This is a genomic window from Micromonospora sp. C41, from assembly GCF_018070485.1.
Taxonomy (GTDB): domain Bacteria; phylum Actinomycetota; class Actinomycetes; order Mycobacteriales; family Micromonosporaceae; genus Micromonospora; species Micromonospora chalcea.
Map to the genome: position 1 here is coordinate 1 of NZ_JAGPXP010000037.1, position 50,262 is coordinate 50,262.

79 protein-coding genes are annotated in these 50,262 nt (G+C 70.8%); 13 read left to right on the forward strand and 66 right to left on the reverse strand.

Annotated features, from left to right (window positions below):
• Window positions 1–125 precede the first annotated feature (125 nt).
• The 4 genes from KBX43_RS27320 to KBX43_RS27335 form a co-directional block, all read right to left on the reverse strand.
• The gene (locus tag KBX43_RS27320; protein ID WP_210887874.1) at window positions 126–461 is read right to left on the reverse strand and encodes a hypothetical protein; all 336 of its coding nucleotides are present in this window, start codon (window positions 459–461) and stop codon (window positions 126–128) included.
• Window positions 462–669: 208 nt separating this feature from the next.
• Window positions 670–987 carry a GIY-YIG nuclease family protein gene (locus KBX43_RS27325; protein WP_210887877.1) on the reverse strand — a complete coding sequence of 106 codons (318 nt, stop codon included), beginning with the start codon at window positions 985–987 and terminating at the stop codon, window positions 670–672.
• A gap of 35 nt (window positions 988–1,022) precedes the next feature.
• Window positions 1,023–1,781, reverse strand: coding sequence for a GntR family transcriptional regulator (locus KBX43_RS27330; protein ID WP_210887880.1), 759 nt, complete (start codon window positions 1,779–1,781; stop codon window positions 1,023–1,025).
• 2 nt (window positions 1,782–1,783) lie between these two features.
• The gene (locus KBX43_RS27335) at window positions 1,784–2,314 is read right to left on the reverse strand and encodes a UTRA domain-containing protein (protein WP_210887882.1); all 531 of its coding nucleotides are present in this window, start codon (window positions 2,312–2,314) and stop codon (window positions 1,784–1,786) included.
• 169 nt (window positions 2,315–2,483) lie between these two features.
• Here KBX43_RS27335 and KBX43_RS27340 point away from each other — a divergent pair, with 169 nt between their 5' ends.
• The 8 genes from KBX43_RS27340 (at window position 2,484) to KBX43_RS27375 (ending at window position 8,431) form a co-directional block, all read left to right on the forward strand.
• The gene (locus KBX43_RS27340) at window positions 2,484–2,750 is read left to right on the forward strand and encodes a hypothetical protein (protein WP_210887886.1); all 267 of its coding nucleotides are present in this window, start codon (window positions 2,484–2,486) and stop codon (window positions 2,748–2,750) included.
• Between the two features lie 3 nt (window positions 2,751–2,753).
• The gene (locus KBX43_RS27345; RefSeq protein WP_210887889.1) at window positions 2,754–2,948 is read left to right on the forward strand and encodes a hypothetical protein; all 195 of its coding nucleotides are present in this window, start codon (window positions 2,754–2,756) and stop codon (window positions 2,946–2,948) included.
• On the forward strand, window positions 2,945–4,114 hold the full coding sequence (locus tag KBX43_RS27350; protein WP_307851603.1) for a hypothetical protein: 1,170 nt from the start codon (window positions 2,945–2,947) through the stop codon (window positions 4,112–4,114). Before KBX43_RS27345 ends, KBX43_RS27350 begins: the two co-directional genes overlap by 4 nt.
• Window positions 4,115–4,188: 74 nt before the next feature.
• Window positions 4,189–4,482 (forward strand): hypothetical protein, encoded by a 294-nt coding sequence (locus KBX43_RS27355; protein WP_210887892.1) that lies wholly within the window; start codon window positions 4,189–4,191, stop codon window positions 4,480–4,482.
• 212 nt (window positions 4,483–4,694) lie between these two features.
• On the forward strand, window positions 4,695–4,955 hold the full coding sequence (locus tag KBX43_RS27360; RefSeq protein ID WP_210887895.1) for a hypothetical protein: 261 nt from the start codon (window positions 4,695–4,697) through the stop codon (window positions 4,953–4,955).
• Between the two features lie 16 nt (window positions 4,956–4,971).
• A complete protein-coding gene (locus KBX43_RS27365; RefSeq protein WP_210887898.1) occupies window positions 4,972–5,454 on the forward strand; it encodes a hypothetical protein in 483 nt (160 codons plus the stop codon).
• Window positions 5,454–6,446: a hypothetical protein gene (locus KBX43_RS27370; protein WP_210887901.1), complete on the forward strand. Its 993-nt coding sequence runs from the start codon at window positions 5,454–5,456 to the stop codon at window positions 6,444–6,446. The genes KBX43_RS27365 and KBX43_RS27370 overlap by 1 nt, the downstream gene beginning before the upstream one ends.
• Before the next feature lie 86 nt (window positions 6,447–6,532).
• The gene (locus tag KBX43_RS27375) at window positions 6,533–8,431 is read left to right on the forward strand and encodes a hypothetical protein (RefSeq protein ID WP_210887904.1); all 1,899 of its coding nucleotides are present in this window, start codon (window positions 6,533–6,535) and stop codon (window positions 8,429–8,431) included.
• Window positions 8,432–8,488: 57 nt separating this feature from the next.
• On the opposite strand, the gene KBX43_RS27380 is transcribed toward KBX43_RS27375, so the two are convergent.
• Window positions 8,489–8,758 (reverse strand): hypothetical protein, encoded by a 270-nt coding sequence (locus KBX43_RS27380; RefSeq protein WP_210887907.1) that lies wholly within the window; start codon window positions 8,756–8,758, stop codon window positions 8,489–8,491.
• Window positions 8,759–8,867: 109 nt separating this feature from the next.
• Here KBX43_RS27380 and KBX43_RS27385 point away from each other — a divergent pair, with 109 nt between their 5' ends.
• On the forward strand, window positions 8,868–9,116 hold the full coding sequence (locus tag KBX43_RS27385; protein ID WP_210887911.1) for a hypothetical protein: 249 nt from the start codon (window positions 8,868–8,870) through the stop codon (window positions 9,114–9,116).
• A gap of 107 nt (window positions 9,117–9,223) precedes the next feature.
• Window positions 9,224–9,589 (forward strand): hypothetical protein, encoded by a 366-nt coding sequence (locus KBX43_RS27390; protein ID WP_210887914.1) that lies wholly within the window; start codon window positions 9,224–9,226, stop codon window positions 9,587–9,589.
• 67 nt (window positions 9,590–9,656) lie between these two features.
• On the opposite strand, the gene KBX43_RS27395 is transcribed toward KBX43_RS27390, so the two are convergent.
• Window positions 9,657–9,911, reverse strand: coding sequence for a holin (locus KBX43_RS27395; protein WP_210887917.1), 255 nt, complete (start codon window positions 9,909–9,911; stop codon window positions 9,657–9,659).
• 53 nt (window positions 9,912–9,964) lie between these two features.
• Here KBX43_RS27395 and KBX43_RS27400 point away from each other — a divergent pair, with 53 nt between their 5' ends.
• Window positions 9,965–10,225 (forward strand): hypothetical protein, encoded by a 261-nt coding sequence (locus tag KBX43_RS27400; protein WP_210887919.1) that lies wholly within the window; start codon window positions 9,965–9,967, stop codon window positions 10,223–10,225.
• Window positions 10,226–10,231: 6 nt separating this feature from the next.
• Here KBX43_RS27400 and KBX43_RS27405 read toward each other — a convergent pair whose 3' ends face one another.
• The 13 genes from KBX43_RS27405 to KBX43_RS27465 all read right to left on the reverse strand — a co-directional run bounded on the left by KBX43_RS27405 (window position 10,232) and on the right by KBX43_RS27465 (window position 21,380).
• Window positions 10,232–10,627: a hypothetical protein gene (locus KBX43_RS27405; RefSeq protein ID WP_210887922.1), complete on the reverse strand. Its 396-nt coding sequence runs from the start codon at window positions 10,625–10,627 to the stop codon at window positions 10,232–10,234.
• On the reverse strand, window positions 10,624–11,043 hold the full coding sequence (locus tag KBX43_RS27410; RefSeq protein WP_210887927.1) for a hypothetical protein: 420 nt from the start codon (window positions 11,041–11,043) through the stop codon (window positions 10,624–10,626). Before KBX43_RS27410 ends, KBX43_RS27405 begins: the two co-directional genes overlap by 4 nt.
• A 5-nt stretch (window positions 11,044–11,048) precedes the next feature.
• Window positions 11,049–12,608 carry a hypothetical protein gene (locus tag KBX43_RS27415; RefSeq protein ID WP_210887930.1) on the reverse strand — a complete coding sequence of 520 codons (1,560 nt, stop codon included), beginning with the start codon at window positions 12,606–12,608 and terminating at the stop codon, window positions 11,049–11,051.
• 13 nt (window positions 12,609–12,621) lie between these two features.
• Complete coding sequence (locus KBX43_RS27420) at window positions 12,622–13,398, reverse strand: PIG-L deacetylase family protein (RefSeq protein ID WP_210887933.1); 777 nt, start codon at window positions 13,396–13,398, stop codon at window positions 12,622–12,624.
• Between the two features lie 41 nt (window positions 13,399–13,439).
• Window positions 13,440–13,985, reverse strand: coding sequence for a hypothetical protein (locus KBX43_RS27425; protein WP_210887936.1), 546 nt, complete (start codon window positions 13,983–13,985; stop codon window positions 13,440–13,442).
• Window positions 13,985–14,287: a hypothetical protein gene (locus KBX43_RS27430; protein WP_210887939.1), complete on the reverse strand. Its 303-nt coding sequence runs from the start codon at window positions 14,285–14,287 to the stop codon at window positions 13,985–13,987. The genes KBX43_RS27425 and KBX43_RS27430 overlap by 1 nt, the downstream gene beginning before the upstream one ends.
• 10 nt (window positions 14,288–14,297) lie before the next feature.
• The gene (locus KBX43_RS27435) at window positions 14,298–15,836 is read right to left on the reverse strand and encodes a hypothetical protein (protein ID WP_210887941.1); all 1,539 of its coding nucleotides are present in this window, start codon (window positions 15,834–15,836) and stop codon (window positions 14,298–14,300) included.
• Complete coding sequence (locus tag KBX43_RS27440) at window positions 15,833–19,129, reverse strand: phage tail tape measure protein (protein ID WP_210887944.1); 3,297 nt, start codon at window positions 19,127–19,129, stop codon at window positions 15,833–15,835. The genes KBX43_RS27435 and KBX43_RS27440 overlap by 4 nt, the downstream gene beginning before the upstream one ends.
• Window positions 19,130–19,133: 4 nt before the next feature.
• On the reverse strand, window positions 19,134–19,484 hold the full coding sequence (locus KBX43_RS27445; protein ID WP_210887947.1) for a hypothetical protein: 351 nt from the start codon (window positions 19,482–19,484) through the stop codon (window positions 19,134–19,136).
• Between the two features lie 59 nt (window positions 19,485–19,543).
• Window positions 19,544–20,089, reverse strand: coding sequence for a hypothetical protein (locus tag KBX43_RS27450; protein WP_210887950.1), 546 nt, complete (start codon window positions 20,087–20,089; stop codon window positions 19,544–19,546).
• A 109-nt stretch (window positions 20,090–20,198) separates the two neighbouring features.
• The gene (locus KBX43_RS27455) at window positions 20,199–20,678 is read right to left on the reverse strand and encodes a hypothetical protein (protein ID WP_210887953.1); all 480 of its coding nucleotides are present in this window, start codon (window positions 20,676–20,678) and stop codon (window positions 20,199–20,201) included.
• 1 nt (window position 20,679) lies between these two features.
• Complete coding sequence (locus KBX43_RS27460) at window positions 20,680–21,033, reverse strand: hypothetical protein (RefSeq protein ID WP_210887956.1); 354 nt, start codon at window positions 21,031–21,033, stop codon at window positions 20,680–20,682.
• 11 nt (window positions 21,034–21,044) lie between these two features.
• A complete protein-coding gene (locus KBX43_RS27465) occupies window positions 21,045–21,380 on the reverse strand; it encodes a hypothetical protein (RefSeq protein ID WP_114918957.1) in 336 nt (111 codons plus the stop codon).
• 82 nt (window positions 21,381–21,462) lie between these two features.
• Between KBX43_RS27465 and KBX43_RS27470 the strand changes: the two genes are divergently transcribed.
• Complete coding sequence (locus KBX43_RS27470; protein ID WP_210887959.1) at window positions 21,463–21,663, forward strand: hypothetical protein; 201 nt, start codon at window positions 21,463–21,465, stop codon at window positions 21,661–21,663.
• On the opposite strand, the gene KBX43_RS27475 is transcribed toward KBX43_RS27470, so the two are convergent.
• From KBX43_RS27475 to KBX43_RS27700, 46 genes are all read right to left on the reverse strand, one after another.
• A complete protein-coding gene (locus KBX43_RS27475) occupies window positions 21,660–22,070 on the reverse strand; it encodes a DUF3168 domain-containing protein (RefSeq protein ID WP_282101091.1) in 411 nt (136 codons plus the stop codon). The two genes, KBX43_RS27470 and KBX43_RS27475, sit on opposite strands and share 4 nt — an antisense overlap.
• Window positions 22,067–22,459 carry a hypothetical protein gene (locus KBX43_RS27480; RefSeq protein WP_210887965.1) on the reverse strand — a complete coding sequence of 131 codons (393 nt, stop codon included), beginning with the start codon at window positions 22,457–22,459 and terminating at the stop codon, window positions 22,067–22,069. The genes KBX43_RS27475 and KBX43_RS27480 overlap by 4 nt, the downstream gene beginning before the upstream one ends.
• The gene (locus KBX43_RS27485) at window positions 22,459–22,848 is read right to left on the reverse strand and encodes a DUF6093 family protein (RefSeq protein WP_210887967.1); all 390 of its coding nucleotides are present in this window, start codon (window positions 22,846–22,848) and stop codon (window positions 22,459–22,461) included. The genes KBX43_RS27480 and KBX43_RS27485 overlap by 1 nt, the downstream gene beginning before the upstream one ends.
• Window positions 22,849–22,859: 11 nt before the next feature.
• Window positions 22,860–23,144 carry a hypothetical protein gene (locus tag KBX43_RS27490; RefSeq protein WP_210887969.1) on the reverse strand — a complete coding sequence of 95 codons (285 nt, stop codon included), beginning with the start codon at window positions 23,142–23,144 and terminating at the stop codon, window positions 22,860–22,862.
• A gap of 10 nt (window positions 23,145–23,154) precedes the next feature.
• Window positions 23,155–23,532, reverse strand: coding sequence for a hypothetical protein (locus KBX43_RS27495; protein WP_210887973.1), 378 nt, complete (start codon window positions 23,530–23,532; stop codon window positions 23,155–23,157).
• A 57-nt stretch (window positions 23,533–23,589) separates the two neighbouring features.
• On the reverse strand, window positions 23,590–23,835 hold the full coding sequence (locus KBX43_RS27500) for a hypothetical protein (protein WP_210887976.1): 246 nt from the start codon (window positions 23,833–23,835) through the stop codon (window positions 23,590–23,592).
• Window positions 23,835–24,899, reverse strand: coding sequence for a major capsid protein (locus KBX43_RS27505; protein WP_210887979.1), 1,065 nt, complete (start codon window positions 24,897–24,899; stop codon window positions 23,835–23,837). Before KBX43_RS27505 ends, KBX43_RS27500 begins: the two co-directional genes overlap by 1 nt.
• A complete protein-coding gene (locus KBX43_RS27510) occupies window positions 24,899–25,621 on the reverse strand; it encodes a hypothetical protein (protein ID WP_210887982.1) in 723 nt (240 codons plus the stop codon). Before KBX43_RS27510 ends, KBX43_RS27505 begins: the two co-directional genes overlap by 1 nt.
• Before the next feature lie 56 nt (window positions 25,622–25,677).
• Complete coding sequence (locus tag KBX43_RS27515; protein ID WP_210887983.1) at window positions 25,678–26,196, reverse strand: hypothetical protein; 519 nt, start codon at window positions 26,194–26,196, stop codon at window positions 25,678–25,680.
• Between the two features lie 70 nt (window positions 26,197–26,266).
• Entirely contained in the window at window positions 26,267–27,184 is a 918-nt protein-coding gene (locus KBX43_RS27520) for a hypothetical protein (RefSeq protein ID WP_210887986.1), read from the reverse strand.
• A gap of 97 nt (window positions 27,185–27,281) precedes the next feature.
• Window positions 27,282–27,674, reverse strand: a complete 393-nt coding sequence (locus KBX43_RS27525; RefSeq protein WP_210887989.1) for a hypothetical protein — start codon at window positions 27,672–27,674, stop codon at window positions 27,282–27,284.
• A gap of 20 nt (window positions 27,675–27,694) precedes the next feature.
• On the reverse strand, window positions 27,695–28,360 hold the full coding sequence (locus KBX43_RS27530) for a hypothetical protein (protein WP_210887992.1): 666 nt from the start codon (window positions 28,358–28,360) through the stop codon (window positions 27,695–27,697).
• Window positions 28,344–29,762 carry a phage portal protein gene (locus KBX43_RS27535; protein ID WP_210887994.1) on the reverse strand — a complete coding sequence of 473 codons (1,419 nt, stop codon included), beginning with the start codon at window positions 29,760–29,762 and terminating at the stop codon, window positions 28,344–28,346. Before KBX43_RS27535 ends, KBX43_RS27530 begins: the two co-directional genes overlap by 17 nt.
• Before the next feature lie 14 nt (window positions 29,763–29,776).
• The gene (locus KBX43_RS27540; protein ID WP_210887999.1) at window positions 29,777–31,522 is read right to left on the reverse strand and encodes a terminase large subunit; all 1,746 of its coding nucleotides are present in this window, start codon (window positions 31,520–31,522) and stop codon (window positions 29,777–29,779) included.
• The gene (locus KBX43_RS27545) at window positions 31,500–31,964 is read right to left on the reverse strand and encodes a phage terminase small subunit P27 family (protein WP_210888001.1); all 465 of its coding nucleotides are present in this window, start codon (window positions 31,962–31,964) and stop codon (window positions 31,500–31,502) included. Before KBX43_RS27545 ends, KBX43_RS27540 begins: the two co-directional genes overlap by 23 nt.
• A gap of 46 nt (window positions 31,965–32,010) precedes the next feature.
• A complete protein-coding gene (locus KBX43_RS27550; RefSeq protein ID WP_210888004.1) occupies window positions 32,011–32,649 on the reverse strand; it encodes an HNH endonuclease in 639 nt (212 codons plus the stop codon).
• A 548-nt stretch (window positions 32,650–33,197) separates the two neighbouring features.
• The gene (locus KBX43_RS27555) at window positions 33,198–34,118 is read right to left on the reverse strand and encodes a hypothetical protein (RefSeq protein ID WP_210888007.1); all 921 of its coding nucleotides are present in this window, start codon (window positions 34,116–34,118) and stop codon (window positions 33,198–33,200) included.
• A gap of 105 nt (window positions 34,119–34,223) precedes the next feature.
• Window positions 34,224–34,460 (reverse strand): hypothetical protein, encoded by a 237-nt coding sequence (locus KBX43_RS27560; protein WP_210888010.1) that lies wholly within the window; start codon window positions 34,458–34,460, stop codon window positions 34,224–34,226.
• Entirely contained in the window at window positions 34,457–35,464 is a 1,008-nt protein-coding gene (locus KBX43_RS27565; protein ID WP_210888013.1) for a site-specific integrase, read from the reverse strand. Before KBX43_RS27565 ends, KBX43_RS27560 begins: the two co-directional genes overlap by 4 nt.
• Window positions 35,454–35,789: a hypothetical protein gene (locus KBX43_RS27570; protein ID WP_210888018.1), complete on the reverse strand. Its 336-nt coding sequence runs from the start codon at window positions 35,787–35,789 to the stop codon at window positions 35,454–35,456. Before KBX43_RS27570 ends, KBX43_RS27565 begins: the two co-directional genes overlap by 11 nt.
• A complete protein-coding gene (locus KBX43_RS27575) occupies window positions 35,782–35,988 on the reverse strand; it encodes a hypothetical protein (RefSeq protein ID WP_210888021.1) in 207 nt (68 codons plus the stop codon). Before KBX43_RS27575 ends, KBX43_RS27570 begins: the two co-directional genes overlap by 8 nt.
• A 202-nt stretch (window positions 35,989–36,190) precedes the next feature.
• Window positions 36,191–36,556, reverse strand: coding sequence for a hypothetical protein (locus KBX43_RS27580; protein WP_210888024.1), 366 nt, complete (start codon window positions 36,554–36,556; stop codon window positions 36,191–36,193).
• The gene (locus tag KBX43_RS27585; RefSeq protein WP_210888026.1) at window positions 36,556–37,098 is read right to left on the reverse strand and encodes a hypothetical protein; all 543 of its coding nucleotides are present in this window, start codon (window positions 37,096–37,098) and stop codon (window positions 36,556–36,558) included. The genes KBX43_RS27580 and KBX43_RS27585 overlap by 1 nt, the downstream gene beginning before the upstream one ends.
• The gene (locus tag KBX43_RS27590) at window positions 37,095–37,286 is read right to left on the reverse strand and encodes a hypothetical protein (protein ID WP_210888029.1); all 192 of its coding nucleotides are present in this window, start codon (window positions 37,284–37,286) and stop codon (window positions 37,095–37,097) included. Before KBX43_RS27590 ends, KBX43_RS27585 begins: the two co-directional genes overlap by 4 nt.
• Window positions 37,283–37,699 (reverse strand): hypothetical protein, encoded by a 417-nt coding sequence (locus KBX43_RS27595; protein ID WP_210888032.1) that lies wholly within the window; start codon window positions 37,697–37,699, stop codon window positions 37,283–37,285. The genes KBX43_RS27590 and KBX43_RS27595 overlap by 4 nt, the downstream gene beginning before the upstream one ends.
• Window positions 37,680–38,972, reverse strand: coding sequence for an AAA family ATPase (locus KBX43_RS27600; RefSeq protein ID WP_307851608.1), 1,293 nt, complete (start codon window positions 38,970–38,972; stop codon window positions 37,680–37,682). Before KBX43_RS27600 ends, KBX43_RS27595 begins: the two co-directional genes overlap by 20 nt.
• Entirely contained in the window at window positions 38,969–39,457 is a 489-nt protein-coding gene (locus KBX43_RS27605; protein ID WP_210888104.1) for a hypothetical protein, read from the reverse strand. The genes KBX43_RS27600 and KBX43_RS27605 overlap by 4 nt, the downstream gene beginning before the upstream one ends.
• Before the next feature lie 98 nt (window positions 39,458–39,555).
• Window positions 39,556–40,533 (reverse strand): hypothetical protein, encoded by a 978-nt coding sequence (locus KBX43_RS27610; protein ID WP_210888035.1) that lies wholly within the window; start codon window positions 40,531–40,533, stop codon window positions 39,556–39,558.
• A 3-nt stretch (window positions 40,534–40,536) separates the two neighbouring features.
• Window positions 40,537–41,355: a hypothetical protein gene (locus tag KBX43_RS31980; RefSeq protein ID WP_210888038.1), complete on the reverse strand. Its 819-nt coding sequence runs from the start codon at window positions 41,353–41,355 to the stop codon at window positions 40,537–40,539.
• A 1-nt stretch (window position 41,356) separates the two neighbouring features.
• Window positions 41,357–42,187 carry a PD-(D/E)XK nuclease-like domain-containing protein gene (locus tag KBX43_RS27620; RefSeq protein WP_210888040.1) on the reverse strand — a complete coding sequence of 277 codons (831 nt, stop codon included), beginning with the start codon at window positions 42,185–42,187 and terminating at the stop codon, window positions 41,357–41,359.
• Complete coding sequence (locus KBX43_RS27625; RefSeq protein ID WP_210888043.1) at window positions 42,184–42,402, reverse strand: hypothetical protein; 219 nt, start codon at window positions 42,400–42,402, stop codon at window positions 42,184–42,186. The genes KBX43_RS27620 and KBX43_RS27625 overlap by 4 nt, the downstream gene beginning before the upstream one ends.
• Window positions 42,403–42,414: 12 nt before the next feature.
• Window positions 42,415–43,539, reverse strand: coding sequence for a DNA polymerase III subunit beta (dnaN, locus tag KBX43_RS27630; protein ID WP_210888046.1), 1,125 nt, complete (start codon window positions 43,537–43,539; stop codon window positions 42,415–42,417).
• A complete protein-coding gene (locus tag KBX43_RS27635; protein ID WP_307851609.1) occupies window positions 43,536–43,793 on the reverse strand; it encodes a WhiB family transcriptional regulator in 258 nt (85 codons plus the stop codon). Before KBX43_RS27635 ends, dnaN begins: the two co-directional genes overlap by 4 nt.
• A complete protein-coding gene (locus KBX43_RS27640) occupies window positions 43,790–44,284 on the reverse strand; it encodes a hypothetical protein (protein ID WP_210888049.1) in 495 nt (164 codons plus the stop codon). Before KBX43_RS27640 ends, KBX43_RS27635 begins: the two co-directional genes overlap by 4 nt.
• Complete coding sequence (locus tag KBX43_RS27645; protein WP_210888052.1) at window positions 44,281–44,523, reverse strand: hypothetical protein; 243 nt, start codon at window positions 44,521–44,523, stop codon at window positions 44,281–44,283. Before KBX43_RS27645 ends, KBX43_RS27640 begins: the two co-directional genes overlap by 4 nt.
• On the reverse strand, window positions 44,523–45,551 hold the full coding sequence (locus KBX43_RS27650; protein WP_210888054.1) for a hypothetical protein: 1,029 nt from the start codon (window positions 45,549–45,551) through the stop codon (window positions 44,523–44,525). Before KBX43_RS27650 ends, KBX43_RS27645 begins: the two co-directional genes overlap by 1 nt.
• Window positions 45,552–45,553: 2 nt before the next feature.
• On the reverse strand, window positions 45,554–45,784 hold the full coding sequence (locus KBX43_RS27655) for a hypothetical protein (RefSeq protein WP_210888057.1): 231 nt from the start codon (window positions 45,782–45,784) through the stop codon (window positions 45,554–45,556).
• Window positions 45,781–46,086: a hypothetical protein gene (locus tag KBX43_RS27660; RefSeq protein WP_210888060.1), complete on the reverse strand. Its 306-nt coding sequence runs from the start codon at window positions 46,084–46,086 to the stop codon at window positions 45,781–45,783. The genes KBX43_RS27655 and KBX43_RS27660 overlap by 4 nt, the downstream gene beginning before the upstream one ends.
• Window positions 46,086–46,268 (reverse strand): hypothetical protein, encoded by a 183-nt coding sequence (locus tag KBX43_RS27665; protein ID WP_210888063.1) that lies wholly within the window; start codon window positions 46,266–46,268, stop codon window positions 46,086–46,088. Before KBX43_RS27665 ends, KBX43_RS27660 begins: the two co-directional genes overlap by 1 nt.
• Window positions 46,265–46,519: a hypothetical protein gene (locus tag KBX43_RS27670; protein WP_210888066.1), complete on the reverse strand. Its 255-nt coding sequence runs from the start codon at window positions 46,517–46,519 to the stop codon at window positions 46,265–46,267. Before KBX43_RS27670 ends, KBX43_RS27665 begins: the two co-directional genes overlap by 4 nt.
• Entirely contained in the window at window positions 46,516–46,824 is a 309-nt protein-coding gene (locus tag KBX43_RS27675) for a hypothetical protein (RefSeq protein WP_210888069.1), read from the reverse strand. Before KBX43_RS27675 ends, KBX43_RS27670 begins: the two co-directional genes overlap by 4 nt.
• Window positions 46,821–47,099, reverse strand: a complete 279-nt coding sequence (locus KBX43_RS27680) for a hypothetical protein (RefSeq protein WP_210888072.1) — start codon at window positions 47,097–47,099, stop codon at window positions 46,821–46,823. Before KBX43_RS27680 ends, KBX43_RS27675 begins: the two co-directional genes overlap by 4 nt.
• Window positions 47,096–47,335, reverse strand: coding sequence for a hypothetical protein (locus KBX43_RS27685; RefSeq protein WP_210888077.1), 240 nt, complete (start codon window positions 47,333–47,335; stop codon window positions 47,096–47,098). Before KBX43_RS27685 ends, KBX43_RS27680 begins: the two co-directional genes overlap by 4 nt.
• Window positions 47,332–47,628, reverse strand: a complete 297-nt coding sequence (locus KBX43_RS27690; RefSeq protein ID WP_210888080.1) for a hypothetical protein — start codon at window positions 47,626–47,628, stop codon at window positions 47,332–47,334. The genes KBX43_RS27685 and KBX43_RS27690 overlap by 4 nt, the downstream gene beginning before the upstream one ends.
• A 95-nt stretch (window positions 47,629–47,723) precedes the next feature.
• Window positions 47,724–47,999, reverse strand: a complete 276-nt coding sequence (locus KBX43_RS27695; RefSeq protein ID WP_210888083.1) for a hypothetical protein — start codon at window positions 47,997–47,999, stop codon at window positions 47,724–47,726.
• A complete protein-coding gene (locus KBX43_RS27700; RefSeq protein WP_210888086.1) occupies window positions 47,996–48,196 on the reverse strand; it encodes a helix-turn-helix domain-containing protein in 201 nt (66 codons plus the stop codon). Before KBX43_RS27700 ends, KBX43_RS27695 begins: the two co-directional genes overlap by 4 nt.
• Window positions 48,197–48,365: 169 nt before the next feature.
• On the opposite strand from KBX43_RS27700, the gene KBX43_RS27705 reads away from it, so the two are divergent.
• Window positions 48,366–48,752, forward strand: a complete 387-nt coding sequence (locus KBX43_RS27705; protein ID WP_210888089.1) for a helix-turn-helix transcriptional regulator — start codon at window positions 48,366–48,368, stop codon at window positions 48,750–48,752.
• On the opposite strand, the gene KBX43_RS27710 is transcribed toward KBX43_RS27705, so the two are convergent.
• The gene (locus KBX43_RS27710) at window positions 48,749–50,041 is read right to left on the reverse strand and encodes a site-specific integrase (RefSeq protein ID WP_210888091.1); all 1,293 of its coding nucleotides are present in this window, start codon (window positions 50,039–50,041) and stop codon (window positions 48,749–48,751) included. The two genes, KBX43_RS27705 and KBX43_RS27710, sit on opposite strands and share 4 nt — an antisense overlap.
• Window positions 50,042–50,262 lie beyond the last annotated feature (221 nt).

The window sequence follows — 50,262 nt, forward strand, 5'->3', positions numbered from 1 at the left end:
CTCATAATCCCTCGGTCGCGGGTTCGAACCCCGCCCGCCCCACCATTGTTGAGCAGGTGAAACGGTCCTTCGGTTATCGGCCGGAGGGCCGTTCGCTGTCTGTGTGGGGACATTTCGGGGACAGGTCACCCGAGGCGGCGGACGTTGTCGGGTTGCGGAAGCACGGAGGCGAGGCGGTCCACGGTGTCGCCGACGCCCTCGACGTAGCGGGAGGTGGTGCGGTGGATGGTGACCATCGTGGACGCGTCGCAGAGCAGTTTGATGGACGCCATGCCGAGGAGAAGGTCGATGATCCCGACGACCATGGTTGCCACGGTGACGGGCGGGTTGTGGTGGACCGCGTATCCGATGAGGGCGGTCAGGAGCGCGATGGTGATCGTTCCGGTGATGCTGCCGGCGATGAGCCAGGGTCGGGCGGTGGCCGGAACGGGCTGCTTGGCGTGGTCCCCACTGTTGTTCATACGAACGGAGTCTCGCGTATGGGATGGCTATCGATGCAACTTGCAGCCGCAAACTTCTCAGATAGCGAAATATGAGTGATCATGCGGTCACTCACCCCCGGCTATTGGTTGACCTGCGACAACTACCGAGCTGGGCCGGGCCTCCGATCAGCACAACGCCCCCAGCCGCAGCGGCTGGGGGCGTTGTCAGGAACCCGTCAGGACTCTGCTACCAGGGTCGGATGTTCCAGATCGGCTTCTCCTCCTGGATCGCTCTCCGCTCCGCCGCCAGCGCCGACTCGCGGGTCCAGTGCCAGTCCAGCTTGGTGCGGGTGTGGTCGACGTGATCCCACCAGCGGCCGCGACTGTGACTCTGCATCCGCGTCTTCAGCGACCCGGTGACGCCGATGTAGAGCAGCATGCCGCGGTCGTCGAAGAAGCGGTACAGGACGGCCTTGGCTTCGGTCCAGTGCGGAAGATGGATCTGTTGATGGATCGTCGGCTCAGCGATTTCGTTGAGGCGCACGGCCTCTTCGTACAGCTTCACGTCATCTCCTCTTGACGAGTCCGTTCAGGGGCAAGTTAGGACGGCCAGCGGTAGCGCACCTCGTGCCGGTGCCCCGCCTTCACCATGAGCTGGCACTCCACCGGACGCCCCGACGCGGCGACCGCAACTCGGAACGTCCGCAGGATCGGCACCTCCGTCGGCAGCTCCAGCGCCACGAACTCCTCCGACGTCGGCGGCCGGGTGGAGATGACGTCCTCGAACGTCACGGGCTCCACACCCAGCTCGGCGAGCACCGCTGGTGAGCCGCCCTTGATGAGCCGCTTCTGGGTGAGCGCGGTGCCGGCGGCCAGGTCGAGCGGGTAGAAGGTGCAGACCAGCTCGACGGGTTCGCCGTCGATGGAGCCGACGAGCTGCCGCCGCAGCACCGGAGTGCCCGGGTCGAGGCTGAACGCATTGGCGACCTGGACGGGGGCGGGAACCTCGGCGACGTCGAGCAGCTTGTAGGCGCCGCGGCGGCCGAGTTCGGCGGCAGCGGTGATCCAGGCGTAGGGCTCGCCCGGGGTGTAGGGGCGGGCGTAGTCGGCGGGAGTGATGGTCTGCTGCTGGGTGGCGCGGACGTACACGCCCTTGCCCGGCTTGCCTTCGAGATAGCCCTCAGCCTTGAGGATGTTGAGGGCGTTCTGGACGGTGGCTCCGGAGGCGTCGTACTCGGCCTTCATCTCGGTTGTGGACGGGAGCTGCGTGGCGGGTGCGAGGTCACCGGCCATGATCTTCGCGCGGAGGTCGGCGGCGATCTGCTGGCTTAGGGGCCGCGGGTCGCGCGGGGTGGGCATGGTCAGCCTGCCTTGCGGACGTAGCGGATGTGCCGGCCGGCGCGCATGACGTTGATGTCGAGCTGGTAGGGCTGGCCGGTGTGGTCGAGCAGGATGCGGGTCAGCTTGAGCACGGGCTCCGGCTTCTCCATCGCCATCGTCGTCTGCTCGTACGGGGTGGCCCAGCGGGTGGTGACGTCTTCGCGCACCTCGGTGGGGTGGTAGCCCAGTTCGGCGAGGAATCGGGGCGTCCCGCCGGGGATCTTCGCGGGCTGTGCGAGGGCCGTCATGCCAGCGAGGCTGGCCAGCCAGTACGAGGCGGCGATCTCGACGGGCCAGTCGTCGATGAGGATGAGTCGGCGCCGCATGACCACCTCGACTCCCGGCTCGGCGCCGAGGTATGCGGTGATGTCAGCCAGCGCTGGTTCGGTTCGGGCGTCGAGGATTCGCTGGCTTCCCCGCTGGCCGGCTTCGGAGGCTTCGTTTGCCCAGGCGTCGCTGGCGGTCGGGGTGAGGTACTGGTCGGAGGTGGTCGTCCACCTCGGCTGTCCCATGATCCGGCGCTCCTTCGGCTGGGCTGCTGATCTCTGCTGAACCTTACTGCCTGTTCGTGCAAGTTCTTCGGCAACTCGCACTGTACACAGCCTTGCTGCTATTCGCATATAGCTGTACGGTGGCGCTCATGGACTTCAAGGCCGACACCAACAAGGGAGGTGAGCGGTGATGCTGCGCCTGATCCGTTCCAGGACGCTCGCCGACCTCCAGTCCGCCGTGTTCGAGCTGCAGGACCGGCTCGCTGCCGTCGACCCGCAGGCCGTCACCGACTGCCCGGCGTTCGGGTGCGTGGGCTGCGGCGCGTGGATGGCCGACGTGGTCACCGAGCCGACGCCGGACTACCCGCACGGGGAGAGCTACTGCTGGCGGTGCGTCGCCAAGCACCGCATCGACGGCTACCTGATCATGCCGGGCCGAGCCCAGGGCGGTCGCTGACTCATGGACTTCAAGGCCGACATCTACGAGCGCGGCACCCACCGCGGTGTCTGGCGATTCCAGGCCGCCAGTGACACCGAGGCGGTGGAGATGGCCCGCCAGCACACCAAGTCCGCCGGCGCCGACTCGGCACGGGTGTGGCGGTGCGACGACCTCGGCCGCTGCGACCTGATCGACTTGGTGGAGGTGGACCGGTGACCGACACCCGCAACGCCGACCCGCTGATCGTCTGGGGCGAGCGCATCGCCCTCTCCGCCGCTGTCCTGCTCACCGCGAAGGGCGAGTTCGACCTCGCGGTCATGGCCCACTTCGCCCCGGGCATCGCGTGGATCTTCCCGGTGATGCTCGACGTGTACGTCATCACCGCGTTCCACAAGCGCCGCTGGCTCGACGTGATCGTCAGCTTCTCGCTGATGCTCTTCGCCCAGGCGGCCGTTCACCTTGTGCCTGTGTGGATCGACTTCAAGGCTGGCGAGCAGGCTCCGTGGGGTCTGGTCCTCGCGGTGTCGTGCATCGCGCCGATCGTCGTGGTGCGGGTGAAGGCCCTCACCGGGAAGACGGCGGCGGAGCGGGAGGCGGAAGAGCGCGACAACCGGCTCGCCGCCGACGCCCGGAAAGCGCGCGACGAGGCGGCTGAGGCGACCCGGAAGGCGGCGGAAGAGCGAGCCGCCCGGGAGGCGGAAGAGCGGAAGCGGAAGGCAGCGGAAGAGCGCGCCGAAGCGGAAACCGCCGCACGTCGCAGAGCGGAAGAGCGCGCCGCCGCCGAGGCGGAAGGAAGGGCGGAAGAGCGCGCCGAGTCGGAGGCGGAAATCGCCCGGCTGATCCGGCAGACGGAAGAGGTTCAGGCCGCCGCCCGGGAGGCACGTCGGCAGGCCGCCGACCAGTCGGAGCAGGCCGCCCGGATCGCCGGTCAGCTCGATGAGGCGCGGGGCGCGGCGGAGCGTGCAGTGACGGACAAGATGGCCGCTGAGCAGCGCGCCGAGGCTCTGGCCGAGTCGCGTGAGGCGTTGGTGGACGAGCTGGCGAAGGCCCGTCAAGTGATCGCCCGGTTGCAGCAGCGGGCGGAAAACGCGGGCCGTCGGCAGGCGGAAATTTCCGCCCCGGCGAAGCGGAAGAAGTCCACTGCTCTTCCGCCCGCTCTTCCGGTCGACGTTCCGGCCGTGGAGACGGTCGCACCGGCCACTGTCGCCCGCGTTATTTCCGCTTACCGAGCGGCGCCGAACGCGCCTCAGAAGGATCTCGCGGTCGCCGCTGGGACCACGGACCGCACCGTGCGGAAGGTCCTCAACAGCATCCCCGCGGACCATCCGGTCCTCGCCATCGAGGACCGCGACACCGACGACCGCGCCGCGGTCGTTCAGTAGCCGCGGTGCCCGGTCCCACCTCCCACAGCCGGGCCGGGCACCGCATCCAACCCCGAAAGGAAGGAGCCCCGATCATGACGGACATCGTCCTGGCCCGCGAGCACCGGGCCGACAGCGAGCCGACCGGAGAGATTGTGCTGGTCACGGCCCCGACGTACGTGCACACGCGGTGGCCGAGCCCGGCGCAGATGGTCGCGAACGGCGCGGTGGGCGGGATGGCGCTGGTGGGCGCGGTGCTGCTGGCCGGCGGTTTCACCGGCCGGGTCGGCATGGAGTCGCCGGTGACGTGGGCGGCGATGGTGCTGCTGTACGTGCTGGCGTGGGTGGCGTGGCGGGCGTCGCGTCGGGCCGAGGGCGGCCAGTCGTGACGGTGACTGCGCGTAACTCTGAAGTCTGCAGTGCAGAGTCCGGCAGTGTGCTGTCTGAGCGTGAGATCGGCTCTGGGCGGCCGGAAAGTCTGCACTCTGCAATCACGGACGGTGAGCAGCCTCCGCGTACGTCGGCGGACTGGGTCCGCCGGTTCGGGGCGTACTGCACGCCGCCGGCGTTGCTGACGGAGCGCCGCCCCGCGGTGGACACGATGCGCGAGTACGTCGAGCGCGGCCGGTACGTGGAGACGCTGAAGCACCCGCGGCGCCGGTTGGCGCGTGTGTGGCTGGCTGTGGTCGCGATCCCCGCGGTGGCGGTGGCGCGGCTGTTCGAGTGGCTGCTGGAGCGTCCGGCCCGGTTCGCGGTGACGGTCGTGACGGTGAAGCTGCTGTCCACCCTTCCTCCGGTCGCCTGGCTGGTCGACCACGTTCTGACCCCGGGCGCCGACATGGCGCTGCGGGTGTTCCTCTGAGTCGAAGGAGATCGACGTGAAGAAGTGGAAGGGGCGGGTCAGGGAGTCGCTCGCCGACCTGCCCCAGTTCGTCCTCGCCTGGTTCGCGCAGGTGATGGCGTTCCTCGGCGGCGCGTTCGCCGTCGCGACGTTCCTCGGTGACTGGCTCGGCACCATGCTGGGGTGGATCCCGTGGAACTGGGTGCCGGGGGCGCTGCTGTTCGGCATCACCGTGGGTGTGCTGCTGGATCTGCTGTGGGACGCCCTGCCGGAGCGCATCGCCCTGTGGGGTGCGTTCGCGGCGCCGTCGGTGGCCACTGCGGTGCCCGGCAACCTCGGTGACACGGTGCAGGGCTGGGCGGACGACCTGAAGGGTGCGTTGCGGGGCGGGCTCGCCGAGTGGTTCGGGGACCAGCCGGCGATCGGGCTGACGGTGATCTGCCTGATCGGCGTGGTGCTGGGCGCGAAGTACGCGCTGCCGTCGAAGTCGTCGTCGAAGAAGACGGCGAGGGTCGCCTGATGGAGATCGTGCTGCTGTGGTGCTTCGTGATCGCCTACTTCGCGAAGCGCGGCGCCGAGGATCTGGTGCACGCGGTGAAGGGCACCCCGAACCCGCGGTACGAGCTGAAGCGTGAGCGCGCCCGGGCGGCCGGACAGGTCGCGGCGTCGCAGCCGCGGTACGGGACGCGGGAGTGGTTCGCGGACCTGTACTCGGATGCGCTGGTGGCGCACACGGAGAAGCGTCGGCGGGCTGCGGCGGCGAAGGCGCAGCCGGTGGACGACATGGTCGACGTGGTGCGTGAGCCGCGCCGGGACCGCGAGCAGCAGCGCCGGAACGCCGAGCGGGAGGTCGAGCACGACGAGCCGGAGTGGCTGACGCCGGACCGGGGGGAGACGGCCGGCCCGTCCGAGGTGGTTCACGACGACCAGCACCCGTACTGCCTGGAGCCGTGCGGCCCGACCTGCGGCCCGTTCGGCTGGGTGTGCGGTTCTTGCGGGGCCGAGCGGAAGCACTTCGTCTCCCGGTATGAGGCGGAGAAGGCGCACCGGGCGCACGTCTGTCCCCGCACCGACTCCCGGGACCGTTGCCCGGACTGCGGGGCCCCGAACCCGTTCGGCACGCCCTGCCAGCAGCACAACCCCGCGACCGACGACGACACCCCGACCGCCCGGATCTACCAGTTCCCCAACATCAACCAGTTCGAGAAGGAGATCACCATGGCCGACACCGAGGTCACCAGCCTGGCCACCGCGATGGCGTACGCCGAGCTGGCGTCGAAGGCCCACGAGTCGTTCGCCACGGCCGGCGCGGAGCCGTACGTCGCGAGCCTGGAGAACGCCGGGATGACCGGTGAGGCGGTCGGTTCGGCGCGTGCGGCGGCGGAGGCGTCGGCGAACGCGGCGGCGATGTGGTCGGCGCACCGGTCGCTGCTGGAGCAGCAGATGTCGGTGAAGGAGGCGTACCAGTCGCAGCCGGACGCGGCGGACAAGGAGTTCCTGCTCAACGGCTGAGCCCGGGCCGCTTCTGTGGCGCGCAGGCCGACGGGGTCTGCGCGTCGCGGTGGAAGGCCCGGAGCACCAATCCCGGAGGTTGATCGATGGACAGCACAGGCCAGCCGGTTGAGGGCGGGTTGCGTCAGCAGCTTGCCCCGCACGCGGCTGTCGGCGCGCTGGTGGTGGCTGCTGCTGCGGCGAGGGTTGCCGTGCACGTGACCGGTGACGAGCAGGTCGTGGCCACGTGGGTGGCCGGGGCGGCGTTCGTGGTCGGCGTGGTCGCGGCGACCCGGCTGCGGCGTCGGCCGTTGGACAAGAAGTCGCGGCGGCGGGCGTTGGCGTTCATCGGCGTGGCCGCCGGCTGGCTGACGGCGGTGACCGTGACGGGCCTGTCGCTGGGCGCGGTCGGGGTGTTGATGGCGCTCGGTTACGGGCTGTCGCTGCACTGGTGGCGGCAGCACCCGGTGGGCCTGATCCAGCCGAAGTCGGAGTACCAGCGGCTGTGGGCGGAGAACAACGGAGCCAGCGACGGCGCGCTGCCCGGATCCCGGCTGACGAAGCCCGAGCCCATCAAGGCCGGCATCCGGTACGCGCTGAAGCTCCGCGCCGGGAAGCAGACCCTGGAGCAGGCGGTCGCCGCGATCGGCCGGCTCCGCGGTGGCCTGCATCTGCTGCCCGACCAGCAGATGCTGCTGGAGCCGCACCCCACCGAGCCGGAGCCCACCCTTCTGCTGACGATCGTCACGAAGTCGCCCATCAAGCAGGCGGTGGACTGGCCTGGCCCGGAGGCGTTCGACCCGGCGACCGGTCGGGTGCGGCTGGGCCCGTACGCCGACGGTGAGGGAGTCGCCACGTGGCGGGCGTACACAGACAACCGGCTGTGGGGTGGCTTCATCCAGGGCGGCTCCGGGTCGGGCAAGTCCCGGCTCATCGAGTCGATCGCGTTCTCGCTGGCCGCGGCAGAGTCGCACCCGACGGTGATCTGGTACGGCGACGGGCAGCGGGGCGCGTCGTCGCCGCTGCTGATGAAGCACGCTGACCTGTTCGCGGGCACCTACGACCAGATCGAGGCGATGCTCGTCGGCATGGAGCTGCTGATGGTGCTGCGCCAGCAGGAGAACGTGGAGCGAGAGTTGGAGGGTTTCGCGCCGATCGAGGACCGGCCGGGCGTGCTGGGTGTCATCGACGAGTGCCACAAGGTGTTCGACAAGGAGCAGAACGTGCGGTCGGCGCGGACGTGTCAGCGGATCGCGGCGACGATCGCCCGGGAGGGCGGCAAGGTGGGTGTGAACCTGCTGCTGGCCAGCCAGGAGCCCACCTTGGGTGCGTTCGGTGGTGCGGGGAACAACGACGCGGAGGTGCTGCGGTCGAACCTGCTGTCCGGCAACGGGGTGATGCTGGCGGGCAGCGACCCGAACGCGAAGACCATCTTCGGGGTGGAGGACAACCCGAAGAAGTTCCCCCGGTACGGCGGTTACGGGATGGTGACGACGCCCGCGCCGGGTGAGCGTCAGGCTCACTTCCGGGGCTACTACCTGAACGACAAGCTGCGCGCGTACTGGCCGGGCCGGATCGTGTGGCGTTGCCTGTCGGCGCCGGAGGGCTACGTGGCGTTGGGTCGGGACTACGGGACGCGGGCGCGTTCGTATGCGGACCGGAAGGCTTCGTTGTCGGCGCCGCGCCGCACCGTCGAGCGCGGCGCTGCGGAGCCGCAGCCGGCCGCCGGTGGGGATGGTGCGGCGCTGGAGGCGTTCGGTGCGGTGGCGTTCCCGCCGTCGTGGGAGACGTTCGTGGCGCAGGCCCAGCAGGAGGCGCGCAAGGAGTTGGGGCCGTCCCACGCGAAGGTGCTCGACGCCATCGCGGCCGGGCACACGAGTCCGCAGCGGATCGCCGACGAGATCGGGTTGTCGGTGCGGCAGGTGCACAACTTGCTGGGCACGCTGATGGAGGCGGGCCGGGTGCGTGGTGGTGGCCGCCGGTATGAGGTGGCGGAGGCTGCCTGAGCGCGAAAGAGCGGCCCCTGTCTCCGGGTGGAGGCAGGGGCCGCTGTGTGTTCGGGGTCAGGTGGTGGGGGTCTTTTTCTTGGTGCCGCCGGAGATGCCTCGGGCGATCTGGGAGGCGCGGGCGGGGTGGAGTCCGAGGAGTTCGCCGACCTGGTCCCAGGTGCGGCCTTGCTTCAGTTCGTTGACGGCGTCGGCTCTGGCGGCGGCGATGCTGCGTTGGAGTGTGGGTACGGCGTCGAGGGCGGCGGAGAGGGCTTTGGCGCGGGTGACGGGGTCGGTGCTGGTGAGGGCGTCGGGTAGGTGGGCGATGGGTTCGGGGAGTGTCATGTCTCTGAGGTTAGTGGGTTCCCATCGCCTTTTCTAGTGGGTACCCCTTGCGTCCCTAGTGGGTACCCACTACACTATGAGTACAGGCAAGCGAGAGAGGGAGACGGAAATGGCGAAGGGCATCAAGACCAAGACGGACACCTTCACCTACACCTGGATCCCCGGCTCGGACCTGTGCAGCACCGAGGTGCACGCCACCGAGGCCACCTGCGGCGACTGCGAGGACAACGGCCCGTGCGCCGACTGCGGCGGCCAGGTTGCCGGCCCGGACAGCCTGATCTGCGTCGAGAACGGCGAGGTGGTGCACCGGCGGTGCAGCCCGCAGCGGGCGGCCGACGGCTGGGACGACTACTTCTGAGGGGCGGGGGCTTCGGCCTCCACCCTTCCCGCAAGGTCAACTTCTCGATCCCGATTCGCAAGGTCAACTTCTCTGGCTCCAACCCGACCCACCCTTCAGGAGGAACCATGCAACTGCTCAGCTACACCGACCCCGACGGCAACACCCTCACCATCGACCAGGGCGACGACCTCATCCACATCACCACCAACCGCAGCGTCACCCTCAACGACGAGGCCGTGCGGCTGCTCACCAAGGCGCTGGCCGGCGAGCAGGTATCCGCCGGGCGGATCGTGGCGGGCCGCGAGTACCGGCTGCTGCCGGACCCGCAGCGCGCCAGCGATACGTACGCGCGGTTCCTCGACGGCGTGACTCGGGTGATGGCGTTGGAGGGCCCCCGGGTCAGCGGCGACGTGCTCGTGATGACCATCGACGACAGCGACGCCGACGGGATCGGCGAGTCGGGGCTGGTGCACCAGCGGTACCTGGCCTGACACACAGAAAGAGCCGCCCCGCAACCCATGAGGGAAGCGGGGCGGCTCTGTTCGTGCAGCGTGCAGGTCAGGCCAGGTCGCGCGACGGGGCCGGGGACGACGGCAGCTCGACCAGCGACGGGCTGGCCGGCGCACCGGCCGGAGCCGACACCAGCGACGTCAGCAGCGACGCGACGGCGGCGAGCGCACCGACCGAGGCGACGTCGCCCCAGTTGATGTCGAGGACACCGAGGCCGTCACCGGCGAGCAGCGCGAGGGCGGCCTGGGCGAACGTCTTGAGGGCCCGTTCGAGGGCCTGCTTCCAGAATGAACCGGTCCACATGGTGCTTCCTCCTGGGTACATGGATGCCGGCGGGCGGGGTAGCGTCGCCGGTTGTGGCTGGGATGTCGCAGCTCCGCGAGGCGGGCTGGTTGTACGGTCCGGGCGACCCGTGGACGCCGCTGGCGCTCGTCAGGCTGTTCGAGCATCGGGACGGGTCGGGCCGCTGGGAGATACGCCTGAACTCGCCGGCGCATGAGCCGTCGCAGGTGGCCGTGTTCGACGGCGAGGGGCCTGCGCGGGCAGAGTTGGCGCGGATCTACGCCGACGGTGAGCAGGACGGGACGTGGCGGGTACGCCAGCCCGACGCCTACTGACCGGGGCTACAGGTGGCGGCCGTTGATGGTGCCGCCCGGATCGCGCACCATCACCCGCAACTGCTCCAGGCGCACCTCCGCGTCCAGGCCCACCGGGGCCAGGATCGCTGCCCGCCACGACCGCAGCTTCTCCAGCGCCGCGTCTATCTCGCCGGACAGCTCCCGCATCTGCTTGCGGGCCTGAGCCGCCTCAGCCCGGGCGGCCACCGCCTCCCGCTCGGCCTCCGCCGTCCGCTCCTGCAACTCGTTGACCTGCGCCAACGCCGAGTCGGTGAGCACCTTCACCGCGTCGGCGCGGGTCTTCGGCCGGGCCAGGACACCGGCGATGATCGTGGTCACCACACCCGCCAGCCCCCCGCCGCCGACGGCCGCCGCGACCAGCGCCCAGATGTTGCTCGTCACTCCGTGTCTCCTGCCTGCCGCAGTGCCCGCATGCTCGTCCACACCTGCCAGCCCCGCCACGCGGACGCGGAAGCCCAGCTCGCGCAGAACGCCACCGCGAACCCGACCGCGCCGCTGCCGGTGGACAGCAGCGCCACCGCGTAGACGGCCGGCGCGGCGGTCTGCCCCACCATCGCGGCCAGTTCCAGGACCAGTGAGCGGTACGTGTCGGGGAGGGCGATGCCGATCAGCCCGATCACACCGGAGGCGAGCAGCAGCAGATACCACGTCCAGAGGACCCAGACGTCGACGAGCTGCTCGACGGTGCTGGGGGGTTTCGCTCCGGCGACGAACGCGATCCCGGCTAGGGCGGACAGGACCAGGAGCATCACTTCGTGCGGCCGGTGCCTGCCGGTGACGATGATCGTCGTCGCCACCCGGGCTACCCCTGCAGCCGCGCGGCGAGCTCGTCGGCGAGGGCCTTCGCCTGCTCCCGGGACAGCCCGGCGGTGATCCGGGTGACCAGCTCGTCCACGTCCACCTCCACCGTCGGCGCCGGCAGGCCCCGCAGCGCGTCGTCGAGCAGCGCCCGCACCTCGTCGGGCGACGCCGACTCCCGGGCCACCAGCTCCCCGAGGGTCTTCACGCCAGCGGTGAGGGCGTCGAGCTTGGTCTGGTAGTTGTAGGCCCGGTCGAGGGCCTGCCCGATGGTGTAGCTGCTCTTGCCGATCTTCTGCCCGTGGACCTTGCTGGCGGCGGCGGTGGCCACCCGCTCCACGTCGGCGTCACTCAGCGGCATGTCCTCGTCTCCGATCTGCCAGTCCGCGCCGCTGTCCGCGACGGCGGTGTGCACGGTGCTCACGTGGATGTGCGTGTCGTGCGGGTCGGACCCGCGATAGGTGGACCAGGCCCACCCGTAGTTGGGGCCGGTGATCCGGCCGTTGGAGATGATGTAGCCGATGCGCGGGTCGCGGGACTTCCGCAGCTCCTCGGCGATCTTGTGGGCGTCCAGGCCGAGGCTCGGCGCGTGCGGGAAGTCGCGGGCGCACACCACCGCCGTCTTGCCGAGCGCCGAGTAGACGTGCGGGTAGTGGTCCGACGTCGACGAGTGCGCGCTGTCGGCGATCGACCCCCACGACACCGCCGGAGTAGCCGGCGGCACCGCCTTCGGATGGGCGGCGCGGATCTGCTCGTTGAGCCGATCCAAAGAGCGGACCACCCGCCACGGCTGCCCCTTGCTCCACGCCATGCTCGCCTCCTCCGCGATCAACGTCCGCCAGGTCTCCCGCGCCAGCACTGCCTGCGCGGCCATCAGGTCCCAGCCGTCCTTGTGGAACCAGCACGCCGTCAACGCCCCGTCACCGCGCAGCGCCTCCACCATCGACCGCATCCAGCCGGCCTGGCCCGTCCCGTCCCTGTCGGTGGGGAGCCGCTGAGCGCCCAGCTCGGCGACCAGGTAGGGCAGGCCCGTGTCGACGGCGACCTGCCGGGGGATCGTGAGCAGGTCATCCGGCGACCTGTAGCCGGTGCCGTTGTTGTAGATGTCCCAGCCGATCGCATCCACCGGCACCGTCGGCAGCCACCGCATGTCACCCGGATGCGCCTGCCACCAGTAGCGGGTGTAGACCGGCGCGAGCAGCACCTCCGGCCGGCGCGGATGCCCGGCCAGCGCCGCCACCAGCTCCGCCCACCGGGCGTGGAACACCTCCGGTGTCGGGTCGCCCTCGTCGGGGCCCTGCTCCGGCTCGTGCGCGTACGTCAGCACCAGCGGCCCACGACCCTCCGGCATGGCCATCAGCCACCGCTCCACCGCCGGCACGTCGAACGTCTTGAACGACAGGTGCAGCAGCGTGCCGGTGGGGATCGGCCCGAGGACCGGCCCGTCCCACGCGGGCAGCGCCTTCCCGGCGGCGACGAACACTCTGACGGCGCCGGTTCCGGGGTAGGCGGTGAGCATGTCGGCGACGGTCCGGCCGCCGGGGCACCATCCGACCAGCGTCACAACGACCTCCCGGTCACTTGTGGATCAGGCACTTGGGCTGATTGGTGCTGGTCGTGCCGTCCATCGCGGCGAACATGTCCGCCACGCTGTGGTAGCCGAAGGCGTACATCCCCTGCTCCGGGCCCCACGCCGCGTACGCACGGCAGGCGTTGCGGACCCGGTTGGCGATCTGCGCGTCCGTCGGGGTGTCCCACATCCGGCCGGTCACCTGGTTGAGGCGCGGATCGTTCCAGTACGGGGGGATCACCCAGTAGCGGCGGTCCGCCCACACCACCGGGTCCTCGGCGCCGAGCTGCTGCGACGCCTTGCCGATGTTCGTGTGGTCGGAGTTGTTGTCGACCAGGTGCGTCGGCGTCCACAGCCCGCAGTTCCCGCTGTTCGGGTTGTCGGCCATCACCTGGGCGTGCAGCGCCCGGATCGCGGCCTTGGCCTGCGCGACCGTCACCTGCGTGTCCAGCGGCTCGGTGCCGATGAGGTCCCACGCGAAGTGCAGCCGGTCGGCCGCGACGCCGAGGCAGCCGAGCGCGGCACGAATCTCCCGCAGCCGAGCCACACCCAGGGTGGTGGCGTCGAGCGGCTGGTAGCCCTCCACCGTCGGGTTGTGCGGGGCACCCCACCACGGCGACCACAGCGACCCGTTGATTTTGTCGATGGCCCCCGAACTGGTGCCCTTCGTCATCAGGAGGACGTGCACGTCCCGGCCCGCCGCGACATGCTCCGCGATCGCCACACCGGCGCCGAGGGTCTCGTCATCCGGGTGAGGGACGCAGAAGATCACAGGACGACCCACGCGGGTCCCCTTTCGTAGAGGAGTGAGAAGAGAACTGCTGGTCAGCCGAACGGCAGCACGATCAGCCGACGCCGCTGGAACGTCCCCGTGCCGGAGATGCCCACCTGGTATTTGCAGGTGAACGTGTTCGTGCCCGCCGTCAACCCTTCGATCGGGAACGCGGCCGACATCTGGTAGAGGTCACCGGCCTGGCTGGACTCGGCGATCAGCGCGTTTTCCGTGTTCGCCGCGATCGACGAAGCGCCACTGACGGCGACGCTCATCTGCGCGTTGGAGCCCGCCGTGTTGTTCGACATCAGCGCCGTCAGGATGACGATCGCTGTCGTGCCGGTCGTCAGCGTGACCTGCGGGCCGATCGTGCCCAGGTCCGTCCACGTCGTCGACGTGGTGGTATGCGCCGTGATGACCGTGGCCAAGCCGATCACCCGCTCCGCGATGGAGTTCGGGCCGGTCGTCACCATGATCCTGCCCGCCGTCGTGGCCTTCGCCGGGGCCGTCTCCAGCAGGTTGTCCCGGACGTGGGTGTTGAACTGCGCCGCCGTGAACGGCGTGTTCGCCACCGCCGTCATCGGAGAAACCCAGGCCATCAGACCACCTCGTGCTCTCGTGTCTCATCGATCAGGTCCGCCACCGACTGCCCGTCCGGCACCCCGCACACGACCGCCTGCCGGTGCCCGGCCGGAGCCCAGTTCCGGGTCTGCGGCACCGGCCGCACCTCCAGCGCCGCCCAAATCACGGCGGCGTCCGCAGGCCACTCCAGCGGCTGCACCAGCCGGCAGTTCGAGCACGACATCGCCGCCTGACCAGGCGTGACCTGCTCCGCGCCGCCGCAGTACGGCCGGTCGCAGTCGGCCACCCACCGGCCGTGGTTCACATACGCCTGCGCCACCACGACCCCCCTAGTTGGCGAACAGGCCGACGTCGAATCGGCTCTGCGTCGGATGGTCGAAGATGAACATCGTGTCCGGGTCGTCCCGGCCGGTGTCGCCGAACATGCCCTGGTTGAACCCGGCCCCGGTCGTGTCGAACCGGAACGGATTCCCTGCCGCCGTCGGGATGCGCTCCACCATGAACGTCGTCACGTGGTCGCCGCGGCTCACCGCATGCTCGATGCGCTCTACCCAGCAGTCCGCGTCCAGCCCGGTACCCGAGTCAACAACCCGCACCCGATCCGACAAATCCCGGGCGAGCTGCTGCACCAGCCGCTGCGGGACGCCACCGCGGAACGTCACCGACAGCACCGGCTGCCTGCGCGCACGGCCGGCGAGGATGATGTCCGCGATCGCGATCGCGTCCGGCAGACCCGCCAGCGACGGCGCACGCTCCGACGGCCACGACTGGCGGCCCACATCGCTGATGCTCGCCGCGTCCTCCGCGTGGACCTCCACCTCGGTCTGTGTGGCCACCGGGTACGCGCGCACCGCCATCCCGTCAATCACCGCCGGGCCGCCCACCGCCGTCACGTACACGGTGGTGGACTGCCCCGACGTGCGCGACAGCGACGTCCGCACCGTGCCCGACGCCGGCGTGTAGTCGACACCCTCCACCGGCGCGACCGCCCCGAAGAACGGCTCACCAGAGCGGGCCGCGAGGGCGACGGTTTCGCCGTCGGCGAGCGCCCGCTGACCGGCCATCTGCCACACGGACTCCATCTGCCCCGACGCCACCCGCACCGGAACGCTGTAGGTGACGTCGTTGACCACGTCCCGCCAGCCCGGGTTGTACGACATCGGCGCCGAATAGCACGGCTCCACACCGCCCGACCGCCACGTCGCCTGCACCGTCCGCGACGCCGACCGCATCAGCCGGTGATGCCGGTCCCGGAACACGAACGTGCCGTTGATGTCCACCGACGCCCGGCAGCCCGGACCCTCCGAGTCGAGGATCTGCTGCAGCGCAGCGAACGCATCCACCCCGTCCGCCCACCACCACGGCAACGTCGACGCGCCCACGTCCAGGTCACGGCGGTCCGCCGGCCAGCCCGCCGCGTCGAGCAGCAACCCGATCGCCGCGCCCGTGCGAACCCCCGAGTACAGGGGCGTCGACAGGCGCACACGCTGCAGCCGCGCCAGCCCGTCCAGGGCGGTGACCTGCACCGACCGCTGGTCCGGGCCCGGCTGCAACTCGAAGTCGTCGACGTAGCCGCGCAGCAGCCCGTACGTGACCCCGCCGTACGTGGCCCGCACCCGCAACTCCCGGCCCGGCAGCAACCGGCCCGCCAGCGGCGACAGCGGGTTCTCCGGCGTGTAGTCCCGGCTGCGGTTGTCCAGCTCGAACTGGCCGCGCCCACCCGCGAGCGGGTCGAACGCGCGGCCACGCTCCCGCCCGTACTGCGCCGTCAGCGCGGTACCCCGGTCGAACACCCGGCCCCGCCCCACCCGGGGGAACGTGCCGTCGCCGGCCCAGTCGATGGACACCTCGTAGTCCGGCAGATTCATACCCGGCCCTGCCGTTTCAGGTTGTCCCACGCCCCGGCCAGCCAGTTCTCCGTCTCCACCTGCGAACCGATCACCCCATGGTTCTGCAGGGTGACCTGCACGACGGTGGTGCCGCCCGGCGCCGAGCCGACGCCGGGGAACACTCGCTCCGGGCCGCGCTCACCGAAGCTGTAGGAGTTGCCGGAGTGCAGGCCGTAGCCGTACACCGGCTCACCGATCACCCCACCGTTCGCCATCGCGATGTGGATGTGGTTGCGGTGCGCCTCCATCAACGACTCGTTGAACGAGCCCATGTTCCGGCCGCGCGTGTAGGCGTAGTCGCGGCTGTTCGTCCGGTGGATCAGCTCCAGCGGCCGGCGGGCGGCCAGGAACCCGGCGAGCCGGTCCTGGTTGAAGCCCATCCAGTCCACGGCCCGGCCCGACCCGTGCCACAGCGGATCACCCGCCCGGTAGCCGTTCCCGAACGAGCCGGACATCGGGCCGGTCGCCCGGATCAGCGCGGCGATACCCCGCCACACACCCGAGTCGCCCCGCTGCGCTCCCGGGCTCGACGGCCACGCCCCGAAATCGGGCATGACCGCCTCGGCGACCTCACGCCGCGACGGGATCCGCGTCTTCGCCGCCGTCGTCGGAAACGGCAGACGCACCCGCCCGCCACCGTCGTAGCCGGCCACCTGGCCGGTCGCGTTCATCTCCTCCAACAGGCCCGGATGCCGCCGCTCGATCTGCTGCCGCGACTCCTTGCGGATGACGAACTCGTCGGCGTGCACGATGCCCGCCGGCTCGTACTTGCCGCCCGGCCCGGTCCAGCCGCCGGCGTGGTAGTCCTTGCCCTGGAACGGGCCCTGGAAGTTCGCCGGGATCGTGCCCTTCTTCAACGCCTGCTGGTACGTCGACAGCCGCTTCAGCCGCTCCAACGCCACCGGATAGCCGACCACATCCACCAGTGCCTTGTAGCTGCCGTCGAACGCATCCGCCTTGCCCTTGGCGTCCTTCAGCTGCTTGTCGGCGGTGGTGACGCCCGGCGCCGACGCGGACGCCTTGTACTCGCCGTCGTACTTGTCGGCGTCCGACTTGGCCTGCCGGAACTGCTTCGCCACGTCAGCGATCTGCCGGTCCGTCAGGCCCGCCGCCTCCAGCGTCGCCCGCAGCGCCGGCGTCATCTTCCCGTCGAACGTCGAGGACAGCTCGCCGGCCTTGCCTTGCAGCTCGATCGCCGCCTCGGCCAGCTTCCGGGTCGCCTCCTTGGCCTCCGTGCTGTTCCGCCCGTGCTCCTTGATCGCCTTCGCGGATTCCTTCTGAGCCTCCGCCAGCTTCTGCTGGGCGCTGAGCAGCCCAAAAACCGGGTCGACCTCGCCCTTCATCATGGTCGACAAGACCATCAGCGCCTCGCGCTGCCCGTTCACCGCGGCGGTGGCCGCCTCCGTCGCCGACTCGAAGTCCAGCGTCTTGCTCGTCAGCGCCGCTGTCGGGGACACCGCTTCCTTCGTCGCCGACGCAGCCGTCTCGATCGCCGCCGCGTACTGCGGGAACAACTTCCGCAGCTCCTCCACCGACACACCACTCTTGCCGGCCTCGGTGGCGAGCCGGTCGAACGCCGCCTTCGCCGCATCCGCCTTCCCGGAGGAGACGAGCTGCGCGAACGCCGAGTCCATCGCCTCCACCCGCTCCCGGGTGCGCGTCAGCGACGTGTTCGTCGAGTCGAGCCCGGGCACCAGCCCTTCCAACAAGTCCTGGCCCCAGCGGGTGAACTTCCGGCGATCGTTGTCCGTGTCCGCCAGGAACTTCAGCCCCGTGTTCAGGTCAGCCATGTCGGCGCCCAGCACCCGGGCGGCCTCACCCGCGAGGGCACCCGACTGGCCCCACCGCTCCAAACCCGTCGCCAGCGCATCCACCTGCGGCGACAGGTCACCCACCATCTTGTTGACGATCATGCCCGCGACCTGGAACGCCGCGAACGCCGCCGCCGCCCGGCCGGCCCACTTCGACGCCGTCTCCAGCCCACGCGCCGCCCGCGCACCCGCCGGACCGGTCGCCTCCAGCTCGGCCCGGAACTCGGCGTTCGCCCGCCGCACCTTCACCCAGCCGGCGCCGAGCAGCATCGTCGAGCCGCCGAGCGCGGCCAGCACCGTCAGGGTGCTACCCACCGCCGGAGGCAGGTCGGCCAGTTCGTTGACAACCCCGTCGAGGCCCTGCGTCAGCACCCGCAGCCCACCGTTGGCGCTGGACGACGACTCGATCGCCAGGGTTTCCAGGGAGCCCTGGAGGCGTTCGATGTCACCGGCGAGGTTGTCGGTGCGCATCCGCGCGGTCTCGGCCGCGTAGCCGGCGTCGTTGGTCTTGTCGATCCACTCCTGGATGCCTTCGGCGCCCTCCTGGTAGAGGACGCTGGCGGCGCGGATCGCGTCCTGCCCGAAGATGGTGGCGAGCGCCGCGTTTCGCTGCTCCTGGGTGAGCCCGGCGAGCTGGGTCTTGAGCTGCCCGGCGAGGTTGACGATGCCGACGAAGTTGCCCTGCGCGTCGTAGGCGTTGATGCCCAGCTCCTGCATGAGCCCGGCGGCCTTGTCGGTGGGGTTGGCCAGCATCAGCAGCGCGGTCTTCAGCGACGTGCCGGAGTCGGAGCCGAGCATGCCCGCGCTGGCGAACGCGGCGAGGGTGCCGGTGGTGTCCTCCACCGTCAGGCCCATCTGGTGCGCGACCAGACCGGCCTGCGACAGCGCGTACCCCATGTCGTGCACGGAGCCCTGCGCCTTGCCGGCGGCGGCGGCGAGCAGGTCCGCGATGTGCGGGACGTCGGAGCCTTCGAGGTTGAACTGGGTCATCGCGCTGGCGGCCGTTTCGGCGGCCTCGGCGACGTCCAGCCCGCCGGCGGCGGCGAGGTCGAGGGCACCGCGGAGGCCACCGCCGAGGATCGCCGCCGTGGACACACCGGCCTTGGCCAGCTCTTCGATGCCCTGCGCCGCCTCGGTCGCGCTGTAGGCGGTGTCCGCGCCGGCCTGCAACGCGGCCTTGCGGAGCCGCTCGATGTCGGCGGTGGAGGCGTGCGTGGCCGCACCGACGGCGGACATTTGCTTCTCGAAGTCCATGCCGAACTTGATGGCGGCGCCGGCGAGGCCGAGGAGTCCGGCTCCGGCGATGGCGGCGGAGTCGGCGACCTGGTCGAGGTGCCCGCCCTTCGCGGCCTTGTCCATTTCGCCGGTGAGTTGGCGGGTGGCGGTGCCAGCCTGCTTGAGGCTGTTCATGTAGCCGCCGACTTCGGCGGTCAGCTTCACGCCAACGACACGCAGCGCCACCCCGTCACCCCCGCGTCTTCAGCGTCCACAACCTCGCAGCGGCGTACGGGCTGGGCTTCTTGCCGTCGTTCGCCGCCCGCTGCGCCTCGATCAACGTGAGCTGCGCCCGGCACGTCGACCGGGTGACCTCGAACTGGGTGCCGGTCTCCTCCGGCGACGTGCACTCCTCGATCGGCCCGCCGTGCAGCGGACACAACCCCGCCCGATACAGGCCGAGGGCTTCCATCCACGCCTGCTGCGTCTGATCCCACTCCGTCTCCGGCTGGGACCACGACCGCAGCACACGGCCCTCGCTGTCGTACTCGTACTCGGTGACCGTGACGGGCTCCCACCCGCCGAACCGCTTCGGGCTCACGCCCAGCCGCTCAGCCGCCTCCAGCCGTGCCCGCAGAGCCGGGTCGGCGGCGATGCGGCTTACGAGAAAGGGAGGCTGATCGAGAACCGCGACAGGCGAGCCACCGCGTTCGCCGCATCAGTGATCTGCGGCTCGGTCAGCTTGCTCCGCGTCGACTCGTCCCCGAGCAGCAGCCGCCAGTCCTCGTCATCGAGCTGCGGCTCAACCGTCGCCGCACGCAGCAGCGCGCGCGGGAACGTCGAGGTGTTCCAGACCGCCTGCGCGTCGCGAGGGTCGGCCTCCTCGGTGCCGGTCTTGCGGCGCGGCGGGTGCTCGTCGACCAGGCGCTGCCACTCGTCGCCGTCCAGCGCACGCAGCCTGAACGTGAGCGCGCACTCGTCGAGCTGAGCGCGGATCTCCTGCATCCGCTCGGTCAGCCGGTCTCGCTCCGGGCTGCCTTCCAGCGAGTCGCCCGGGCCGCCTTCCTCGACGACCTTGTCGAGACGCTCCTGGAGCGCCTCGTACTCGTCGATGAGGCCGACGTCCACGCCGAGGTAGACGGTCACCGGCTTGGTTGGCGGTCCGGATCGCCGGATCCGCTCCTTGATCGAAATCTTGTCGGTCATGACTCTCCCGTCCCGGGTCCCGGATGGAGTGCCCGGCCGGCTCCGGGACAGGACCGGCCGGGCACGAAAAAACCGCCCCGAAAGGCGGCAGTCAGAGAGAGGGGATCAGTCAGGCGACCGCGGCGCGCAGCGCCGGGCTCGACGTGATCTTCAGCGGGATCTCGTACCGCTCCACCGTGTTCGGCTCCGGGTCCACCCGCGCCACCTCACCACACAGCGCCGGATACACCTCCACCTTCTGCCCGGTCGCCCATGCGTTCGACGCGGCCACCGACCGGCGCACCACCAGGTAGCCGGCCGCGTCCCGCACCAGCGTGTCGAAGATCGTGTCCGTGCCCGACTGCTTCTTCAGCCGCAGCATCGTCCCCGAGAAGCTCGTCCGACCGTTGACCGTGGTCGAGAACGTCGAGTCCAGCGCCGACGTGTCCACGTCCGCCGTCTCCGGCCGCAGACCCACCAGCCCGTCCGCCGTCAGCGTCGACTGCAGCAGCATCCCGGCGTTCAGCTCGGTCGTGGTCGGCGCGTTGATGTTCGCGATCGACGGCACCCAGGCAACCCGGGTCTTACCGTCAGCGGTGATGTCCGGCACGTCACTTCCCCTTCGTGTTACCGCTGGCGGCGGCCTCGGTCGTGTTGGTGGTGCTCTGCGCCGCCGGCCCACCCTGGACCGCGGCGACGTCCACGAGCTGCTCGTCGTGCAGCACGTCCACGGGCTCCGGCGGAGCCGACGGCTCCCAGCCCAGCGCCCGCCACGTCTCCACCACCCCCGCCGCGAACAGCTGGTGCCCGCCGTGGTCGGTGTGGCGCATCCACACCCGGCCCTCACCGGTCGGCTCGGCCGTCTCCGACCAGCCGCGCGGCACCCACCGGTCCCGCTCCTCGGCACCTTCGACCAGGGCGTGCGCGCCGTAGCCGTCGGTCAGCCAGTACTTCGTCTTCGCCATCAGAGCGCTCCTCAGCAGCGGATCAGCTTGTAGGTCACCGACGTCGCCGAGGACAGCGCGACCGCCGCGACACCGGTAGACGGGTTGACGTGCGCCGGAGACAGTCGGAACCAGCGGTCCGACCCGGCCGGGACCGCCTGCGCCACCGCCGTACCGGCGTTCCCCACCGCGGTGAGGTTCGGGTCCGCCAGCGTCACGTTGATCGACGAACCGCCGCCGTTGATGACGTTGAGCAGCGCGCCGTTGGAACCGATGTCCGAGCCGGACACCGTGTCGGACGTGGTCATCGCCGCGCCGGTCACCGTGGTGGCCGTGCTCGTGACCGAGGTTGCGGTGAGCAGCGCCATCCGGCGCACCCCCTTCTCTTGATCGGATATCCGCCCTCTTGGGGGACGGTGCTACTGGCGCACGCCCGGTACGGTGCGCGGCATGACTGAGCAGCAGCACGAATCGCGGTGGTCCCTCACCCACACCGGCAACCGCGTCGCCCTGGCAGTGCTCATCGGCGCACTCGTCGGATGGATCGGCTCACTCGCCGGAGCAACCGGCACCGCGCACGTCCTCGTGTTCGCGCTGGTCTTCGGCATCACGTACGGGGTGCTGACGTTCGTCGCCAAGCGCTTCTTCTAGGCCGGCACGCTTTCGAGGCGGTAGATGTCAACCCGATCCATGATCAGCGTTCCCGTCGACTCGTCACGCTGAGGCGGCGAACCCTCCTCGCGGCGGATCGGGAAGCACGCACGCCCGGCGATCGACGGCGTCACATCCAGCAGCGCCGCCCGCACCCGCTCACCGAGCGCCCGCGCCGCCGCCGCGTTCCCACCCACACAGTGCGCCCACACCCGCAGCACGAACCGCTCCGAAGAGCCCTCCAGCGGCCGGGAGTCCGGCAACTCCGGGTCCTCGTCGCCGAAGTACAGCAGCACGTACGGCGCGTTCGTGCCCGTCGGCACCGCACCATCCAGCACCCGCAGCGGATTGCCCGGGGCGGCGGCGAGCAGGGCCAGCACCGCGTCAGCGTGCGCCCGAACCGTCATCGCCCCTCCAGCAGCCGCACCGCCAGGTCTTCGAGCGCCCGCTCGAACCGCGGCGCCTCAGCCTGACCAGCCGGCAGCATGTGCGGATGCGGCGGCGACGTCGGCGACCCGTTCTCCAAGATGCTGCCCAGCGAACCCTGCCCCTTGCCGACCTCCGGGCCGATGTCCGCGCTGATGTCCGCCATCCGGCGCCGCGTCTCGTAGGTGATCGCGTACGGGTAGCGGCGCACGTGCCGGCCGATCCGCTTCGCCCGCGTCTGGGCGTCCTTCTTCACGTTGTACGCGCCACGCCCGACGACCTTGGCCACCTCGTCCGGGCAGTCCATGACCGCCTGGTCGATCTCCTTCGCCCACTGCCGGACCTCGCTGGCGTCCATCCCGGCGCCCATCAGCTCGTCCGTTCCGTGACGCCCACCCTGCGGGCCGTGGCGTGACTCTTGTGCGCCAGATCCCGCACCAGGAACACGCGCCCCACCAGATCGGGGTCATGCACCGACGCGGTCACCTTCACCTCGTCGCCCGCCTCCAGCCCGACCACCGACATCGGCAGGTGCACCTCCAGCCGCAGCATCAACTGGAAGTCCTCGCCAACGTCCTCCTGGGCCGCCTGCGTCGACCGCTGCTGCACCCGGCAGCGGCCCTCGTACACGTCCTCGTAGGTGACCACGACGTTCCCGTCGTCGTCGGAGCCCTCACCGGTCCGCCGGCGCACCTCACAGGCGTCCACCATAAGCGCCTCGGCGGCGGCGCGGCCACGGGCCAGCAGAGCATCCAGCACCACGCCACCCCCTACGGTCGGACCACCACACCCGAGACAGGACGCGCCACCACACCCACCGGCGCGCTGATGGTGGTGTCGTCCGCGTCGAAGACACCACCGCTGACGGTCTTGTTCGCCAGCGCCGCCGACGTGCCGTTGATCGTGCCCCCGGCCGTGGTCACGTCCGAGACGAACTTGTGGCTGGCCGAGAACGTGTAGCCGCGCACGAGCGCCACCTTGATGACCGCCGTGTCCAGGTCGATCTCACCCGCGATGAACCCCTCGACGGCAGGGGTGAAGTAACCGTTCGCCACCGTCAGCTCCTCAACAGGCTCGCACCGGCCGCCACCCGGCCGGTCTGATCGTGAACGCGCCCCCCGACGGGACGCCCGCAGCGGCGAGCACCAGCGCCCGCTCCGCCTCGGTGAGCACAGCGCCGCCGACGAACTCCGTCGCGTACGTCACCGAGTAGTCATCCACCTGCTCCGACCGCACCCCGCCCGGATTCAGCAGCGCCCGACGCGCCACCTCCAACGCGACCGGCAGGAACGGCGACAGATCCGCCATCGCGTCGAACCGGGCCGCCCCGACCTCGGCGCGGATCAACGCCGTCGCCAACGACCGGGCCAACTCCGCCGACGCCTGGTCCAGATCCTGCTGCATGTACGAGGCGAGCTGAGGGAGCTCGAACAGGTCAGCCACCGCTCACCTCCAGTTTGGTGGGCCGGACGGCACCCGCATACCGCCCGGCCCCGCCCATCACCGACCCGACGCCCGCCGGGTTCGCTTCGCCGTCGGCGCCGCCTGCTCCGGCTCGTCGCCGTCCGACTCGCCTCCGTCGGCGCGGTCACCGTCGGACCGCTCCGGCTGCTCCGAGCCGCCGTCGACCAGGTGCGCGCCGACCAGCGACGACGCCCAACCGGGCACCTCACCACCCGACGCCAGCAGCACCACCTCACCCGTCTCCGGGTGTGTCACCAGCGTGTTCGCGTTCAGCCGGCCCATCAGAGCACCTTCACCGACATGACCAGGTCCGGGTCCGTCAGCACCGGCATCGCGATGCCGGCCACCAGCGTCCCCGTGTGGACCGGGTTCTCCGACTCCATCGCCACCGCGACCAGGCCCGGCGCGTTCTCCTCGCCCAGCGCCTGCGCGCGGACCAGCTTCTTCGCCTCCTCGGTCGTCCCCCACTGGGTCTGACCGACCGCCATGCCGCCCTCGTTGCCCGGCTCCTCCGGCAGGATCACGATCCGGTCGTCCGGGATCACCCGCCGCATCGTGCCCGTGTGGTCCGGCACCGCCGTGTCGTCCACGATCACCCGCGGCAGCTCCCGGTCCACGAACAGCTGACGCAGCTGCGCCGTCCCGATCGACGGCGGCGCACCGATCAGCGAACCCAGCAGGTTCCGGAAGTCCGGGTCCTTCAGCAGCACGTTCTTGATCCGCGTGGACATGATGATGACGCCCGGGTTGACCTCCTGGCCGGTGGTCGTCCGGTACGTGGTCGTCAGCGCGTCGAGCTGCCCGAACACGTCCGGGCTGCCCGCGTTCCACAGCGTGCTCGCGGTGGTGAAGTTCTGCGCCGGCATGCCGAAGTCCACGCTGCCGAGCTGGAGCCGGTTCTCCGGCGCCGACGGGGTGCCCACCGTCACCTTGCCCGACCAGATCGCCTCGCCCTGCGCCAGCATGATGCGCTGGAGCGCACCACGGGTCAGGGTCAGCAGGTCCTGGTCGAACACCGCGGCGATGGCGTCCTCGTCACCCGACGCGCGGGCGGCGTCCAGCAGCTGGGAGTCCTCCTCCAGCAGCCACATGATGGCCGACATCGGCAGCATCCGACCGGTCACCTCGGTCATCTCACCGCGGTCCAGCGGCACCGCCGGGGTGTTCCACGGCCGGAACGGGATCGCCCGCCGCAGCGACCGCGCCGACCGGCGGAACAGGTACCGGTGGTCCCGGCGCTGCACCGCGGGCAGCCACCGCTGGAGGATGCCACCGGGGAACGGGATCTGCCGCGCCGCGAGGGTCAGCTCCTCCGGATCGGTCAGTTCGAGAGCCATGGTGGCCATCAGGCACCCACCTTGTCGAAGTAGATGTTCGGGGACAGCTCGGCACGCGCCTGCGCGTCGAAACCACCGTTGGCGGGCAGGAGGTCCTCGTACACCCGGCCCCGGTAGTAGAGGGCCGCGTCCACGTGCCGGCCCGACCGGACCTGCTTGTCGTCGAGCAGGAAGCCCTTCGCCGTCTCGGTGCCGCCCGACCCGAGGTCGGTGCCGCCGCCGGTCGCGGTCGCCACGGTCACGGTCGGCGTGGTCCCGCCGGTCAGGGCGCCGCTGTTCGCGGTCATCTGCGCCACGTTGGTGTTCGCCAGCGCGCCGGTGAACGTCACCGACACCGCGCTGCCCGGGTGCGGGCCACCGGAGGTGGTCACGTTCCCGGCGCCGATGTTCGACAGCGCCTCCAGGGCGGTGCGGACCTGCGCGGCGGTCGCGTTGTACGGGATCGCCGCGGTGGTCTGACCCGAGTAGGTCAGCGTGTAGGTGCCGCCGGTCGGGGTGCCGGTGATGGTGACGGTCTGGACCTCTTCGGTGCTGCCGCCGTACGGCGCCCAGCGGCCGGTCGCGGTGACCTGCGCCAGGCACGCACCGGACGGGATGTTCCCGTCGGTGTAGACGGCCAGCACGGCGTCCGCGTCGAGGGTGATGGGTGCACAGTCGACCGGGAACTCGGCCGCCCAGCTCGGGCCGCCGGCACGCCGGGTCGTCTTCGTCACCCCAAGATCGCTGTACATGGGTGTGATCCCTCATCTCTGGGTGGTGACCCCGACGCGAGCGCCCCGGGGGTCGTTCAGGTGTTCTTGATGCCGAGCCGCTCCAGCCGCTTCGCCGCCCGGTCCTGCGCCGACGGCCTCCCACCGCCGCCGCGGGAACCCTGCGACGGGTCCGGCTTCGGCGTCGGCTTCGGCGCCGGCACGACCGGGGCGGTCGGGAACGTCGCGAGGATGTCGTCGGCGTCCGCCTCCAACTCCTCCCGCGTCGAACCGACCAGGCGCTTCGCCTGCGCCGGCGTCAGGCCCTTCTCGGCCGCCACCTCCAGGCGCAGCAGCTTCTGCTCGGCCTGCTGGGCGCGCTGCTCGAACTCGGCGAGCCGCTCGGCGGTCTTCTCCGCCTCCGACTTGTCGCGGTCCTGGTACTTCTTCAGCTCCGCCTGAGCGGCCTTCAGCTCCCGCTCCGCGGCACGGACCTTCTGACGCTCCTCCTGGAGCGCCTTCTTGCCCGGGTCGCGCAGCTCCTCGGGCTGCTGGCTGGCCTGCTCGTCGGGCTCCGTCGCGGAACCCTGCTCGGCCTGGGTGTCGTCTTCAGCCATCGCGGCTGCTCCTTGCATTCGCCCCGCCCTCGCGGCGGGGGACGTCATCAGGTGAGGTCTCGGACTGCGGTCACCGCCGCAGGGCGTAAACCTTCTCGCCGCCGAGAAGCGGAGCGCCTTCGGGGCCCTTCATGTGCGGAGCGATCCATGTCGGGCGATGCACACCCCGAGAGGGGAGCCACTGCTGCCGCCAGTGCCCTCGCACAACCCACCGGTGCCGCCACTCGCGATCTGCGCCCTCGCCGCTTCCGCCCTGCGCCGCCTGCCGCCGGAGCGTGATCACCCGCACGGCAGGGGGCTCCTGGCCCTGCCGCTCGATACGTCGGCGAGCCGCTCTGTCGTAGGTGGCCTCGCCTACGGATGCGATGGGTTGAGCCATGAGCAGCCACACCGCCTTCAGCGTGGCTAGGAGGCGAGCTTCGGCACTCTTTGGGTCGGTCATCGAGATCGGCGAGCCGAGTGATCCGACCGTCTCAACCTGCTCGACACTGAAGGGAGCAGGTGTGAAGAAGGCAAGCATGAGGCGCGGCGAACCATCCGGTATGTACGTGTAATCCTTGATCGAGTCTCGCTCCACGTACCAGTTGATCCACAGTCCGCCATCGGGCCAGCCGCCACTACCCAGATGAGGCCGCCAAGTGGCCGCGCGGATACGCGCCTTCGGGAAGCCGGACGGGAGGGCTGGCAGGTCATCGAAGTAGATGAAGCCGTGCTCGGATGGCACGTCGTCAGGCTGAAGGGTCCAGACCGGCATCGACTCTCGCGCCACCGAAGCGAGCTCGCACATGCCGTCAGTGACATAGAACAGCTCGGCCTGAGTCAGGGTGTTGCTCTCGACCAGAGCCTTCGCCTTCCCCATCTTGATGGGGTCGGCAACACCTATGGCGGCAGCGCCACGAGTGAAAGCTCGCTCGCCGTGGCCACCCACGGACATGGTGTCCCTTAGCTCATCGCGCAGCAGCGGCAGATCTACCGGTCGGATGTGCATGGAGCCTCCCGAGAGATGCGGGAGCCCCGACGCTCGGGACGTCGGGGCTCCCTACCTGCGGTAGCTACTCCGCAGGATGTCGATGGGTTATCGCAGGTCAGTCGGTCAGATAGCCGAAGCGCCGCAGCAATCTGCGGGCCTCTGTTCGATCATTGCCAGCGATGGCGATCACTGATTCAGGCATCAGCCGGGGCACCTTCGCCGACCGGTACCGCTGGCCCTCGACCTTCTGGCCGGTCTGCTTCGCCCCCAACCGCACGCCAGCTACACCGCGAGTCGTCACACCCTCAGAGGTGATGTACAGCTGTCGGCCGTACACGTCGACCGCCTCCAACCGGCCACGATCCCGGCCACCACGCAGCATCCGCGCCTCATCAGCCGTGATCCGCGCACCCGCAGGCGTCAGGCCGCGAGCACCGCGCCGCGCGTTCACCACCTGGCCGATGTCCGCGCCGAGCCGGATCGCCTCGGCGCCCGCTTTCGTGAACACCCGGTCCTGCTCGGCTTCACTCAGGCTGGCGAAGTACCGCTTCGGGTCGGTGCTGACCTCGTCGGCGGTGTCCTCCCGCGCCGGCACATGTACGCAGTCGCCCCGGGTCTACAACGCGGGTGTCTGTCGAAACCCGCGTTGTAGGCGTACCACCTCCCCGCGAGGATCGCGCACCGCGAGCACCCGCCACCCACCAGCATCCGCCGATACCCCGGCACATCCCGCGCCACCGTCGCCACCTGATCCGCGACCCGACCCGCATCCGCCACCTGCGTCCGCACGATCATGTCCAGACCCGCGCCGCCACCCGCCAGCGCCTGCCCCACCGACGCACCGTCACGGATCCCCGACAGGGCCCGGATCGCCGGCTGATACAGCAGATCCGACAAGTCCCGGCCGTCCGAGGCGACACCCGCCAACGCCGAAGGCACCACACTGCCCACACCAGCCGGGTCGATGCCCTGCGCGTCCAGCACCGCATCCAGGTACCGGTCCGCCTGACCGGCCGCCGCCGTCTGCGCACCGACCAGCACCAGCAGCAGCCGCGGCACCAGACGCAGCCACGACGGGCCGATCCGCGCCGGATCCACCTCGCCCCACAGGCGGGCAGCCTCACCCGCCACCGCCGCGCCCAAACGCCGCCGCAGAGCCGCGTGATCCCGAGCCACCTCAGCCGGCGACGGCATCAGCCGGCTCCACCGGCGCCGCTGCTGGCTGCGACGGCAGGCTCCGCGCAATCTCCAACACCGGGTCAGCGGCCCGCTCAGCGTCCCGCAGCGCCTTCAACTTCGCCCGCCTGGCCGGGGAGTAACCCATGTCCTCCCACGCCGCCTCAACCGGCAGAATCCCGGCGCTCACCAGCTTCACCGCCGCGTCGGCCGCCTGCGCCCGGGTCGGAGTCGCCGCCGAGCGCCACTTCGTCTCCAGCTGCTTCATCCGCGGATCCCACTCGCCATCACGGATCCGGACGCCGATCTCCTGCACCCGCTCCCACGCAGCCTCGGCGCCGACCTCGAAGTCCTCCACCTGCTTGATCAGCCGCGACTCGTCCGCCAGGATCCCCTCCGCCGACGGCGGGTTCGTCGTCGCCTGCCCCAGATACCGCATCGGCAGACCCGTCACACCCGACACCAGCGCCGCATAGTGGTTCACGATCCCGGAGAAGTTCGCCAGGTCAGCCGCACTCAGCGAACCGATCTTCGCCTCGGGATTCTTCAACGCCCACACCGCGCCGAAGTACGCCTCCCACGCGGTCAGAACGTTGCCGTCCTTGTCCTTGAAGTCGTCCGGCTGCGCACCCACCACATACCGCTGAGGCACCGCCAGCGCCTCAGTCGCGATCTGCGCGTTCGTCAACGCCCGCGCCGCCGCGTCCGTCAGGCCGATGATCCGGGCCATCGCCGACCGGCCATGACGCCGCGACAGCTGAGCCCGGTTCGTCAGCGGCACCACCGGCACCACACCAAGCTCATGCTCGTCCCGGTCCACCTCGACCCACGTCGCGTTGCGCCGCTCCAGCCACACCGTGACGTTCGGCTGGTACAGCGTCGCGTGCGCGACACCGTCCTCGGTGTAGAACTTCGCCGCCGCGACCGGCTGCCGGGTGCGAGGCGACAGCTCCACCGCCATCTCGTTCGACGACTCGACCGTGATCAGCGGCGTCGCCGCCTCACGCGACCGGTCCTCGTCCCCGCCGTCCGGAGACGGAGCATCCGGGGAATCGGCGTCGCCGGCGCCGACCACGATGAACGCCTGACCGAACTTCAACGCCTCCAGGTGCGCGAGCTTCGACTCGCGATCCAGGGCGTTCGCCTGCCAGATCCGCCACAGATCCGCGTCGCTCTCGGTCTCGTCCGGAAGCTCGAAACCCTCCAGCGTGATCCGCTCCGCGAGTGCATCCACGTACGTGCCCGGCCAGGCCACGATCGTCAGGAACCGGCGCAGCTCCGGCGGGATCGCCAGCCCGAGCTGCTCGACACGCTGCTCACCCTCGTAGTAGGCGTCGAGCAGCCGGTTACGGCGCTCGGCCCGACCAACCTTCAGGTACAGCCGGGCGAGGACGGTCTTCTCGTCGTCGGAGAGGGGCACGCGACCTCCTCCGGCTACCTGAGCACCATGATTGTTGTGTCCTGCTCTTCCTGCGCCTGCGGGCGGCGCAGGAAGCCGTCCAGCCCGGTCGTCATCGCCGCGATCCCGTCGATGCGGGCCTGCGACTTCGCCCGGTCCGGCTTCACCAGCCGGTAGTTGTCCTGCCCGTCACTGCGGGTCTCCACCACCGACGCCATCCACCGCGTCACCGGGTCACCGCCGTGACGCAGCCGCCCGCCCTGCTGCTCGCCGCCGGAGCTGCCCAGCAGCCGCATCAGCTCCTTGACGCTCGGCGACTGGCCGATGTAGGTCTGCGCCACCGGAACCACAGCGACGCCCTTCAGCTCGGCGTCGATCTCCTGCACCATCTGGCCGGCGAACATCCGGTCGTAGGAGATGCGCTGCATGTCCAGCACCGAGCAGTCCGCCAGGGCCACGTCGCGGACCTTCATGTAGTCGATGACGTTGCCCTCGGTCGCGGTGATCCACCCCTCGTCGACCCACCGCGCCAGCGGCACCTGCAAGTGCCGCTCCAGATCCTCGACCCGGTCCTCCGGCACGAAGTAGTGCCACAGCATCTCCAGCTCGACGCCCGGCTGCGTGGACTCCACACCCAGCCACCACGCCGTCAGGTCCGACACCGCGGACAGGTCGAACCCGCCCCACGCCCGCCGACCCTTCAGCCGCGCCAGGTCGACGATCCCCGCGCAGTCGTCCCACTGGTTCAGGTCGATCAGCCGCGACCGGTCCCGCATCCGCCGGTTCAGGTGCAGCCGGCAGAACGTCGGGAAGTACGACGGCGTCGTCTCCGCCTTCCGTGCCTCCTTGCGCAGGTACGACACCGACGGCGACACACCCAGACCCGGGTTGGCCTTGCGCCACGTCGACTCCGCGAACGGGTCGTCGGTCTCCTCGGCCGCCCAGATCACCCCGTAGTGCGTCGGGTCGTCAACGATCCCGTCAGCCACCTTGCGGGTGTAATTGTGCTTCTCGTCGTAGATCGAACCCTCGGTCGCCTCATCCGCCGTGGTGATGAAGATGACCAGCGGCTGAGACCGGGCGCCCGTGCCCGTCTCGATCGCGTCGACCAGGTCCCGCCGCTTGTGCACGTGCACTTCGTCGACCACGGCCCCCGACACGTTCAGGCCGTGCGCCGCTTCGGCGACCTTGGACAGCACCCGGAAGACGCCGCCGAGCTTGTTGTCGACCACCACGTCCGCCAGAGGGCGCACCCGCTTTCGGGCGTGCGGCGACGTGAGGATCATCTTCTTCGCGTCATCGAACACCCGGCGGGCCTGCATCTTGTCGCCCGCCGCGGCGTACACCTCGGCGCCGACCTCGCCGTCGGCCAGCAGCAGCAGATTCCCGAGACCCGAGGAGATGGTCGACTTTCCCGCCTTCCGGGGAACCTCGATCCACACCGCCCGGACCACCCGGACAACCGCGTCGACCTCTTCGTCGTAGCGGACCCAGCCGAAGACCGGAGCGATGATCCATACGACCTGCCACGGCGACAGGCCCTGGCCGAGCCGCAGAGGCAGCCCCGCCCATCGGCCCTTTGTGTGCTTGAACGACGCCAGCCCGCGCATCGCCTTGCGCACCCGATCGACGTCGAACCAGGCGCCCTCGGCCTGATCGGCCTGAAACGCCACCACCAGTGGTCGCGCGGCCAGCGCCTCGTCGATCTGCTCCTCGGTCAGGCCCAACTCGCGCAGCGCCTGCCGCGGAACCGGCAGCTCAGTCGAACGGGTCGTCGTCATCGTCGTCCTTCGGCGGGGAGAACCCCGTCCGGGCCGACGGCGACAGACCCAGCTCCCGGATGTACACCTTCAGCTGGGCGCGGTACTGGCTCACGATCGTCGTCGCGCCGTTCTTCTGCCAGCCCCGCTCGCCCTCCATGAGCAGGCCCCGGGTCGACAGGTCCCGCTCGCACTGGTCGATGCGGGCCACGCAGAGGCAGTAGTCGTGCAGCAGCGTCGCGTCCACCGCCGCCAGGCCGACGGCGTGCTTCAGCACCGGAACGATGCGGCGCCACTCCCGGCGGGCTACCTCACGCGCCCGCCGGTTCAGCGCCTGCAAGTTCTTGTCCCTGACGACGGGGAACACGTCCGTCCAGTCGGGCTCGTCGAGGTCAGCCGGCGGCAGCTTCACGCTCTCCGGCACGGGCCGCTTGCCCGGGTTGCCCTCACGTACGACCTGCAAGACCGGCTTCTTACGAACCGGATCAGCCATCGCTCATCACCGTCCGTTAGTCCACAGCCCGCGCAAAGTCGATCAGTCGCGGCGGTACGCGCAGCCCTCCCCGGTGGTCCGGGGCTTGGGGCACCCCCCGAGGGAGGGTGCCAGGGGTGTCACGCTCCGTCACCTCGCACCGGTCTTGCTTCGCGGCGTTGCACCCGAGGTGACTGCACTGAACGTTCGCCATCGTGTGCTGACCGCCTCGCGACAGCGGCACCACGTGGTCCACGGTCGGGCTGCTCGGGTCGAACGGCGACGCGGTGGCGTCGACCGGGAAGCCGCACAGCTGACACGTCCAGTTGTCGCGGACGAACACGTCGGTGCGGTCGAACACCTCGATGACCGTGGCGCCCGCGCGACGAGCGCGCAACGCCGCGTCGTTGGCCCAGTCGTACTGGCCGGTCATGCCGGTGGCTACGCCGTGCTGGAGCAGCGTGCGGCAGGTGACCGAGCAGGTAGGCCGGCGGTCGCTCTTGGCGGGCCGCAGCACCTGCGCTTGGCAGACGGTGCACGCCGTCTCGACGGCGGCGTGGCGGTTCGGCTGGTGGCGCTGGTTGTAGTGCGTCGAGCACAGGCCACGTGCCCGCAGCGCGCCGTCACAGCCGGGCTCGGTGCAGGTCTTCTTTGGGGAGTCGGCTCTGGTTCTCATGGGTTCCTCCCGGAAAGGCGGAAGCCCCACGCCGGGAGGGACGTGGGGCTTCCTACCTGCGGTAGCTACTCCGCAGGCTGTCTTCGGTCGTCAGCGGGCATTGAACCCGCCGGGCTGATGCTTGGCTGTCTCCTTGCCGTGGCAGCTCGCACAAAGCGGCCTGAGCCGGTCCTCGGTGTCCGGGTCCTTCACGCCTTGGGCGATCAGGTCACGCCGGCTAACCGGGTAGTGGTCGGCGACGGTGGCCGGTGCGGGGCAGAGTCGGCACGTCGGATGGCGCTGGAGGAACAGCGCGCGGCGCCGCTGCCACAGCGAGGTGTAGCCGCGCTGCTGTCTGCTGCCTCGTGCCTGGTCTGCCTCGCGTCTATGCGTGCCGCATCGGCCGCCTGCTGTGAGTTGTGGGCATCCAGGCGCTGGGCAGACGCGCAGGGCGCGGGGCATCTCGTCACCCCCGGGCATGACGAAGCCCCGCCGATCGGGGGATGCGGCGGGGCTTCGGAGACAATGGTGGCGCTGTAGATCCATCGTCCGCACTGCTCACAGGGTTGTCAAGCTGCGACGCCCACCGCGAGCCGGGATACCACCTGCCGCACCTCACCCACCCGGTACAGCGGCCTGCCACGCTCATCCACACCGTGCGACACGATCCGCCCACGAGCCGCGTAGTTGCGCACCATCGACGCCGTCACCGGCCGGTCCAGCACCGTCAACGCCGCCGCGATCAGCGAGGCATGGGCGAGCACCTCGTCGGCTTCACCGAGCAGCCACACCCGACGCTCTCGCACGTCGTGGCGGTTCTTGCAGGCCGGGCACTTGACGGCGCCGTCGTCGGTGCGCGCGTACAGCTCCTCCATGCACACGTCACCGCCGTCGATGGGCGTGTAGCAGGGCCCGGCGTACCACAGCGGCGGCGGGGCATCCACGATCCGGGTGAGAGTCGCGCCGGCGGCGCCGAGCTGGCTGATGGCCTCTTCGGCTTCGGGCCGGTGCCGCAGCCACTCCAGGTGGCCGAGGAGGAACGCGGCGGCCCGCGCGACGGGGTGCGGCACCAGCCGGCCGTAGATCACCGAGCATGATTCATGACGACAAACGCCCTGAGAGCCACACAGAGGCCCGAACGCGGGCTCAGGCATAGCCGGGTATACCCCTCGCGTTTCCGCGACGTGACGGGCCCACGTGACGATGTCGTTCATCGCCCGGTCGCCGCGCTGCCTCGCTCCCGCATCGAACGGCAGTGGCGTCACCCGCAGCCCACCGTCCGGGCGACCGTCGGGGTCATCGTCGGGCATGAGGCGTCCGTGCCGGTCGGAGTAGCGGGCCAGCCGCGCCACCGTGGTCTCGACCTCCCCCGCTACCTGGACGACGTCGCGCAGGTAGCGGGCCGCGGTGGTGTCGACGCAGCGGGGGCACACGTAGGCGGTGTCGCGAACGGGGTTGCCGCACAGGTCGCAGGTGGTGTCGGTGCTCATCAGGTCCCCCCTTGTAGGCTTGCCGGTGGTTGAGCTGGCCGCCCGTGGGGTGTGCTGCTCTGGTGGGGCCGGACCTGGCGAGGGATCCGGCCCCACCGTCGTCTGTCAGTCCTTCGGCACTTCGTCGACCAGCGGTTTCGTCCAGAACGCGTCTCCGCGCCCCCGGGCCGCCTTCCGCTTGCGTCGCGCGATGGCGAACCGAGCACCCCAGCGGGTGATGGTCACGGTGCACACGCCGCCGGTCGGCTCGGTGACGGTGTAGCGGAACGGAAACTCACGGGTGTCGTAGACCTTGTACGTGTCGCCGTCGTGAAGTCGATTCCATTGCTCGGCGTCGTTCACAGCGGGGTTCCTTCCTGGTCGGGCATGTGGCGGCTCCACCGGCCCGCGAGCCGGTACGCCGCGCTGCAGCTCGGGTCGTAGTGGGAGCGGTCGTAGCCGCGCGTCGTGTCCGTGGACGCGTGGCCGACGTCTTTGGCGACCTCGTAGATGGACACCCCGTCGGCGAGGGCGGCGGTGACGTATGTGGCGCGGGTGGCGTGCGGGTGCATCCGGTCGACCACCTCGGCCGGGAGTTTCGCGGCGCGGGCGAGCCGGCGCAGGAGGAGCCGGATGGCTTTGCGGTCGAGCCGGCGGCCGTTCTCGGTGGCGATGAGCGGCCTGACGGGCGTGATGCCGGCCTGACCGGCGAGGACGACGGTGCCGGTGTGGTGGTCGCGGCGGCCGGTCTGGTAGCGGTCGAGCCGGTTCTTCACCTCGGCGGTGAGCACCACCACCCGGCCTTTGCCGCCTTTGCCGTGGACGTGCAGCACCGTGTGTCCCCGATCCACCCCGAGGTCGGCCTGGTTGGCGGCGAGGAGTTCGCCGACGCGGATGCCGGTGCCGAGGAGCAGCCAAACGATGGCTGCGGCCCGGGCGGTGTCGAGGTCGGCTTGGCGGAGGAGGGCGGCGGCGTGTTCGTCGGACAGGGCGGCGGCACGTCGTGGGGCGCGGACGGGGCGGCTGGTCTTGGTGAGGGCGGCCGGGTTGCGTTCGACGACGCGGTGTTCGATGAGCCAGCCGTAGAACGAGCTGACGGCTCCGAGGCGGCGGGCGCGGCTGGTGCCGGCTTCTCCGGTGCCGTTGCGCCCTCCGTGCTCGCTGAGGTGGCGTTGCCAGCGTTTGATGTCGGCGGGCCAGGCGGTGAGCGGGTTGATGCCGTGCTGGATGCACCAGGTGAGCCAGTGGGTGATGTCGCGGCGGTAGGTGGCGGCGGTGAGGTGGTTGCGGAGGCCGTCGAGGTAGACGGCGAGGAGCCGGGCGAGCGGGTCGGCCTCGGCGGGCAGCGGGACAAGGTCAGTCGTCATCGCTGCGTCCCAGCTCTCGATCGCAGGGGCCCATGCCCGCGCAGCCAGCGCAGCAGCACCGCCCGGTCGCCTCGATGTCGTTGACCGGCTCGGCGGGCAGCAGCCGTCCGGCAACCGCCAGGGCATTCAGCGCGGCGCGGGCCTCGACCTCGGGCAGGTCGACGTTGTACAGGAAGTCGCTTCTCGGCGGCGTGGACGAGTTGATGAGTGCGAGCGCAACCAGTCGCACGTCGGCGTCGGTGTAGGCCACGGTGTTCTCCTTCGGGCGGGTGCCGGGCCGGGCGTGCGGGTCGCCCGGCTGCGGCACGGCGGCGAGGTCAGTCACGGCTGGACCTCGCGGCCTCGTGCTCGGCGTCAAGATTCGGGCAGATGTCCCGGGCGCCGACCCGTTTCCATCCGCGCTCGGCGAAGTCGGCACGAGTCGCCGCGAGCTTGCGCGGCTCGTCCACCTCGGGGACGTAATCCTCAGAGAACTCGCAGACATCGCACACGAGGCCGTAGAGCTTCATCACGTAGTAGCTCACTCGGGATCACCTCCTTGATCAATCCGTAGGTGCAGAACAGTGCTTTCGGTGGTACGGCGGTGCGGCCACGGGTGCATGCACTCGTTCGGGTAGTCCGGGCAGGCCCGGTCGGGCGCGGCCATCTCGGTCTCCTTGGTCGCTGGTCGGGTGGTGGCCGGGCCGGGCGTGAGGGTCACCCTCGGCGGGATCGGGGCGAGCGCGGTCATTCGTCATCGCCTTCCAGGTAGCCCCAGCCGTCCCAGGGGTCGTTGTCTGGGTCGAACGGCCGGTAGCGGTCGCATGTCGAGTCGCCGGCGTGTTCCGCCTCGCTCTCGTCGCAATCCGGGGCGGGGGTGGCGGGGATGGGGTGGGAGTCCCAGCCGCAGCCGGGGCAGGGGCCGCTGTCGGCGCCGTGGAGTTCGTTGCCGCAGTAGCCGGGGTCGGCCGGGTCGGGGTGGGTGGCGAGCGGGTCGGTGAGCATGTGGACGGCGGCGCTCAGGTCGGGGTCGTCGCCGAGCTGAAGCCAGCCGCGGAGGTTGGCCAGTACGGCGGTCTGTTGCCGGTCGGTGAGTTGCTCCCAGCGGCCCATCACGCCACCGCCAGGGTCAGGTCGGGCCACTGGACGGCGTCGAGGGCCTTCCGGTTTGCGGCGGGCATGTCGCACATCGGGTGGCCGAGGTGGTCGGCGGCCATCGCGGCGAGCCACAGCGCGTCGGCTTCGTCTTCGCCGCCGTCGAACCAGGGGAAGCGGCGGGCGACGGCGAGCATCATGGCGGCCTTGTCGGCGTTGCCCTTGCCGGTGGCGTACCGCTTCAGCGAGGTGGGGTCGACGACTGCGAACGGAATCTTGTTGACCCACAGCCGCTGAGTGGTGAGCCACCAGAGCCCTGCGCGCTCGTGGTGGCCGCGTTGGATGCCGGCGCGCTGGGTTCCGTAGGCGGGCCCCTCTACCGCAATCAGGTCGCAGCGGTGGGCGAAGTCGCCGATGCGGTCCTCGATCCACTGGAGGCGTTCGTGGCCGCGGAGCTTGGCGGGTGGGCGGATGGTGTCGGTCCAGCCGTTGCCGGCGATGCCGGTGCAGGTGAGTGACAGGTCGAGGCCGATGACGCGGGGCGGGGTCGGCTGGGTCATGGCTTCACCTCGGCGGCAGTCGGGGCCTTCCACTGGCCGCTCTCGGTGGCGGCGACCTGGTCGCGCTGCTCAGTGGTGAGCTGGTTGCGCCAGTAGGTGGGCGAGTTGGGGCAGAGCTGGCAGGCGGGGATGTGGCCGGCGGGTCCGGGTTTGCCGGGGAAGTCGCAGGCGGCGGTCGGCTGGGTCATGGCTTCTCCTTCGGGGCGAGGGTGCGGCGTAGGCGGTTGAGGGCTTCGCGTTGCCGGGCGGCGAGGTCTTCGTCGGCGGCTTGGGCGGCGAGGTGGTCGAGGTATTTGGCGGCGAGGGGACCGACGGGCTCGGGCTCCGTGGTGGCCGGCGCGGTGGGGGTTTTGTTGATCTCCCCCCTCTCGGGCTCACGTTCCGGCCTCCCTATAGAGAGGCCGGAAAACGTGAGTTTCCGAGGGAGGGGCCGCGTGAGTTTCTGTGAAGCTGCGCGTGAGTTTCTGACCTGCGCAAACTCGGCGGACGTATCGATGCGTGACTTTCCCCGTGAGTTTTCGTCGGGAGGGGCCGTGTGAGTTTCCGCGTGAGTTTCTTCGACACGCTCCGCACCCGTCATGTCACTGCCCGTATCGGTCATCGGAAGGCTCCTCATCCCCCGTCCACGACGCCGGAGCAGCCGCGAACCAGCGGTCCCCCTGCCCCCGCCCGCCCTTCCCGTCATTCGCCGCCCGCTCGGTCAACAGGCCCTGCTTGACCAGCTCGCGCAGCTTCCGCCGGGCCTTCTCCACCTGGGCGTTGGTCGGCTTCTCCGCCGAGAAGATGCAGCCGGCCGCCTCACGCGCCGACACACCTGTGCTCGCACACCGGCGGGCCAGAGCAACCACGTCGGTGTCCTCGTCGTGGAACACCTCTGCCAGCCCGGTCGTCCGGTTGTGCAGCACCTTCAGCGGCCCGACCTCGTTCATCGGCTGCTTCAGGTGCACGAAGTCGATGACCGGGTCGCCCGGCTCGCCCCACAGCAGCACCACCGACCCGGCGCCCGACGTCAACCACGTCGACCCGTAGATGCCGTTGATGTTGTTCGGCTTCCCGCCGTCGGCGCCGTTCTTCACCACGTGGTGCAGCTCGACCAGCTGCACACCCTCGGCGAGCGCCAACTGGCGGGCCCGGTTGTATCCGGCACCCACCTCGTCCTTCGACAAGCCCACCGCGGCGTCCTTCAGCGAGTCGACGAACACGACGTCGGCGCCGTGCTGCTGGGCGAGCCGCAGCAGGGAGGCCGGGTCGGCGGCGAAGTCCGACGGCGGCGGCCCGGACCAGAAGCGGAGAATCTCGGCGAGGAGCTCCCGCTCGTCGGTGTTGCCGGCGAACATGCGGCCGAGGTTGCGGCGGGCCTGCTCGGGCCGGTCCATGGCCAGGTACAGCACCCGCTGCTCGCACGGCTCCACCGGGAGGCCGAGGACTTCGTGGTGGAGGCCGGCGACCGCGCGCAGGAGCTGCCCGGCGATGGTGGTCTTCCCGACGCCCTGCGGTCCGGCGATCATGAGTGCTTCGCCGCGGGCCCACAGGATGTCCTCACCCTTGCCCCACAGGGCGGGGGGTGTGGGTGGGAGGTCGAGGAGGAACGTGGCGCCGTCGTGGACGCGGGCGGCGTCGTCGGCGGCGGCCTTGGCGAGCGCGGCCTGCTCTTCGGCCCACATCTGCTCGGCGGCGTGCCGGGCCTTGATGAGGGTGAGCTGCCGGTCGGTCTCTTCGTCCTGGCGTTGCTTGCGGCGGGCGGTGAGCACGTCGGCGCGGGCCTGGTCCTCTTGGCGCTGCCACGCCTCGTGTTCGGGCGTGCCGGCGTCGTAGGGGTTGGGCTCGGGTGGCGCCACGGTGTCCATGCCCTCCCACAGGTCGATGTCGGTCACGCCGCCACCTCAAGGTGCCGGACTGGGCGGCCGGTCTCCCAGTCGACGGCGCCACCGGGGTGGTCGTCGGGCCGCGGCTGGCGGGCGGCGCGTTCGGTGGCGCGCTGGTCGACGGCGCGCTGCGCCCACCAGGTGGCGTCGGCGGCGGTGAGGTTGCCGCGGACACCGCGGCGCGGGTCGGGCTGGCGGCGGGGGCCGCTGTAGGCGAAGCGGATGCCCTCCCACACCTCGGCGAGAGCGCCTTCTTCGCCGTCGCTGATGCCGTCGGCGTAGCCGGTCTCGTAGGCGAGCTGCCAGAGGGCGGGGTCGTCGGCCTGCTCGGCGGCGTCGATGCCGACTTGGAGGGCGAGGCCCATGAGGTAGGCGACCTGTGTGCGGGTGAAGGTTTCCTGTCCGCTGGTGAGTGCGGTGACGGCGCGTTGGGCGGCCTGGTCGTAGGGCAGGGTGTGGACCTCTGCGGTGTGGTGCGGGGTGGTGCTGTTCATCAGGTCCCCCCTGGTCTGGTTCGTGGTGTGCGGTGGTGCCGGTCTGTCGGAGCCCTGCACCGACCGGTGTGGCCGGTGCGGGACTCCGGCGGGCCGGATCACGCGGCCTGCCGGGCGCGGCGGTCGCGGCGGATGCGGGTGCTCGGGTGCGGAACGGCGAGGGCGGGTTTGGGCATGGCGGGGATGCCTTCGCGGTTGCGGAGCTGGTTGACGGCGTTTTGGCCGCGGGTGCGGCCGATGGGTCCGTCGTCGGCGCCGGGCCAGCGGAGGTGGTCGGCGATCTGCTGGTCGGTCATGCGGGTGGCGAGCCTGCGTACGGTTTCGACGAGGTCAGGGCGGTGGCCGGCGATCTGTGCGTGGGTGAGCCGGCCGTCGACGGCGAGGCCGACGGTGATCGGGTCGTAGGCGTCCGGGTCGGTCGGCTCCTCGGAGCCGAACTGCGGCTGCGCCTCGGGGTCGTCGATGGTGTCGTCGTCCCACGCCATCGGACCGGCCCAGCCGCGCCGGGCGGCGTACGCGCGGGACCGCTCGCACGCGCCTGGGACGGTGGCGAGCCGCTCGTAGAGGGCGGCGATGGCGCGGTGGCGGGGGGTGATGATGTGCGGGAATCGCTGCTGCCGCCACCGGCGCACCGACTGCACGTCCACGCCGAGTTCGCTGGCGAGCTTCGCCACGGGATGTCCGATGGCGGTGAGGGCCTGGAGGCGTCGGGCGGCGCCGATCGCGTTGACCACGTCGTGGCCGGTGGGGTGGCGGCGGCTGACGGGCACGGCGAGGATCGCCTTGAGGGTTTGGCTGTGGATCTGGGTGACGACGCCGGCGCGTAGCCGGTGGATGACGGATCGGGAGACTGAGGCGGCGGCGCCGATGCCGCGTCCGGTCCAGCCTGCGGCGGTGAGTTCGGCGATGTGTCGGCGGGCGGGTGCGGCGTCGACGATGCCTTCCCAGGTGCCGTAGGCGAGGCCGCGTGTGCGGGCTCGGCCGCGGGCGGCGGCGCGGTGCTGGCAGCCGCGGCAGCCGGCGGTGTAGCGGGAGTGGTCGTCGCAGGTGATGCGGCGGGACTGGTCGTGGATCATGGCTCAGGCCGCCTCGGCGAGCTGCGCGGACCGGGCCGACCAGGCGTCGAGGATCTCCTTGTCGCGCATGCCGCGCTCCTGGCACGCCTGCTTGATCTCGTCCAGCTCGGTCTGCGTCCGGGCGTTGTTGATGTCGGAGACGACCTCGGCGACGGTCGGCGGGTAGTAGTCCTCGCGGTCGGCCGGCGCCGGCGTGGCGGGCTGCTCGATGAAGTCGGCGGCGGTGACGAGCCTCGGGGCGGGCCGGGCCTCGATGGTGGGGCCCTGGTCGCGGATCTCCTCGGCGGTGTAGGGCATGCCCATGATGGCGTCGGAGGCGATCCACCGGCACACCTCGGCGGTGGCGCGGGCGACGAGCATCGCGGCGGGCTGCTGCTTCCACTGGGCCTTGCCGGTGAGGCCCATCTGCTGGGCGCGGTCGATGGTCCAGGTGGAGGTCTGCCATTCGGTGTCGCCCTTGCGGCGGCCGGACACGACGGCTTCGGCGGCGGTGGACTTGTCGATGCGGACCTCGTGGCCGAGGCCCTGGGTGATGGCGCGGAGGGTGATGGCCTTCGGGGCGGGGGTGCCCTGGATGTTGTCGAACGCCCGCAGGGATGCGATCGGCGACAGGCCGACCTCGGCGCCGGCGAGGATCGCGGCGGCGGCCTCGGCGGGCTTCCCGCGGTACGCCTGGGGGGCGACGGCGGTGTTGCAGATGCCTTCGGCGAGGCTGTGGGCGGCGTGGGCGGCCTGGGCCCACTGGACGAGCTGGGCGGTGGCGGGTTCGGTGCCGGTGGGGACGGCGAGGTGCTGGTCGGCGCGGACGGCGACGTCGGTCATGTCAGAACTCCAGGGCTCGGAGGGCGTACGGGGGCAGCGAGATGGTGGTGATGTCGGAGGCGTAGCCCGGCCACTCGCCGGTGCGCTGGCACTGCGCGAACAGGTCGATGGCCCGGTTGTTGAGGTGCCGGCCCGCGGCGAGCGCGTCGGCGTCGACCTGCACGACGTGGATCAGGTGCGGCGGTGCCGTCTCGACGAACACGAACAGGAACGGCAGGTCGCCGAGGCCGAGCGCGCGGGCGGCCTCGCGGTAGTAGTCGGCCTGGGCGTGATAGCCGTAGCGGGTGATCGCCTTGCGGATGTGCTCCTCGTCGGCGGACTCGCAGGACTTGAGGTCGACGATGGCGTCGGGGCGGAGCAGGTCGGTGCGTGCGCGGCGCCAGATGCCGGTGCGGTCGTCGGTCCAGAACAGCGACTGCTCGACTTCGCCCTTGCCGAGCAGCGCCCCGGCGAGCGGGTGCTGCCGGACGGCGGCGGACATGGCGTCGACCTGCTCGGCCTGCCGGGTGAGCAGCGGCACCTTGCCGGCGGCGTACGCGGCGGCGCGGGCTGCCTTGGCGTCCTTGGTGAGCCAGTTCTTGGCGTCGACCACGACGATGTCGGCGCCGGCGCCGAGGGCCTTGGTGTGGAACGCCTTGCCGAGGTCGAACTCCTCGCGGGAGGGCGGGGGGTTGCGGCGCTCGTAGTCGAACCGGGCGGGGCAGGTCTCCAGTAGCCGGCGGGCGCCGCTGCTGGAGAGACTGCCGCCGGGTACGGGGTCGGCATGGTAGACGTCCTCGGGCATGTTCGGGTACAGCCCGGGTTCGGTGACGATGACCTCGGTGGTGGTCATGCGGCGGCCCGCCCGACGTGCGCGGCCGGGTCGACCTCCCACGCGGTGGCCAGCACCAGCCGGCGCTGCCCGTCGCGGTACTCGAAGTGCGCCTCCGTGGCCTCCGCCAGGGTCTTCGCCGCGAAGTCGGCGTCGATCTCCTCGTACGGCTCCAGCAGTTCTCGGACGGTGCGCTCGGCGTGAACGGCGGCCATCGGGTCGACGGTGTTCGGCATGTCAGGTTCCTTTCAGGCGGACAAGTTGCGGATCGGGACGACGGTGTGCTGGTAGGTCAGCTGCGGGTCGTCGGGCGAGGTGACGTTGATCGGGCGGTGCGGGTGGCTGATGGACAGCTCGGCGCGCTTCGAGGCGAGACCGTGCAGCGCGTCGGCCAGGTAGATCGGGTTGACGCGGACGGTGATCGGGTCGCCGAAGTAGGCGCAGTCGATGTGCTCGCCGGTCTCGGCGGCGATCTCCTGGCCCTTGGCGGTGACGGTCAGGCCGTCGCCGGTGATGTGGAGGACGACGGCGGCCTTCTTGTCGGCGCGGACCAGGTCGGCGCGCTTGAGGGCGGCGGACAGGTCGGCGGCCCACATGGTCACCGGCTGCTCGCCGCGCCCACCGAAGGCGGTGCGCATCTGGACGGGGAACGGGTCGGCCATCAGCCGGCTGGTGACGGTGCGCCCGCCGGCGGTGATGGAGAACAGGTGGTTGTCGCAGCCGACGGTGGCCTGCCCGGCGCCGTGGAGCGTCTTCGCGGTGTCGATGAGGACGGCCGCGGGGACGAGCGCGGTGACCTCGCTGTCGACCTTGCCGGTCCAGTCGGTGTGGCCGCGGGCGGCCCGGTACCGGTCGGTGCCGAGGGCTTCGACGGTGTCGGCGGTGAAGGCGAGGTGGATGCCGCGTAGCGCCTGGATGCTGCTGGCGCCGGTGGTGTCGGCGGCGAGGCCGACGCGGGTGATGAGGTCGGCGAACCGGTCGGCGTCGATTTCGCCGACGGTCGGCGGGGTGGCGGGCAGCGTCGGGTAGTCCTCGACGGTCATCAGCGGCAGGGTGAGTTTGAGGCTGCCGCAGGTGATGCGTGCCGTGGTGTCGACGGTGACGGTGACGGGCTTGTCGGGGAATGTCTTGGCGAGTTCGGCGAGGAGCCGGCCGGAGACGAGCGCTTGGCCGTTGCCGCTGCCGTCGGTGTTGAGGGTGGTGGTGGCGCTGGTGTCGTAGTCGAACGCGGCCAGGGTGGTGATGCCGTCGTGCTGGCTGATGAGTAGTCCGGCGATGACGGGGATGTGGGGTCGGGTGGGGAGGTGTTTGGCGGTCCAGGCGACGGCGGCGGTGAAGGTCTTGGCGTCGGTGGTGAAGGTGAAGGCGTTCATGCCGCCACCGCCTCTCGGCGCTGCATGTCGCGGCGGTCCTTTTCGGTGGTGCCGCCCCATACGCCGTGCTGCTCGCGCTTGTCGAGGGCCCACTGGAGGCAGCGGTCGCGGACGGGGCAGCGGCGGCAGATGGCTTTGGCGTAGGTGGCGTTTTCGCCGCGCTCGGGGAAGAACAGGTCGGCGGGGTATTGGCGGCAGAGGGCGTCTTCGTGCCAGGTGGGGACGGTGCCGAGGTTGGGCAGCCGGGCGGTCACGACGGGGCTCCCTTCGCGGCGCGCTTGATCTTTTTGGCGTGGAACATCGCCTTGTCGGCGGCAGCGGCCAGGTCTCCGGCGTCGGCGAGCATCGCGATGTCGGTGAACGCCGCGATGAGGTCGCCGAGGATGACGTACGGGGGCAGCGGGTCTGGGCCGATGAGGGCTTTCACCTCGTTGATCTGCCGCTCGACGATCTGGATGACGTGCAGCCGGCTGGCGGTGCGGGTGTCCGCCTCGGCCTTGGCTTCGGTGTAGGTGGCGGTGGGTTGTTCGCCGGGCTTCGGCTTGAGGCGCGCGAGGTGGGCGCGGTCCTTGCCGATGTGGAAGTTGATGTCGTTGCGGATGCCTTGGAGGGCGCGGAGCCACATGATCGGGTTGGCGTGGAGCCACGCGATCTCAGCGGGGGCGCTGGCGTTGCGGAGGCTGCGGTCGACGTAGCGGCGGGCGGTGACGAGGGGGCTTTCGGTGATGAAGGCGGTCGCGGTCACCGGGTCACCTCGCTGTTGACGGTGTTCACGTACGGGGTGCGGCCCTTCATGTCGAGGCGGGCGTAGTGGCGGATCGCCTCGCGCTCTCGGGCGGTGAGCGGGTTCATGTAGGGGGCGTGGGGGCGGACCATTTCGGTGGTGTGGCGTCCGGCTTGGCCGCGGAGGAGCCAGGCGAGGGTGAGGCAGATGGCGGCGGGGAGGATGGTGATGGAGGCGATGGGGTAGATGTCGGCGGGCATCAGGCCACCTCCGCCCGGGCCTCGCCCAGCACGCGGCGGATCTCGCCGACCGGGATCTCGTCGCCGTCGTCGAGCGGGTCGCCGTCGCTGCTCATCAGCAGCGCCTTGACGGCGAGGAGTTCGGCGGCGGTGGCGTGCCGGGTCTCGACGAACGGGCAGGGCGCGTTCTCGTCCTCGATCTCGTGGTCGCACTCGCCGTCGAGGCAGAGACCGTCGGCGACCTCGTAGGCGGCGGCGTTGGCGATCTGCTGAAGCTGGTGCACCTGGCCGGCCCAGTGGGTGACGGCCTTGTTGTGGCTGGCGATCTCCTGCTCGGCGCGGTGGAGCCGGTTGGCGAGGTCGGTGGCGCGGTCTTCGGCCTGGTCGGCGCGCTGCTGGGCGGTGACGAGGTCGGGGGTGGCGTTGTGGAGGTGGTTGAGGAGTCGCTGGTTGGCGGCGGTCAGCCCGGCGATCTCGGCGCGGGCGGCGTCCCGGTCGGCGAGGATCTGCTGCGCGTTCCGCAGCGCGTCCTCCCCGTACGTCGCCCGCCACTGCTCCAGCCCGGCCCTGGCCTCGGCCAGCTCGCGGCTCATCTGGGCGGAGCGAGCGCGCTCCTTCTCCAGGTCGATCTGCGTCTTCTCGGCGCACATCTCGACCTCGCTGGCCCGCTCCGCCGCGCGGCGCAGCGCCTCCAGGTCGCGGGCGTACAGCACCTCGCCGTCGACCACGTCGTAGATGCCGTCGCCGGTGGCGGAGATGTACTCCTTCACGCGCTGGGCGGCGTCGACCGGGTCGGGCAGGTCGCGGCTGTCGTCGGCGATGTCGTCGGGCTGGCTCGGCAGGACGTCCACGTGGGTCAGGGCGATGCAGGACGGCTCGCCGCGCAGCCGGACGACGGGGGTGTGTCCGCCGAGCAGCCACGCCTTGCCGTTGGTGAGGTCGTACTTGGGGGCGTCGTCGCGGGTGCCGGTCCAGTAGCGGACCCAGGTGACGCTGCCGTGCTCGGTATTGAAGGTGTCGGCGATGGTCTGCGGGTTGGTGCTGGTCATGGTCAGCTCCTGATCAGGGCGATGAAGAGGGCGGCGGCGAGCAGCCAGCCCGCGACGCCGAGCGGCAGGCCGATGAGCACGCCCCGGTAGGCGTTGCCGTCGGCGGTGGGGCGGGCGCAGTCGCCGGTGTGGTCGGCGAACGGCGGTGCCTGGCAGGTGGGGCAGTTGTAGGCGCCGTGGTTGCGGGGCTTGGGCTGGCGGCGCGGGAAGCGCGGCAGGGGCACGGCGGTCATGCGGCGCCCCTCCGCGCCCGCTGCGACCGGTACCAGCGCTGCTCCCAGCGGTCGTACTGCGACTGCGTCTCCTGCAAGCGGCGGCGCAGCGTCCACGAGTCGATGCCACGCTCGCGGCCGATCCGGTGCGCTTCGGCGACCTCCGCCTCGTGCATCGAGCGGAGGACTACCGGGTCGCCGCTGAGCGCCAGGTCGATGGCGACGTGGTCGAACGGGTAGTCGGCCGGCAGAGGTGTGAAGCACTGCGGGCAGAACTCGGGCAGCTCGGTGAGTGAGTCGATCGGGCGGGTGACGGTGAACATCACGCCACCTGCCCGAGGTCGTCGAGGCAGCACGGCTCGCCGGCCGGGGCGGGGCAGCCGTTCACGCAGGTGCCGCAGGCGGTCTTGTCGTCGGGGCAGCCGGTGGGCGAGTTGGGGCAGCACGGCGGAATGCCGGCGGGCTGCCCGGCCGGGGTGATGTAGACGGTGATCGGGGCGGTCATCGGGCCACCTGCCCGAGGTCGTCGCGGTCGGCTCCCCTGGCGGCCCGGCTGCGGGCGATGGTGGCGTACACGTCGGCGACGACCTCCCGGGACTGGGCGATCAGCTCGTCGACCGTGGGCCGGTGGCAGGGGCCGGGCAGGGTGGGCGGGTTCGGGCCGGGGTACGGCGGCAGTTCGTCGCCGGGCCGGGGTGCGGGGTTCGTCCAGTGGGTGTGGGCGAGGATGTCGGCGAGGTCCAGCGGCCCGGTCATCGGGTCGCCTCCGCCCGGGCGGCGGCGATGAACCGGGCGTCGTCGGCCAGGCGGAGCAGGTACAGCGCGTACTGGCGGAGCTGCTCGTGGGTCACGGCCTTCTGCAAGCCCGCGTTGCGCAGCGGCCAGTCCGAGATGCTCAGCGAGACGGTGAGCGAGGAGTCCTCGGGGTCGATGCCGAAGGAGAGGTTGCAGCCGAAGTCGAGGTTCCAGCGAACGGCGGGGTCGTCCACGCCGTCCGGGTCGGGACCGTCGAACTCGGGCTCGCCGTAGGTGGGGCGCAGGTTGTTGGTGTCGTTGCTCATCGGTTGCTCCCGTTGGTGGCGGTCCAGTAGGTGGACGGGCACATCGACGCAACCAGCGCCAACCGGGCCCGGCGGTCGAACTCGGCGCACGCGATCCGCCGGAACTCGCCGCCCGGCAACGCCTCCAGCCGGTCCACCGCCCGGGCGAGCTGCACGTCCGGCATGGCGGCGACCAGGGCGGTCCACTCGGCGGTGGTGTCGGCGGGGCGGATGGCGGCGCACTCGGCGCGGCACGTGTCGCTGACGCGGACCGGGCGCGTCGTCGGGGCGCTCACCGGGCACCGCCCCGGCAGCCGCTCGCGCACTTCCACTGCGGGTGCTTCAGCGCGAGGGGCGTGCCCACGAACGTGCGCAGCCCGGCGGTGGCCCCGCAGTCGCGGCAGCGCGGCGTCGGGGTGCTCACCACGGACGCCGGGGACTCGTAGGCGAGCCACGGGCGGGAGGTGGAGCAGGTGTTGTCCTTGATGCGGCAGCGGCCGGAGCTGTCCACGGCCCGGTCGGTGGTGTTCACCGGGAGCCCGCCTTCGCCAGCTCGGTCCGGTAGTGACCCGCCAGCAGCTCGAACACCGCCGCCTCGTTGCCGGCGTCCACCGCCGCCGCGACCTGCGCCGCCCACGAGGCGTCCAACTCGGCGACCTCGAACCCGTTCGGGTCGACGACCGTCAGCCGGCCGGTGCGGGAGTGGAAGGTGATCGCGCCGAGGCGGCCCTCGACGTCCCACCGGTAGCCGCCACCGGGCCACGGGCTGCGGGATGTGTACAGCTGCTCGTCGGTTCCGAGAGCGGGGATGTGGTGCTTGTCCATGGGATACTCCCTGTCGGTTCGAACGCCCCTGCGGCTCTTGGTCGGGTAGCGGGGGCGTTTGGCTGTCCGGGGCCCGGGCGGGCGCCGGGGGTAGATCAGGCGGCGGGGCGCCGCTGGCCGGGGATCGGGCCACGGCGGCGGGACTGCCGCTCCTGGGTCTTCTCCAGGTCCCGCTTCCGCCGGCTCGTCGTGTCGCTCGGGACCGTGAACTGCTCGATCAGGTCGGCCAGCTGCCCGTCCGTGAGGTACAGCTCCTTGCCGATCCGGACGTGCGTGAACTGCTTGCGCCGGTCACGCAACCTGCGCGGCGGCATCCCGAGCTGAGCGGCCACGTCCTTGAGGGGGATGAGGTTGGGCAGGGGAGTGGTCATCGCGTCCTCTCTTCCGCGGTGACGGTGTGGTCGTTGATGAAGGCGGCGTAGCTGCTGAGGGGGATGCGAACCGCGCCGTTGGGGCCGGGTGCCTTGATGGCCTTGAGAGCGCCCGAGCTGATGTAGCGGCCGACGCTCCATCGCGAGACGCGTAGGCGTGTGGCCACCTCATCGACGGTCAGGAACTGCTCATCCACGCGACGCCTCCTGTTGCTTCGTCTTGCTGCGTGTTGTGCGATCCCGACGTTAGACGACGAAGCAACACGGCGCAAGATGAAGCAGCAAGTGGGTCCGAAGTTGTGCGTTGGGTTAAGTTGCTGAGATGCCGCTATGTCCGCAACCGCACGTCGTGCTACAACCTGCTACATGGCGGAGCGGGGTCCTGCGTACAACTTCTGGGTCCGGGTCAAGACCGAACAGGCGACCCGGGGGTGGTCAGATTCTGAGCTGAACCGCCGATCAGGTGTTTCTCGGAACACGATCAAAGACCTCGGCACACGCACCCGGGTAGAGGCGGAAACCATCAACGCCCTCGCCGACGCGCTCGACATCCCCCGTACCGACGCACACCGCCTCGCGGGCATCGTCCCCGCAGACGCACACACCTCCGACGAGCGGCGGGTCAGCGTCCGCGAAGCGATCCTCGCCGACCCGAACTACAACGAGCAGCAGCGGCAGACCATGCTCCAGCTCGTCGACATCATCGACCAGGCCAACCGAGCCGGCGGCGGCGAGCAGCGCCGCGCCGGCTAGGACCGCGCCGACCTTCTCGCATCCGCAACCGCGTCCACCGCGGCATCGATCGCGTGCGGCATCAGATCCCCGTAGATCTCCGACGTGGTGGCGAGCTGCTGGTGGCCGAGGAGCCGGGAGATGGCCAGCGGCGTCATGCGCGGGTCCGAGAACAACCAGCTCGCATAGGTGTGCCGCAGGTCGTGCCAGGACGGCGCGACGTGCAACACCCCGGAGCAGTCGCAGTCCGACACCGCGCCGGGCGGCGGCCCGTAGTGGGCGGCGCAGCGGGTGGTGCCGGTGACGACGCGGGCGCCGCACGGCTGCCCGGTCCAGGTGGTGCCGCCGTAGTCCCGGCACCGGCCCCGCGCGCCGGGCAGTGGCGCGCCCTCCCCGTGCGGCGGATGCTCAGGGCACAGCCGGGCGCGGTGAAGCGCCGGCTTCCACACGCGGTCGTACATGCGGTCGTAGTCCAGCGGCCCGCCGTCGTCGCCGCGGAACAGCAGCGTCTCCGGCGGCTGCCCGGCGACCAGGCCGGCGAGCGTCGCGTGGAGGTCGGCGCCGATGGGCAGGACGCGCTTCGCGCGTCCCTTGGTCGTTCCGAGGTAGCGGCGCCCGTTTGCCTCCTTCCACGCCCGCCACACCCGCAGTCGAGGTCCCGACCCGGCAGAGGCCGGCACGAGGTGCTGGGCGGCGAGCGCGGTCACCTCCGACCAGCGGGTGCCCGTCTCCACCACGCAGTCCAGCAGCGGATGCCACCTCGAGGGGAACTGCGCCCGCAGTAGCTCGTACTGGGCCGGGGTGAGGTAGACGGCGCGGTGCCCGCCGGTGTCGTCGTCGTCGGCAACCTGGTCGCGGACGAAGTCGGTGCCGTGGCAGGGGTTCAGCGGGATGTGTCCGTGGCGGACGGCGGCGCCGAGCGCGGTGTGCAGCAGCGAGTAGTAGCGGGTGACGGTCTTCGGGCCCATCGCCTCCCGCAGGTCGTTGAGCCAGCGGCCGACCATGACGGGGGTGATCTGGGTCAGGGGTGTGTCACCGAAGGCGGGGTATATCCTGTCGCGTAATTGCTGCTCGTATCGTTGCCGCGTTCCTGGTGTGATTCGCGTCTTCGACGGCAGCCATTCTTCGCACCATTTCCGCAGCGTTGTCCCTGCGGGGGAATCACTGTCCCCCAGGTCGATGCCCATGTCGGTGTAGACGCGGTCGGCGGTGATGCGCCCGCGGTGGCCTTCGACGATCGCGGCGGCCTCTTCGGCGTAGGCTTGCGCTGGCCAGGTGGTGTACTGCTTGCGGCCGTCGTTGCGCCACACGACGCGCCAGGAGTCACCTCGCCGTTCGATGCTCGCCACGGGGACAGATGATCGTCCCCATGGGGACAGAAGGCAAGGCGCGGCCCGCGTTTCCCGGTCACGCACCGTGCGGATCGCACATGTCGGCCCGAGGTCAGAGGGCGTAAGGGCAGGTCGGGCCAGGGTGGGCCGATCAACTCATAATCCCTCGGTCGCGGGTTCGAACCCCGCCCGCCCCACCA

Coding starts and splice junctions, on each gene's coding strand:
- KBX43_RS27320 (WP_210887874.1), bottom strand. CDS start 461: ATGAACAACAGTGGGGACCACGCCAAGCAGCCCGTTCCGGCCACCGCC.
- KBX43_RS27330 (WP_210887880.1), bottom strand. CDS start 1,781: ATGCCCACCCCGCGCGACCCGCGGCCCCTAAGCCAGCAGATCGCCGCC.
- KBX43_RS27335 (WP_210887882.1), bottom strand. CDS start 2,314: ATGGGACAGCCGAGGTGGACGACCACCTCCGACCAGTACCTCACCCCG.
- KBX43_RS27340 (WP_210887886.1), top strand. CDS start 2,484: ATGCTGCGCCTGATCCGTTCCAGGACGCTCGCCGACCTCCAGTCCGCC.
- KBX43_RS27345 (WP_210887889.1), top strand. CDS start 2,754: ATGGACTTCAAGGCCGACATCTACGAGCGCGGCACCCACCGCGGTGTC.
- KBX43_RS27355 (WP_210887892.1), top strand. CDS start 4,189: ATGACGGACATCGTCCTGGCCCGCGAGCACCGGGCCGACAGCGAGCCG.
- KBX43_RS27360 (WP_210887895.1), top strand. CDS start 4,695: ATGCGCGAGTACGTCGAGCGCGGCCGGTACGTGGAGACGCTGAAGCAC.
- KBX43_RS27370 (WP_210887901.1), top strand. CDS start 5,454: ATGGAGATCGTGCTGCTGTGGTGCTTCGTGATCGCCTACTTCGCGAAG.
- KBX43_RS27375 (WP_210887904.1), top strand. CDS start 6,533: ATGGACAGCACAGGCCAGCCGGTTGAGGGCGGGTTGCGTCAGCAGCTT.
- KBX43_RS27380 (WP_210887907.1), bottom strand. CDS start 8,758: ATGACACTCCCCGAACCCATCGCCCACCTACCCGACGCCCTCACCAGC.
- KBX43_RS27385 (WP_210887911.1), top strand. CDS start 8,868: ATGGCGAAGGGCATCAAGACCAAGACGGACACCTTCACCTACACCTGG.
- KBX43_RS27390 (WP_210887914.1), top strand. CDS start 9,224: ATGCAACTGCTCAGCTACACCGACCCCGACGGCAACACCCTCACCATC.
- KBX43_RS27395 (WP_210887917.1), bottom strand. CDS start 9,911: ATGTGGACCGGTTCATTCTGGAAGCAGGCCCTCGAACGGGCCCTCAAG.
- KBX43_RS27425 (WP_210887936.1), bottom strand. CDS start 13,985: ATGGCCTGGGTTTCTCCGATGACGGCGGTGGCGAACACGCCGTTCACG.
- KBX43_RS27435 (WP_210887941.1), bottom strand. CDS start 15,836: ATGAATCTGCCGGACTACGAGGTGTCCATCGACTGGGCCGGCGACGGC.
- KBX43_RS27450 (WP_210887950.1), bottom strand. CDS start 20,089: ATGACCGACAAGATTTCGATCAAGGAGCGGATCCGGCGATCCGGACCG.
- KBX43_RS27460 (WP_210887956.1), bottom strand. CDS start 21,033: ATGGCGAAGACGAAGTACTGGCTGACCGACGGCTACGGCGCGCACGCC.
- KBX43_RS27465 (WP_114918957.1), bottom strand. CDS start 21,380: ATGGCGCTGCTCACCGCAACCTCGGTCACGAGCACGGCCACCACGGTG.
- KBX43_RS27470 (WP_210887959.1), top strand. CDS start 21,463: ATGACTGAGCAGCAGCACGAATCGCGGTGGTCCCTCACCCACACCGGC.
- KBX43_RS27475 (WP_282101091.1), bottom strand. CDS start 22,070: ATGACGGTTCGGGCGCACGCTGACGCGGTGCTGGCCCTGCTCGCCGCC.
- KBX43_RS27480 (WP_210887965.1), bottom strand. CDS start 22,459: ATGGGCGCCGGGATGGACGCCAGCGAGGTCCGGCAGTGGGCGAAGGAG.
- KBX43_RS27500 (WP_210887976.1), bottom strand. CDS start 23,835: ATGGGCCGGCTGAACGCGAACACGCTGGTGACACACCCGGAGACGGGT.
- KBX43_RS27505 (WP_210887979.1), bottom strand. CDS start 24,899: ATGGCCACCATGGCTCTCGAACTGACCGATCCGGAGGAGCTGACCCTC.
- KBX43_RS27510 (WP_210887982.1), bottom strand. CDS start 25,621: ATGTACAGCGATCTTGGGGTGACGAAGACGACCCGGCGTGCCGGCGGC.
- KBX43_RS27515 (WP_210887983.1), bottom strand. CDS start 26,196: ATGGCTGAAGACGACACCCAGGCCGAGCAGGGTTCCGCGACGGAGCCC.
- KBX43_RS27520 (WP_210887986.1), bottom strand. CDS start 27,184: ATGCACATCCGACCGGTAGATCTGCCGCTGCTGCGCGATGAGCTAAGG.
- KBX43_RS27530 (WP_210887992.1), bottom strand. CDS start 28,360: ATGCCGTCGCCGGCTGAGGTGGCTCGGGATCACGCGGCTCTGCGGCGG.
- KBX43_RS27540 (WP_210887999.1), bottom strand. CDS start 31,522: ATGACGACGACCCGTTCGACTGAGCTGCCGGTTCCGCGGCAGGCGCTG.
- KBX43_RS27550 (WP_210888004.1), bottom strand. CDS start 32,649: ATGAGAACCAGAGCCGACTCCCCAAAGAAGACCTGCACCGAGCCCGGC.
- KBX43_RS27555 (WP_210888007.1), bottom strand. CDS start 34,118: ATGAGCACCGACACCACCTGCGACCTGTGCGGCAACCCCGTTCGCGAC.
- KBX43_RS27565 (WP_210888013.1), bottom strand. CDS start 35,464: ATGACGACTGACCTTGTCCCGCTGCCCGCCGAGGCCGACCCGCTCGCC.
- KBX43_RS27580 (WP_210888024.1), bottom strand. CDS start 36,556: ATGGGCCGCTGGGAGCAACTCACCGACCGGCAACAGACCGCCGTACTG.
- KBX43_RS27585 (WP_210888026.1), bottom strand. CDS start 37,098: ATGACCCAGCCGACCCCGCCCCGCGTCATCGGCCTCGACCTGTCACTC.
- KBX43_RS27590 (WP_210888029.1), bottom strand. CDS start 37,286: ATGACCCAGCCGACCGCCGCCTGCGACTTCCCCGGCAAACCCGGACCC.
- KBX43_RS27595 (WP_210888032.1), bottom strand. CDS start 37,699: ATGACCGATACGGGCAGTGACATGACGGGTGCGGAGCGTGTCGAAGAA.
- KBX43_RS27605 (WP_210888104.1), bottom strand. CDS start 39,457: ATGAACAGCACCACCCCGCACCACACCGCAGAGGTCCACACCCTGCCC.
- KBX43_RS27610 (WP_210888035.1), bottom strand. CDS start 40,533: ATGATCCACGACCAGTCCCGCCGCATCACCTGCGACGACCACTCCCGC.
- KBX43_RS31980 (WP_210888038.1), bottom strand. CDS start 41,355: ATGACCGACGTCGCCGTCCGCGCCGACCAGCACCTCGCCGTCCCCACC.
- KBX43_RS27620 (WP_210888040.1), bottom strand. CDS start 42,187: ATGACCACCACCGAGGTCATCGTCACCGAACCCGGGCTGTACCCGAAC.
- KBX43_RS27625 (WP_210888043.1), bottom strand. CDS start 42,402: ATGCCGAACACCGTCGACCCGATGGCCGCCGTTCACGCCGAGCGCACC.
- dnaN (WP_210888046.1), bottom strand. CDS start 43,539: ATGAACGCCTTCACCTTCACCACCGACGCCAAGACCTTCACCGCCGCC.
- KBX43_RS27645 (WP_210888052.1), bottom strand. CDS start 44,523: ATGCCCGCCGACATCTACCCCATCGCCTCCATCACCATCCTCCCCGCC.
- KBX43_RS27650 (WP_210888054.1), bottom strand. CDS start 45,551: ATGACCAGCACCAACCCGCAGACCATCGCCGACACCTTCAATACCGAG.
- KBX43_RS27655 (WP_210888057.1), bottom strand. CDS start 45,784: ATGACCGCCGTGCCCCTGCCGCGCTTCCCGCGCCGCCAGCCCAAGCCC.
- KBX43_RS27660 (WP_210888060.1), bottom strand. CDS start 46,086: ATGTTCACCGTCACCCGCCCGATCGACTCACTCACCGAGCTGCCCGAG.
- KBX43_RS27665 (WP_210888063.1), bottom strand. CDS start 46,268: ATGACCGCCCCGATCACCGTCTACATCACCCCGGCCGGGCAGCCCGCC.
- KBX43_RS27670 (WP_210888066.1), bottom strand. CDS start 46,519: ATGACCGGGCCGCTGGACCTCGCCGACATCCTCGCCCACACCCACTGG.
- KBX43_RS27675 (WP_210888069.1), bottom strand. CDS start 46,824: ATGAGCAACGACACCAACAACCTGCGCCCCACCTACGGCGAGCCCGAG.
- KBX43_RS27690 (WP_210888080.1), bottom strand. CDS start 47,628: ATGGACAAGCACCACATCCCCGCTCTCGGAACCGACGAGCAGCTGTAC.
- KBX43_RS27695 (WP_210888083.1), bottom strand. CDS start 47,999: ATGACCACTCCCCTGCCCAACCTCATCCCCCTCAAGGACGTGGCCGCT.
- KBX43_RS27705 (WP_210888089.1), top strand. CDS start 48,366: ATGGCGGAGCGGGGTCCTGCGTACAACTTCTGGGTCCGGGTCAAGACC.